58 protein-coding genes and 4 pseudogenes are annotated in these 53,670 nt (G+C 70.6%); 27 read left to right on the top strand and 35 right to left on the bottom strand.

Features of this window, described 5'->3' with window-relative positions; genetic code table 11:
- Nucleotides 1–308: enoyl-CoA hydratase (locus E6G06_20825; protein ID TML86308.1), on the bottom strand; the 308-nt coding region annotated here is incomplete at its 3' end.
- 56 nt (nt 309–364) lie between these two features.
- Here E6G06_20825 and E6G06_20830 point away from each other — a divergent pair.
- Complete coding sequence (locus tag E6G06_20830; GenBank protein ID TML86309.1) at nt 365–1,135, top strand: SDR family oxidoreductase; 771 nt, start codon at nt 365–367, stop codon at nt 1,133–1,135.
- On the opposite strand, the gene E6G06_20835 is transcribed toward E6G06_20830, so the two are convergent.
- From E6G06_20835 to E6G06_20870, 8 genes are all read right to left on the bottom strand, one after another.
- On the bottom strand, nt 1,111–1,458 hold the full coding sequence (locus E6G06_20835; protein ID TML86357.1) for a hypothetical protein: 348 nt from the start codon (nt 1,456–1,458) through the stop codon (nt 1,111–1,113). The genes E6G06_20830 and E6G06_20835 overlap by 25 nt on opposite strands.
- A gap of 44 nt (nt 1,459–1,502) precedes the next feature.
- Nucleotides 1,503–2,240: an ABC transporter ATP-binding protein gene (locus E6G06_20840; protein TML86310.1), complete on the bottom strand. Its 738-nt coding sequence runs from the start codon at nt 2,238–2,240 to the stop codon at nt 1,503–1,505.
- A complete protein-coding gene (locus E6G06_20845; GenBank protein ID TML86311.1) occupies nt 2,237–3,001 on the bottom strand; it encodes an ABC transporter ATP-binding protein in 765 nt (254 codons plus the stop codon). Before E6G06_20845 ends, E6G06_20840 begins: the two co-directional genes overlap by 4 nt.
- A complete protein-coding gene (locus E6G06_20850; GenBank protein ID TML86312.1) occupies nt 2,958–3,170 on the bottom strand; it encodes a hypothetical protein in 213 nt (70 codons plus the stop codon). The genes E6G06_20845 and E6G06_20850 overlap by 44 nt, the downstream gene beginning before the upstream one ends.
- Nucleotides 3,149–5,077: an ABC transporter permease gene (locus E6G06_20855; GenBank protein TML86313.1), complete on the bottom strand. Its 1,929-nt coding sequence runs from the start codon at nt 5,075–5,077 to the stop codon at nt 3,149–3,151. Before E6G06_20855 ends, E6G06_20850 begins: the two co-directional genes overlap by 22 nt.
- Before the next feature lie 15 nt (nt 5,078–5,092).
- Nucleotides 5,093–6,472, bottom strand: coding sequence for an ABC transporter substrate-binding protein (locus E6G06_20860; protein ID TML86314.1), 1,380 nt, complete (start codon nt 6,470–6,472; stop codon nt 5,093–5,095).
- A 101-nt stretch (nt 6,473–6,573) separates the two neighbouring features.
- Nucleotides 6,574–7,347, bottom strand: a complete 774-nt coding sequence (locus tag E6G06_20865; protein TML86315.1) for an SDR family oxidoreductase — start codon at nt 7,345–7,347, stop codon at nt 6,574–6,576.
- 16 nt (nt 7,348–7,363) lie between these two features.
- Nucleotides 7,364–8,530 (bottom strand): acyl-CoA dehydrogenase, encoded by a 1,167-nt coding sequence (locus tag E6G06_20870; protein ID TML86316.1) that lies wholly within the window; start codon nt 8,528–8,530, stop codon nt 7,364–7,366.
- Nucleotides 8,531–8,561: 31 nt separating this feature from the next.
- Between E6G06_20870 and E6G06_20875 the strand changes: the two genes are divergently transcribed.
- Nucleotides 8,562–9,158, top strand: a complete 597-nt coding sequence (locus E6G06_20875) for an EthD family reductase (protein TML86317.1) — start codon at nt 8,562–8,564, stop codon at nt 9,156–9,158.
- Here E6G06_20875 and E6G06_20880 read toward each other — a convergent pair.
- A complete protein-coding gene (locus E6G06_20880) occupies nt 9,124–9,666 on the bottom strand; it encodes a nuclear transport factor 2 family protein (protein ID TML86318.1) in 543 nt (180 codons plus the stop codon). The genes E6G06_20875 and E6G06_20880 overlap by 35 nt on opposite strands.
- Between E6G06_20880 and E6G06_20885 the strand changes: the two genes are divergently transcribed.
- From E6G06_20885 to E6G06_20895, 3 genes are read left to right on the top strand one after another with little or no spacing between them, the layout of a single operon-like run.
- Nucleotides 9,656–10,447, top strand: a complete 792-nt coding sequence (locus E6G06_20885; GenBank protein TML86319.1) for a hypothetical protein — start codon at nt 9,656–9,658, stop codon at nt 10,445–10,447. The genes E6G06_20880 and E6G06_20885 overlap by 11 nt on opposite strands.
- Nucleotides 10,444–10,845 (top strand): hypothetical protein, encoded by a 402-nt coding sequence (locus tag E6G06_20890; protein ID TML86320.1) that lies wholly within the window; start codon nt 10,444–10,446, stop codon nt 10,843–10,845. Before E6G06_20885 ends, E6G06_20890 begins: the two co-directional genes overlap by 4 nt.
- An 11-nt stretch (nt 10,846–10,856) precedes the next feature.
- Nucleotides 10,857–12,053, top strand: coding sequence for a thiolase family protein (locus tag E6G06_20895; GenBank protein TML86321.1), 1,197 nt, complete (start codon nt 10,857–10,859; stop codon nt 12,051–12,053).
- 77 nt (nt 12,054–12,130) lie between these two features.
- Here the strand turns inward: E6G06_20895 and E6G06_20900 are convergent, their stop codons facing one another.
- From E6G06_20900 to E6G06_20920, 5 genes are all read right to left on the bottom strand, one after another.
- Nucleotides 12,131–13,288: a thiolase domain-containing protein gene (locus E6G06_20900; GenBank protein TML86322.1), complete on the bottom strand. Its 1,158-nt coding sequence runs from the start codon at nt 13,286–13,288 to the stop codon at nt 12,131–12,133.
- Nucleotides 13,285–14,346 carry a lipid-transfer protein gene (locus E6G06_20905; protein ID TML86323.1) on the bottom strand — a complete coding sequence of 354 codons (1,062 nt, stop codon included), beginning with the start codon at nt 14,344–14,346 and terminating at the stop codon, nt 13,285–13,287. The genes E6G06_20900 and E6G06_20905 overlap by 4 nt, the downstream gene beginning before the upstream one ends.
- A complete protein-coding gene (locus tag E6G06_20910; protein TML86358.1) occupies nt 14,343–14,777 on the bottom strand; it encodes a Zn-ribbon domain-containing OB-fold protein in 435 nt (144 codons plus the stop codon). The genes E6G06_20905 and E6G06_20910 overlap by 4 nt, the downstream gene beginning before the upstream one ends.
- Nucleotides 14,778–14,839: 62 nt before the next feature.
- Nucleotides 14,840–15,289 carry a DNA-binding protein gene (locus tag E6G06_20915; protein ID TML86324.1) on the bottom strand — a complete coding sequence of 150 codons (450 nt, stop codon included), beginning with the start codon at nt 15,287–15,289 and terminating at the stop codon, nt 14,840–14,842.
- A gap of 9 nt (nt 15,290–15,298) precedes the next feature.
- Complete coding sequence (locus E6G06_20920; GenBank protein TML86325.1) at nt 15,299–16,375, bottom strand: Zn-dependent alcohol dehydrogenase; 1,077 nt, start codon at nt 16,373–16,375, stop codon at nt 15,299–15,301.
- Nucleotides 16,376–16,475: 100 nt separating this feature from the next.
- Between E6G06_20920 and E6G06_20925 the strand changes: the two genes are divergently transcribed.
- Entirely contained in the window at nt 16,476–18,026 is a 1,551-nt protein-coding gene (locus E6G06_20925) for an acyl-CoA synthetase (protein ID TML86326.1), read from the top strand.
- A complete protein-coding gene (locus tag E6G06_20930) occupies nt 18,026–18,682 on the top strand; it encodes a PaaI family thioesterase (GenBank protein TML86327.1) in 657 nt (218 codons plus the stop codon). The genes E6G06_20925 and E6G06_20930 overlap by 1 nt, the downstream gene beginning before the upstream one ends.
- 6 nt (nt 18,683–18,688) lie before the next feature.
- Here E6G06_20930 and E6G06_20935 read toward each other — a convergent pair whose 3' ends face one another.
- From E6G06_20935 to E6G06_20945, 3 genes are read right to left on the bottom strand one after another with little or no spacing between them, the layout of a single operon-like run.
- Nucleotides 18,689–19,114 carry a Zn-ribbon domain-containing OB-fold protein gene (locus tag E6G06_20935; GenBank protein TML86328.1) on the bottom strand — a complete coding sequence of 142 codons (426 nt, stop codon included), beginning with the start codon at nt 19,112–19,114 and terminating at the stop codon, nt 18,689–18,691.
- Entirely contained in the window at nt 19,111–20,373 is a 1,263-nt protein-coding gene (locus tag E6G06_20940) for an acetyl-CoA acetyltransferase (GenBank protein TML86359.1), read from the bottom strand. The genes E6G06_20935 and E6G06_20940 overlap by 4 nt, the downstream gene beginning before the upstream one ends.
- Nucleotides 20,289–21,083 (bottom strand): crotonase/enoyl-CoA hydratase family protein, encoded by a 795-nt coding sequence (locus E6G06_20945; GenBank protein ID TML86329.1) that lies wholly within the window; start codon nt 21,081–21,083, stop codon nt 20,289–20,291. Before E6G06_20945 ends, E6G06_20940 begins: the two co-directional genes overlap by 85 nt.
- A 51-nt stretch (nt 21,084–21,134) precedes the next feature.
- Between E6G06_20945 and E6G06_20950 the strand changes: the two genes are divergently transcribed.
- Together E6G06_20950 and E6G06_20955 are read left to right on the top strand one after the other, a co-directional pair.
- Nucleotides 21,135–22,727: an acyl-CoA synthetase gene (locus tag E6G06_20950; protein TML86330.1), complete on the top strand. Its 1,593-nt coding sequence runs from the start codon at nt 21,135–21,137 to the stop codon at nt 22,725–22,727.
- Nucleotides 22,728–22,754: 27 nt separating this feature from the next.
- On the top strand, nt 22,755–23,870 hold the full coding sequence (locus E6G06_20955; GenBank protein TML86331.1) for a nitronate monooxygenase: 1,116 nt from the start codon (nt 22,755–22,757) through the stop codon (nt 23,868–23,870).
- Here E6G06_20955 and E6G06_20960 read toward each other — a convergent pair.
- Nucleotides 23,867–25,018: a steroid 3-ketoacyl-CoA thiolase gene (locus E6G06_20960; GenBank protein ID TML86332.1), complete on the bottom strand. Its 1,152-nt coding sequence runs from the start codon at nt 25,016–25,018 to the stop codon at nt 23,867–23,869. The two genes, E6G06_20955 and E6G06_20960, sit on opposite strands and share 4 nt — an antisense overlap.
- Before the next feature lie 51 nt (nt 25,019–25,069).
- Here E6G06_20960 and E6G06_20965 point away from each other — a divergent pair, with 51 nt between their 5' ends.
- Genes E6G06_20965 through E6G06_20975 form a run of 3 tightly spaced genes read left to right on the top strand, consistent with a single transcriptional unit; the run spans nt 25,070 to nt 26,540 of the window.
- A complete protein-coding gene (locus E6G06_20965) occupies nt 25,070–26,227 on the top strand; it encodes a CoA transferase (GenBank protein TML86333.1) in 1,158 nt (385 codons plus the stop codon).
- A gap of 51 nt (nt 26,228–26,278) precedes the next feature.
- Nucleotides 26,279–26,416 carry a desulforedoxin gene (locus E6G06_20970; protein ID TML86360.1) on the top strand — a complete coding sequence of 46 codons (138 nt, stop codon included), beginning with the start codon at nt 26,279–26,281 and terminating at the stop codon, nt 26,414–26,416.
- A complete protein-coding gene (locus tag E6G06_20975) occupies nt 26,340–26,540 on the top strand; it encodes a hypothetical protein (protein TML86334.1) in 201 nt (66 codons plus the stop codon). The genes E6G06_20970 and E6G06_20975 overlap by 77 nt, the downstream gene beginning before the upstream one ends.
- Nucleotides 26,541–26,616: 76 nt before the next feature.
- Here E6G06_20975 and E6G06_20980 read toward each other — a convergent pair whose 3' ends face one another.
- Entirely contained in the window at nt 26,617–27,021 is a 405-nt protein-coding gene (locus tag E6G06_20980) for a DUF983 domain-containing protein (protein ID TML86335.1), read from the bottom strand.
- Nucleotides 27,022–27,029: 8 nt separating this feature from the next.
- On the opposite strand from E6G06_20980, the gene E6G06_20985 reads away from it, so the two are divergent.
- The 3 genes from E6G06_20985 to E6G06_20995 are packed head-to-tail and all read left to right on the top strand — an operon-like array spanning nt 27,030 to nt 30,488.
- Nucleotides 27,030–27,956: a cyclase family protein gene (locus E6G06_20985; GenBank protein ID TML86336.1), complete on the top strand. Its 927-nt coding sequence runs from the start codon at nt 27,030–27,032 to the stop codon at nt 27,954–27,956.
- Between the two features lies 1 nt (nt 27,957).
- Entirely contained in the window at nt 27,958–28,800 is an 843-nt protein-coding gene (locus tag E6G06_20990) for a TIGR03619 family F420-dependent LLM class oxidoreductase (protein ID TML86337.1), read from the top strand.
- Nucleotides 28,716–30,488, top strand: a complete 1,773-nt coding sequence (locus E6G06_20995; GenBank protein TML86338.1) for an acyl-CoA synthetase — start codon at nt 28,716–28,718, stop codon at nt 30,486–30,488. The genes E6G06_20990 and E6G06_20995 overlap by 85 nt, the downstream gene beginning before the upstream one ends.
- Here E6G06_20995 and E6G06_21000 read toward each other — a convergent pair.
- Nucleotides 30,464–30,883, bottom strand: a complete 420-nt coding sequence (locus E6G06_21000; protein ID TML86339.1) for a DUF1707 domain-containing protein — start codon at nt 30,881–30,883, stop codon at nt 30,464–30,466. The genes E6G06_20995 and E6G06_21000 overlap by 25 nt on opposite strands.
- 40 nt (nt 30,884–30,923) lie before the next feature.
- Nucleotides 30,924–31,988 carry a hypothetical protein gene (locus E6G06_21005; GenBank protein TML86361.1) on the bottom strand — a complete coding sequence of 355 codons (1,065 nt, stop codon included), beginning with the start codon at nt 31,986–31,988 and terminating at the stop codon, nt 30,924–30,926.
- 305 nt (nt 31,989–32,293) lie between these two features.
- Here E6G06_21005 and E6G06_21010 point away from each other — a divergent pair, with 305 nt between their 5' ends.
- The 9 genes and pseudogenes from E6G06_21010 to E6G06_21050 all read left to right on the top strand — a co-directional run bounded on the left by E6G06_21010 (nt 32,294) and on the right by E6G06_21050 (nt 39,561).
- Nucleotides 32,294–33,337 carry an NAD(P)-dependent oxidoreductase gene (locus tag E6G06_21010; protein ID TML86340.1) on the top strand — a complete coding sequence of 348 codons (1,044 nt, stop codon included), beginning with the start codon at nt 32,294–32,296 and terminating at the stop codon, nt 33,335–33,337.
- 10 nt (nt 33,338–33,347) lie between these two features.
- Nucleotides 33,348–34,568 (top strand): annotated as a pseudogene (locus E6G06_21015) (class I SAM-dependent methyltransferase).
- Nucleotides 34,568–35,349: pseudogene (locus E6G06_21020) on the top strand (glucose-1-phosphate cytidylyltransferase). The pseudogenes E6G06_21015 and E6G06_21020 overlap by 1 nt, the downstream one beginning before the upstream one ends.
- 70 nt (nt 35,350–35,419) lie before the next feature.
- Nucleotides 35,420–36,076: a PIG-L family deacetylase gene (locus E6G06_21025; protein TML86362.1), complete on the top strand. Its 657-nt coding sequence runs from the start codon at nt 35,420–35,422 to the stop codon at nt 36,074–36,076.
- Nucleotides 36,073–36,597 carry a dTDP-4-dehydrorhamnose 3,5-epimerase gene (gene rfbC, locus E6G06_21030; GenBank protein TML86341.1) on the top strand — a complete coding sequence of 175 codons (525 nt, stop codon included), beginning with the start codon at nt 36,073–36,075 and terminating at the stop codon, nt 36,595–36,597. Before E6G06_21025 ends, rfbC begins: the two co-directional genes overlap by 4 nt.
- Nucleotides 36,540–37,871 (top strand): DUF4910 domain-containing protein, encoded by a 1,332-nt coding sequence (locus E6G06_21035; protein ID TML86342.1) that lies wholly within the window; start codon nt 36,540–36,542, stop codon nt 37,869–37,871. The genes rfbC and E6G06_21035 overlap by 58 nt, the downstream gene beginning before the upstream one ends.
- A gap of 5 nt (nt 37,872–37,876) precedes the next feature.
- Nucleotides 37,877–38,611 carry an SDR family NAD(P)-dependent oxidoreductase gene (locus E6G06_21040; GenBank protein ID TML86363.1) on the top strand — a complete coding sequence of 245 codons (735 nt, stop codon included), beginning with the start codon at nt 37,877–37,879 and terminating at the stop codon, nt 38,609–38,611.
- A 4-nt stretch (nt 38,612–38,615) separates the two neighbouring features.
- Nucleotides 38,616–39,116: pseudogene (locus E6G06_21045) on the top strand (glycosyltransferase family 2 protein).
- Nucleotides 39,109–39,561: a hypothetical protein gene (locus tag E6G06_21050; protein TML86343.1), complete on the top strand. Its 453-nt coding sequence runs from the start codon at nt 39,109–39,111 to the stop codon at nt 39,559–39,561. The pseudogene E6G06_21045 and the gene E6G06_21050 overlap by 8 nt, the downstream one beginning before the upstream one ends.
- Here the strand turns inward: E6G06_21050 and E6G06_21055 are convergent.
- From E6G06_21055 to E6G06_21075, 5 genes and pseudogenes are all read right to left on the bottom strand, one after another.
- Entirely contained in the window at nt 39,507–40,520 is a 1,014-nt protein-coding gene (locus E6G06_21055; protein ID TML86344.1) for a phospholipase, read from the bottom strand. The genes E6G06_21050 and E6G06_21055 overlap by 55 nt on opposite strands.
- Nucleotides 40,521–40,767: 247 nt before the next feature.
- Nucleotides 40,768–40,872, bottom strand: a pseudogene (locus E6G06_21060) (methyl-CpG-binding protein).
- Nucleotides 40,873–40,906: 34 nt separating this feature from the next.
- Nucleotides 40,907–41,623, bottom strand: coding sequence for a nitroreductase family protein (locus E6G06_21065; protein TML86345.1), 717 nt, complete (start codon nt 41,621–41,623; stop codon nt 40,907–40,909).
- Nucleotides 41,565–42,359, bottom strand: a complete 795-nt coding sequence (locus tag E6G06_21070) for an enoyl-CoA hydratase/isomerase family protein (GenBank protein TML86346.1) — start codon at nt 42,357–42,359, stop codon at nt 41,565–41,567. The genes E6G06_21065 and E6G06_21070 overlap by 59 nt, the downstream gene beginning before the upstream one ends.
- Nucleotides 42,360–42,363: 4 nt before the next feature.
- Nucleotides 42,364–43,521, bottom strand: coding sequence for a flavin-dependent monooxygenase (locus E6G06_21075; GenBank protein ID TML86347.1), 1,158 nt, complete (start codon nt 43,519–43,521; stop codon nt 42,364–42,366).
- 81 nt (nt 43,522–43,602) lie between these two features.
- Here E6G06_21075 and E6G06_21080 point away from each other — a divergent pair, with 81 nt between their 5' ends.
- A complete protein-coding gene (locus E6G06_21080; GenBank protein ID TML86348.1) occupies nt 43,603–44,394 on the top strand; it encodes an SDR family oxidoreductase in 792 nt (263 codons plus the stop codon).
- A 19-nt stretch (nt 44,395–44,413) separates the two neighbouring features.
- Here E6G06_21080 and E6G06_21085 read toward each other — a convergent pair whose 3' ends face one another.
- From E6G06_21085 to E6G06_21095, 3 genes are all read right to left on the bottom strand, one after another.
- Nucleotides 44,414–45,016 (bottom strand): hypothetical protein, encoded by a 603-nt coding sequence (locus E6G06_21085; GenBank protein ID TML86349.1) that lies wholly within the window; start codon nt 45,014–45,016, stop codon nt 44,414–44,416.
- 140 nt (nt 45,017–45,156) lie between these two features.
- Nucleotides 45,157–46,338: a cytochrome P450 gene (locus E6G06_21090; GenBank protein ID TML86350.1), complete on the bottom strand. Its 1,182-nt coding sequence runs from the start codon at nt 46,336–46,338 to the stop codon at nt 45,157–45,159.
- Nucleotides 46,339–46,346: 8 nt separating this feature from the next.
- On the bottom strand, nt 46,347–46,814 hold the full coding sequence (locus tag E6G06_21095) for a cupin (GenBank protein TML86351.1): 468 nt from the start codon (nt 46,812–46,814) through the stop codon (nt 46,347–46,349).
- 56 nt (nt 46,815–46,870) lie between these two features.
- On the opposite strand from E6G06_21095, the gene E6G06_21100 reads away from it, so the two are divergent.
- Nucleotides 46,871–48,502, top strand: coding sequence for a fatty acid--CoA ligase family protein (locus tag E6G06_21100; protein ID TML86352.1), 1,632 nt, complete (start codon nt 46,871–46,873; stop codon nt 48,500–48,502).
- 4 nt (nt 48,503–48,506) lie between these two features.
- The gene (locus tag E6G06_21105) at nt 48,507–49,319 is read left to right on the top strand and encodes an alpha/beta fold hydrolase (GenBank protein ID TML86353.1); all 813 of its coding nucleotides are present in this window, start codon (nt 48,507–48,509) and stop codon (nt 49,317–49,319) included.
- Between the two features lie 19 nt (nt 49,320–49,338).
- Here E6G06_21105 and E6G06_21110 read toward each other — a convergent pair whose 3' ends face one another.
- From E6G06_21110 to E6G06_21130, 5 genes are all read right to left on the bottom strand, one after another.
- Complete coding sequence (locus E6G06_21110; protein ID TML86354.1) at nt 49,339–50,277, bottom strand: Rieske 2Fe-2S domain-containing protein; 939 nt, start codon at nt 50,275–50,277, stop codon at nt 49,339–49,341.
- 10 nt (nt 50,278–50,287) lie between these two features.
- Nucleotides 50,288–51,613 carry a long-chain fatty acid--CoA ligase gene (locus E6G06_21115; protein ID TML86364.1) on the bottom strand — a complete coding sequence of 442 codons (1,326 nt, stop codon included), beginning with the start codon at nt 51,611–51,613 and terminating at the stop codon, nt 50,288–50,290.
- A 59-nt stretch (nt 51,614–51,672) separates the two neighbouring features.
- Complete coding sequence (locus tag E6G06_21120; GenBank protein TML86355.1) at nt 51,673–52,374, bottom strand: hypothetical protein; 702 nt, start codon at nt 52,372–52,374, stop codon at nt 51,673–51,675.
- Complete coding sequence (locus tag E6G06_21125) at nt 52,371–53,171, bottom strand: enoyl-CoA hydratase/isomerase family protein (protein TML86365.1); 801 nt, start codon at nt 53,169–53,171, stop codon at nt 52,371–52,373. Before E6G06_21125 ends, E6G06_21120 begins: the two co-directional genes overlap by 4 nt.
- A 17-nt stretch (nt 53,172–53,188) precedes the next feature.
- Nucleotides 53,189–53,670, bottom strand: a 482-nt coding sequence (locus E6G06_21130) for an enoyl-CoA hydratase/isomerase family protein (protein TML86356.1), incomplete at its 5' end; no start/stop codon positions are given.

A 53,670-nucleotide genomic window follows, 5' to 3' on the forward strand; every position in this document is an offset into this window, starting at 1 on the left:
TAGCCGTGGACCGCGGCGATCACCGGCACCTCGCACTCGTAGACCGCCGCGAAGGCGGCGTAGCACCCGCGGTTGGCTCCCACCAGCGCGGTGTACCCCTCGGCCGCCTGCATCTCCTTGATGTCGACGCCGGCGTTGAAGCCACGTCCTTCTGCGGTCAGGATCACGACCCGCACCGCGGGGTCGGCGCCCAACGCGCGCACGAGGTCGGCCAACTCGAACCACCCGGCCACTGTCAACGCGTTGACAGGCGGGTTGTCCATCACCACCTCGGCGATGCCGTCGGTGACCGTGTGCGCTAGAGCCATCGCCAGCCGATCTGATTGCGAGTCAGGTTCGCGCGCACCGTACTAGCTTCGCGGTCATGACGGACCCGCTCGACATGGCCGGCCACGCGGTCATCGTCACCGGTGGTTGCCGGGGCATCGGACGCGGGATCACCCTCCGCTTCCTCGAGCACGGAGCCGACGTCGTGATCTGTTGCCGCCACGAGCCCGAGGCGCTGCCGCTTGCGGGCGGACGCGTCGCGGTGTTCGTCGCCGCCGACGTGCGCGAGCCCGACGACATCGACCGCGTCGTCACCACCACCACCGAGCGCTTCGGACGACTCGACGTCGTCGTCAACAACGCCGGCGGGTCGCCCGCCGCCGACGCCGCGACCGCGTCCCCGCGCTTCTCGACCGCGATCATCACGCTCAACCTCATCGCCCCGCTCAACGTGAGCCAGCGCGCCAACGCGGTCATGCAGGAGCAAAACGGCGGAGGGAGCATCATCAACATCGCGAGCGTCAGCGGCCTGCGGCCCAGCCCCGGTACCGCGGCCTACGGCGCAGCCAAGGCCGGACTCATCGGCCTCACCCAGACGCTCGCGGTCGAGTGGGCACCGAAGGTGCGCGTGAACTGCGTGAGCGCCGGGCTCATCCGCACGGAGCAGTCGCACCTCCACTACGGCGACGAAGAGGGCATCGCCGCGGTCGGTGCCACGGTGCCGCTCGGGCGCATGGGCGAGCCCGACGACATCGCCGACGCGTGCCTGTTCCTCGCCTCACCCCTCGCCCGCTACATCAGCGGCGGGAACCTCGTGGTGCACGGGGGCGGCGAGCGCCCGGCCTACCTCGGCGCGGCGTCGGTCTGACCGACGATGCGGTCGGTCTGCGCCTGCTGCTCGTAGATGAGACGAGCCAGCCAGAACCGCAGGAACGTCGCCAGCGAGTAGCGCAGGAACAGGGTGCCCCCCGCGACGCTCACCGCCACGCCCGCGAGCGCCAGGATCGTGGCGTCGCCCTGCGACAGGGGGTTGGTGGTGCCGTGCGACATGAAGTAGGCGATCACGGTGAGGGCAACGCCGACGACGAGCAGCGCCACGCCCAGCCGGAGCAACTGCCGGTCGCGCGCCGTGGACGGGTCGCGCAGGCGCATCTCGCCGATCTCGGCCTTGAACTCCTCGACCCGTGGCATGTCCCCGGTCCCTGCGGCTTGCGTCATGCTCTCGATCATCGCGCTCATCCTCCCAGGTACGCCGACGACAAGGTGTCCTCGAGGTCTCGGGGGCGGCCGGTCAACGTGACGCGCCCCTGCACCATTACGACCGCCCAATCGGCCACGTCCATCACGATCCTCGCGAACTGCTCGACGACGAGGATCGACACGCCTTCCTTGGCGACGGACGCGACGAGTTGGTAGAGGTCCTCGACGACGATCGGCGCGAGGCCCATCGACAGCTCGTCGAGCATGAGCACGGCCGGGTCGGTGGCCAGGCCTCTGGCCAGCGCCAGCATCTGCTGCTCGCCGCCCGAGAGCGTGCCCGCGAGCTGGGTGTGGCGCTGCCGCAGGCGTGGGAAGCGCGCATAGGTGAGCTCCTCGATGTCGGCGAGCTGCCGCCGGCAGTGGCTCATCATCCAGAGGTTCTCCCTCACCGTGAGGTTCGGAAAGATCCCGCGTCCCTCGGGGATGAGGCACAGACCCCGGCGCGCCAGCTCGTCGGGGCGGGCCCCGTTGACCCGCCGCCCGGCCACGAGGATGTCGCCGCCGCTGGCCGGGTGGAGCCCGGCAGCGACCTTGAGGGTCGTCGTCTTGCCCGCCCCGTTCGGGCCCAGCACGGCAACGACGGTGGCTTCGGGAACGACGAGGTCGACGCCCCGCAGCACGTTGATCCCGTCGTAGGCGGCCCGGATGTCGCGCAGCTCGAGCAGCGGAGTCGAGACCCGATCGGTCGTTGTCGCCTCCGCCGCGAGCGTCATGTCGACCCCGCCGTCGCGCCCAGGTAGGCGGTGAGGACGGCCTCGTCCGACTGGATCTCGGCCGGCGTGCCCTTCGCGATCACGCGTCCGAAGTCGAGCACGGAGATCACGTCGCAGACGGACATCACGAGCTGCACGTCGTGCTCGACGAGCACGACCGCCACGCCCTCGTCGGCCAGCTCCCGCAGCAGGCGGGAGAACTGCTCGGTCTCGCTGTCGTCCTGGCCCGATGCCGGCTCGTCGAGGAGCAGCACCCTCGGGTTGCAGGCGAGGGCGCGACCCAGCTCGACCAGCCGGCCCTGCCCGGTCGGCAGTGACGTGACCCTGACGTCGGCCGTGGCCCGCAGGCCGATCCGCCCGATGATGGCGTCGGTGCGCTCGGCGGGGTCCTCCTTGTCGCGCGACCACCTGCGGTGGATGTCGGCCGCCACCCGGATGTTCTCGCGCACCGTGAGCATGGTGAACAGCTCGAGGCGTTGGAAGGTTCGGGCCAGGCCGCGTCGGGCCCGTTTATAGGGGTTGAGACGGGTGATGTCGACGCCGTCGATCGCGACCGTGCCCGACGTCGGCGGCAGCAGGCCGGTGACGACGTTGAACAGGGTCGTCTTGCCCGCGCCGTTCGGGCCGATCAACCCCGTGACGCGACCCTCGTCGGCCGACAGTGACGCGTCGTCGAGCGCCATGTTGCCGCCGAAGCGCACGCTCACCCCGCGGACGTCAAGTCGGGGCACGGACCCGTACCTGGTCGAGGGCGAGAGCATGGTCGATGGCGGCGACCCGCTCGGGCGTCCACGGGGAGGTGATCCCCACCCATTCGAGGGCCGGCTCGGGCTCGGCGGCGCCTGCGGCCGGCCGGGCCCGGAGCATGGCGGCGGCGTTGGCGGCCACGAACGTCAGCGCGAGCAGGATCACGAAGGGCATGCGTACCACAGCGCCATGGTGGCGAACATGCCCGCCAGCACGGTGTGGTCCCGCCGCAGAGGCAGTACCCCTTCGCTCATGTCCTGCACCGCGCCGCTCGGGTTGCGACCCAGACCGATGCCGACCAGACCGGGGGCCATCGTCGACCACCTCGCCGCGGTGTTGCCGAGCGTGGCGACGAGCGGCAGGAGCCCGTTGAGGCTGGCGCCGGCGAACAGTGCACCGCCGACCAACCCCGCCCCGCCGACGACCACGAGCATGAAGATGGGCAGGCCGATGACGACGTCGAAGCGGGTGGGGTTGATGGAGTTGAGCTGCGTGGCGTACACGGCTCCGCCGAGCCCGGCGATACCGGCCGAGAGGGTGAACACCGCCAGACGGGTGCCGACCAGGTTCAGCCCGAACGTCGCGCAGGCCGCCTCACTGTCGCGTATCGCGAGGAGGCGACGGCCGAAGCCGCTCCTGCGCACCGCCACCACCAGCATGGCGACGGCCACGAACACGACGTTGGCGAGGATCAGCTGCCGGGCCGGGCTGTCGAACGTGTAGCCGAAGAGCTTGAGCGGCGCGACGTCGACCGAGCCGCGCGTGAAGATGCTGATGTGCACCGGCCCGATGTCGAAGTCGGGCAGGTTGAAGATCCAGCGGTCGAGCGCCACTGCGAAGGCGGCGGTGGCGAGGGCCAGGTAGATGCCGGAGAGCCGCAACACCGGTAGGGCCACGAGGGCGCCCACCGCGGCGGACACCACGACCGCCAGCACCACGCCGAGAGGGTTGCCGCCCACCCCGTGGTGCGCCATCACCACCGCGCCGATGCCGGCGAAGCCGAGCTGGGCCAGCGAGATCTGCCCGGCCAGGCCGACCAATGGCACGAGCGAGAGGGCGATGATGCCGATCGAGAAGATCTGGCCGTAGGTGATCGCGTCGACCGAGTCGAGGGTCGTCGCCATCACCACCCCGCCCGCGAGCACGATCCCCGCGAAGAGGAGCGCTCCCCGCATCGACGGTGCCGGGAAGAACTCGCGCAGCCGGCCGTGGGTGCGAAGCCGCGGGTTCGGGAGGACGAGCAGGACGAGGAAGAGGATGATCACCGACGCCGCGGGCCGCAGGCCGATGAGGTACTGGTTGTCACTGGGCAGGTAGCCGAACAGGTAGCCCTCGGTCAGGCCGATGACGATCGCCCCGACGAACGTCAGCGGCAACGAGCGCAGCCGCCCGAAGATGGCGGCGGCGTAAGCGTTCACGATGACCAGTGAAAGCGACGCCGCATCCAGCGCGATGCTCGGGGCGATGAGGATGCCGCCGAGCGCGGCGAGCGACGAGCCGACGGCCCAGCTGTAGATCGCAACGCGGTCGGGCCGGGCGCCGTTGAGCAACGCCAGCGTCCGGTCGTCGACGTTGGCCCGCATGGAGACGCCCATGCGGGTGCGAAACAGGAGCAGGCGAAGCCCGACCGCGACCAGGATGGCGACCGCGATCGTGATGGCCTGGTGGTACGTGATCGTCGTTACTCCGAGGTCGATGGTCTGCCCCTGGAAGAAGGTGGACATCGGCCGGCTGACACCGGGCTTCCAGATCACGTTCGCCAACCCGATCATGCCGACGAGGAGGCTGATCGACACGACGAGCTTCGTCGCCTCGGTCGTGCCCACCAACCCCCGCATGATCACCCGTTCCAGCAGGAGCCCCAACGCGGGCGCGAGGACGACGAGGACGACGAACAGGGCCACCGGCGCCGGCCATCCCCAGTCGAAGCGCAGCTGCCAGTAGGTGAACGCCGCCAGCATCCCGGCCGCGCCGTGGGCGAAGTTGAAGATCCCGGTGGTCGTGTAGGTGAGGACGAGCCCGCTGGAGATGATCGAGTAGATGGCAGCCAGGCTGAGGCCGACGATCGTGAAGATCAGGAGCTTCTCCACCGGGCCCTCCCGTGACTACTTGAGGTCGTCGATGCTCAGGCCCACGTCCTTCAGCGTTACGCCTTTGCCGTAGTCACCCTTGAGGGTGAAGGTGTTCGCCGGGTCGCAGTTGAAGATCCCGTCGGTGGCCTTGAAGCCCTTCGGCACGACGAAGCCGTCGGGCGTCGCCTCGACGACCAGCGAGCACCCCCCGCCGTTCTTGCTGGGATCGGTCGGCGCGTGGAGCCCGCCGCCGGTCCACTTCGTGACCTTCGACGCGTTGTCGTACGCGCAGCGCCGGGTGAGCTGGGAGCCACACTGCTTGGCCGCGGTGGCGAAGAGGAGCCACGCCGAGAAGCCCTGGAAGCCGAGGTAGGCCTTGGACTTCCCGTTCGGGAGGTACTTCTTGAACAGATCGAGGTACTGCTGAGTGGCGGGGTTCGTCTTCGCCAGCGTGTACGGGACGACGGCGCCCGCGATGAACACGTTCTTCACCGCGGCGCCACCGGTCTCGATCAGCTTCGAGTCGACGTGGTTCGCGTCGGCTGTGACCCAGTCGAGCTGGTAGCCGATCTCGGACAGCGCGATCAGCAGCTTGGCCAGGTTCTCGGGCTCGCCCGTGTACACGAGGCCGCGGACGCCGGCGCTCTTCATGGCCTGCGCGAAGGGCGTCCAGCTCGACTCTCCGAGCGGGTTGTACTCGGCGTTGTACACGGTCTTGAACCCGAGCGTGGGCGCCGCCTCGAGCTTCTGATCGTTCACGACCTTCGTGGTCGCGATCGCGCCGGTCAGGTAGCCGACGTGTTCGATCGACGCGGGGAACTGGGCGGCGACGTACCGCTGGGCGGCGATCAGCAGGCGGTCCACCGGGTTGGGCACGGGCTGGACGGTCAGGTCCGCGGCTCGCGCCTGCGGAGTGACCACGAAGCCGGCGATGGTGGGCAGCAGGCACTTCAGCCGGTCCTGCTGACCGGTGTCGTCGAAGACGGCCCCACCGCCGACCATCATGAAGTCCTCACGGCACGACTCGATGACCCGCTGCTTGTACTCCGTCAGCTTGGCATCGCGCTCGTGGACGACGATCTTGCGTCCATTGATCCCGCCGGCGTCGTTGCACCACGCGGCGAACACCTTGGCCGCGTCGAACAGCTCCTGGTTCAGGCCCGGCCTGCCGCTGAAGCCCGGATCGGAGAAGACGGCGGCGGCGATGGAGGTGTCGGTCACGCCGGTCGCGGTGGCACCCTTGGCGTTCCCGGGACCGCACACGTCCTTGAGGTCTCCGAAGGTGCCGGCCGAGGCGCTCTTGGCCGTCGTGGTGCTCCCGCCGCTCGCCTCGGTGTTCTTACTGCTGCGTGAGCACGCGGAAACGAGCACGATGAGCGCCGTCGCACACACCAGCCAACGAGAACGAACCATGTCTTCCCCCTTGGTCCACCAGCGTCGGCGATTCTGACCGACTCGTGAACGCGTTTCAATAGCAGGCTGACGGATCGTCAGAACTCGAGTAGGCGAGGCGGCTAGGGGTGCTGACTGCTCACCGAGACCACCTCGCCGGTCATGTACGACGCGTAGTCACTGGCGAGGAACACGATCACGTTCGCCACCTCCCACGGCTCCGCGGCCCGCCCGAACGCCTCCCGGCGGGTGAGCTCGTCGAGCACCTCGTCGGTGGTGACCTTGGAGAGGAACGGGTGCATGGCGAGGCTGGGCGCAACCGCGTTGACCCGGACGCCCGCGGGTGCGGCCTCGATGGCGGCACATCGGGTGAGGGCCATCACCCCGGCCTTGGCCGCCGCGTAGTGCGCCTGGCCGGCCTGCGCCCGCCACCCGATGACCGAAGCGTTGTTGACGATGGCACCGGCGCGGCGCGGGACCATGTGCCGCAACGCGGCGCGCACGCAGCGAAAGGTGCCGTTGAGCGTGACGTCGAGCACCGAGTGCCATTGTTCGTCGGTCATGTCGACGACGGTCGCGGTGCCGCCCAGACCTGCGTTGTTGACGACCACGTCGAGGTGGCCGGCCGCCTCGATGGCGGACGCGAAGAGCCGCTGCACCTCGGCCTCGTTCGCGACGTCGCAGGCCACGGCCGGCGGCCGCGACCCCATGACCGGCTCGAGCCGCTCGGCCGTCTCCGCCAGCCGGCGCTCGTGGCGGTCGCTGATCACGACGAAGGCACCCTCCTCGGCGCAGCGCCGCGCCGTCGCCTGGCCGATGCCGGTGCCCGCCGCCGCGGTGACGAGCACGGTGCGGCCCTCGAGCAGGCCGTGCCCCTTCACGTCAGGGCTGTTCACGTCAGATGCGTCCACCTCAGGCCCCCGCCCGCGGCTCCGGCGGCAGGCCCAGCACCCGCTCACCGATCACGTTGCGTTGGATCTGGTTGGACCCGCCGTAGATCGTGTCCGCGCGCGCGAACAGGAACATCCGCTGCAGCTCCTCGTCGAGCTCGAGGCGTGGCCCGAGCACGTCGACCGCGAGCTCGCCCAGGTTGCGGTGCCACGTGGCCCAGTAGAGCTTGGTGATGGAAGCCTCGGGCCCCGGTGCGCCGCCTTCCATCGTGCTCAGCGTGCGCAACGCGTTGAACCGCATGATGCGCAAGCCGATCCATGCGTCGGCCAGGCGCTGGCGCATCGCGGGCTGTCGGTCGGCACCGTTGGCCCGGGCGAGCCCGATGACGCGGCGAAGCTCGCGCTCGAACCCCAGCTGCACGCCGAGGGTGGCGACGCCGCGTTCGAAGCCCAGCAGGCCCATCGCCACCCGCCAGCCGCCGTTCACCTCGCCCACGACGTCGGCGCGCGCCGCGCGCGCCCCGTCGAAGAAGACCTCGCTGAACTCAGACGTACCCGTGAGCTGGACGATCGGACGGATCTCGACGCCGGGCTGGCGCATGGGGCACAGGATGAACGAGATCCCCTTGTGCTTCGCCGCCGTCGGGTCGGTGCGGCACACGACGAAGCACCAGTCGGCCCAGTGGGCGAGCGACGTCCACACCTTCTGCCCGGTGAGCACCCACTCGTCGCCGTCGAGGACGGCCCGGGTCTGCACGTTGGCGAGGTCGGACCCCGCGTCGGGCTCGGAGTAGCCCTGGCACCACAGCTCCTCCCCCGCCACGATCGGCGGCAGGAAGCGCCGCTGCTGGTCAGGTGTGCCGAACGCGATGAGCGTCGGACCGAGGAGCGTGTCGCCGATCACGCCCACGCGTGCGGGAGCAGAGGCGCGCACGTACTCCTCGTTGAAGATCACCTGCTGCGCCAGCGTGGCGCCCCGCCCGCCGTGCTCCTTGGGCCAGCCCAGACAGATCCATCCCGCGCGCCCGAGCACACGCTCCCACTCGCGCCGCAGCTCGACGCTCTCGTGCTCGTGGCCCGGTCCGCCCCTGCCCTCGACCGCGGCGAAGTCTCCGACGTTGTGCTCGGCCAGCCAATCGCGGACCTCACGCCGAAAGGCCTCGTCCTCGTCGCTGAAGCGGAGGTCCATGGTTGTCCTACGGGACGTTAGCATCGGCGCTTTGAAGCTCGTCCTGGTGGTTCACGGCCGCCCCGGTGAGCGCACGACCGTGCCGCGCTTGGCCGCCGACGTCGACGGGGTGCGTGCGTGCCTGGTCCACGACGCCGTCGATGAAGGGCCGCCCGACGTCGCCGCGGTGATGTTCGCGTGGGCCGACGACCTCGACGACGTCGACGTCGACGCGCTCGCAGGCGGTCGTCCGGTGACCGGTTACCTCGTCGACGAACGGCCGCAGTGGGATCACGTCGCCCCGTCGGAGGGCGTCACCCGCATCTCCTTCGTCCGAAAACGACCGGGGCTGACCCGCGAGCAGTTCGCCGACCACTGGACGAACGTGCACTCGGCCCTCGCCCGCCGGCACCATCCCGCGCTCTGCCGCTACGTGCAGAACGTCGTGGTCGCGCCGCTGACGCCGGGCGCACCCGAGATCGACGGCATCGCCGAGCTCGGCTTCCGCTCGATCGAGGACATGGCGGCGCGCATGTACGACTCACCCGAGGGGACCGCGGTCATCCGGGCCGACGTGCGCCGCTTCATCGACGCGGGCGCGGGCTGGCGCGTGCTCACGCGTCCTTCTTGGCCAGCATCCAACCCTTGATCATGTCGGTGAACTCGTTGGGGTTGTAGATGTCCTCCTCCCAAGACCACTGGTTGTCACCGGCGTACTTGAGGAGGGTCCAGTTCGGGGCTTCGTGCACGGAGCCGTCGCCGGGGTCGCGCATTCGGTTCTGGATGCAGCACACGACCCAGCCCTTGTCCTCGTCGATGACGTACCACTCGCAGGGGAACTCGGTCATCTCGTCGTTGATCGGCTGCTTCATCGTGGTGGAGATCCACTCGAAGATCGCCTCCCGGCCGTGCATCTCACCGAAGTGGTGCTCGATGTACGTGGCGTCCTCGGTGAACAGGTCGGCCCACGCCCGCCAGTCGTTGGCGGTGCCCGCCTGCTTGGCCACCGCCCGGTAGTGCTCGAAGGCCCGGTCGATCTCGTCGCGGGTGAACGTGCTCATGGGTGCCCCCTGGTCGAAGCCGGCGCGCTGAAGCGTGTCTAGAACCTGTTTCACTTTTTCGGTCGCCCGATGATACGCTGCCGCGGTGGCGAGCATCGCCGACCTGGTGTCGATCCATGCGCAGGACCGGCCCGGCGCCGTCGCGGTGAAGGTCCTCCACGGCGAGCAGCTCACCTACGGCGGTCTCGATCGCCGCAGCAACCGCCTCGCCCGCGCCCTCGTCGACCTCGGCGTGGCCCCGGGCGACGAGGTCGCCGTCGTCTGCTGCGACGCCCACGCGCCCGACCTGCTCGTTGCGCACCTCGCGGCCGGCAAGGCCGGCGCGACGACCATCGTGCTGCCCCCCGACCGGGCCGCGGCCGCGGGCCCGTCGGTCGTGCTGGCCTGCGCGGAGGGGGTGACCGCATGCCACGCCGCGGGCGTGCGTGCGACGATCGTCGGCGACGGCCCCGGGGTCGTGTGGTGGAAGGCGCTCGAGTTGCGACAGTCGGCGGCGCGGTTCGTGTCCCCTGCGCGCGCCGCCGGCGCACCGCTGTCCGTCGAACCGACATCGCTGCCTGTCTCGCTGGAGAACCCGGGCCTGCTCCATGCCGTGCCGCTCTCGACGCGGCTCGGCCTGCACCACGTCGCGCTGGCCGCGCTGGCGGCGGGCGTCCCCCAGATCGTGCAGGCGCCGTTCGACCCGACCACGTTCTCCCGCCTGCTCGCGGCCGCGCCCACCGCGTGCCTACTCCCCTTCCAGGTCGCGCTGCTTCCCGCCGGCTCGCACTGGGTGACCTCCCCGCCGGGCCTGTCCTGGCGCCATCCCGTCACCGTCGACGTCGACGCCGAGGGTGGCTTCGGGGTCGGGCTCGCGGCCGCCGCGCTGATCGCGTGAGCGCGCGCATTCCCCTCGTCGACTACCTGGTGATCGACGGCGGTGAGCCGTACCTGCAGTCCCACGAGTGCACCGGGTGCGGCGCGCTCTACTTCGACCGACGCAACGCGTGCGCCAAGTGCGGCGGGCGCGAGTTCGGTGTGCGTCGCCTCGCCGGCGAGGGCACGCTGCGGTCGTTCACGATCGTGCACCGGGCCGCGCCGGGCGTCCCTGTCCCCTACGTGTCGGCGCTCGTCGACCTCGCGGGCGGGGGGGTCGTGCAGTCCAACCTGGTCGGCGTGCAGCCCGACCCGGCCGGCGTGAAGCTCGGCATGCCCGTGCGGCTCACCACGTTCGCGGCCGGCACCGACGACGAGGGCACCGAAGCCGTCGCCTTCGGCTTCGAGCCCGCTTCCTGAGGAGGACCATCATGTCCGACGCCGTCTGGATCCTGGGCGCCTCGATGACGAAGTTCATGCGCTATCGCGACAAGGACTCGATCGACCTCGCCTCCGAAGCCGCGCTCGCCGCGCTCGATGACGGCGACGTCTCCATCTTCGACATGGGCATCCTGGCCGTGGGCTCGCTGTTCGAGGCGAACGCCATGCTCGGCCAGCGGCTGCAGAAGCAGATCGGCCAGACTGGGATCCCCGTGTACAACGTCGCCAACGCGTGCGCCACGGGGGCGACCGCGGTGCGCACCGTGTTGATGGCCATCAAGGCGGGCGAGGCCGACATGGGCCTCGCGGTCGGCGTGGAGAAGATGGGCAAGGCCGGGCTGCTCGGCGGTGCGGGACGCTCCGGCCGGGACCGCGACGTGTACGAGCGGTCGGGCCGGTACGGGTCGGTGATGTCGGTGGAAGGTGTGCTGGGCACGGGCACGATGCCGGGCGTCTTCGCGCAAGCGGGCATGGACTACGCGCGACAGCACGACGGCGTCGGCCCGAAGCAGTTCGCGGCGGTGGCCGAGAAGAACCACGCGCACTCCACGCTCAACCCCCTCGCCCAGTACCAGTCCGCGTTCTCGCTCGATCAGGTGCTGGACGCGCCGATGGTGTCGTACCCGAACACCGTCCTCATGTGCTGCCCCACCGGCGACGGCGCCGCCGCGGCCGTGCTCGTGTCGGACGAGAAGCTGCGCACGCTCGGCCCCGAGCAGCAGCGGCGGGCGGTCAAGATCTCGGCCTCGGTGATGGCCACCGACCCCTGGGTCGAGTTCGGTCAGGTGCAGCCCGACGTCAACACGGTCACGCGCAACGCGGCCGACCAGGCCTACGAGCAGGCGGGCATCGGGCCGGACGAGCTCGACCTGGTCGAGCTGCACGACTGCTTCGCCACCGCCGAGCTGCTGCACTACGACAACCTGCGGCTGTGCGAGCCGGGCGGGGCGGGCGACTTCATCGACTCGGGCGCGCCGCGCCGCGACGGGCGCACGCCCGTCAACGTGTCGGGCGGCCTCATCTCCAAGGGCCACCCCCTGGGCGCCACCGGCGTCGCCAACCTCTACGAGGTGGCCACCCACCTCCGGGGAGAGGCGGGGGCCCGGCAGGTCGAGGGCGCGCGGGTCGGGCTCACCCACGTCGTGGGGCTCGGAACCGCCGCCGCGGTGCACATCCTCGAGAAGTAGGCCCCGTTCTCGGCGTTCTTGTCGGAGTCAGCTGTCCTGAGGACGGCCCCGTACGACAAGAAGGACTGAAGGCAGCGTCAGGGCTTGGCCCGGCCCACGATCCACATGGAGAAGAACTGCGAGCCCCCGCCGTAGGCGTGGCCGAGCGCGGTGCGGGCCCCGTCGACCTGGTGCTCGCCTGCCATCCCCCGCACCTGCAGCGCCGCCTCGGCAAAGCGGATCATGCCGGACGCGCCGATGGGGTTGGACGAGAGCACACCCCCCGAGCAGTTGACCGGAAGGTCGCCGGTGAACGAGGTGCTGCCGTCGTCGGTCATCTTCCAACCCTCGCCGTCGGGCGCGAAGCCGAGGTTCTCCATCCACATCGGCTCGTACCAGCTGAACGGCACGTAGATCTCGGCCGCGTCGATCTGGCGGCGCGGATCGGAGATGCCGGCCTGCGCGTAGAGGTCGGCCACGCAGTCCTTGCCCGCCTGAGGGTTCACCGCGTCGCGGCCGGCGAACATCGTGGGCTCGCTGCGCATGGCCGTGCCGTGCACCCATGCGGGCGCGGCGGCGCGGTCGCCGCCGGCCTCGTTGGTGAGCACCATCGCGCACGCGCCGTCGGACGACGGGCAGGTCTCCAGGTAGCGAATCGGGTCCCAGAGCATCGGTGACTCCGCCACCTTCTCGAAGCTGATGTCGGTGATGTGGAGGTGGGCGAGCGGGTTGCGCAGCGCGTTCTCGCGGTCCTTCACGCCGACGAGGATGCCGATGTGGTCGGGCGCGCCGGACCGGCGGATGTAGGCGCGGATCAGCGGGGCGAAGTAGCCGCCCGCGCCGGCGAGCGTCGGTGGTGCGAACGGCAGCGGTCGCGACAGCGCCCACATGGCGTCGGACTCCGACTGCTTCTCGAACGCGACCGTGAGCACGCGCTCGTGGACGTTGCCCTGCACCAGGCTGGCGGCGGCGAGTGCGGTCGAGCCGCCGACACTTCCCGCCGTGTGCACGCGGAACATGGGCTTGCCCGCGCACCCGAGCGCGTCGGCGAGATAGAGCTCGGGCATCATCACGCCCTCGAACATGTCGGGCGCCTTGCCGATGACGACTGCGTCGATGTCGCGCCACGTCATCTCCGCGTCGTCCAGCGCGCGCAGCGCCGCCTCGCGGCACAGGCCCGCGATGGACACGTCGTTGCGCGCCGACGTGTACTTCGTCTGGCCCACGCCGACGACCGCGCAGAGCTCGCCGCTCACGCCGCAACGCCCCCGTCGAGCACGCACACCAGGTTCTGCTGGAGGCAGGGGCCCGAGGTCGCGTGCGCGACCGCCCGGCCCGCCCGGCCGTCGATGACGCGTTCCGCGGCTTCGCCGACTCTGGTGAGGCCCGCCGCCATCATCACGTTGGCGGACAGCGCCCCGCCCGACGGGTTGACGTCGACCCCGTCGCCCAGACCCAGCGCCTCGCGCAGGATCGGCTCCTGATGGCTGAAGGGTGCGTGGAGCTCGGCGACGTCGATCGCGCCGTCGACGCCCGCCCGCTCGGCGGCCAGGCGCGTCGACGCCGACGTGGCGAGATCGCGAACCCCGAGGCTGTGCGCCTCGATGCGGTGGTCGATGCCCCGGATCCACGCGGGCCGCTCACACACCCTTCGCGCCAGGTCGCCTGCAGCCAGCACCACCGCGGCGGCGCCGTCGGAGATCGGCGGACAGTCGTGCCGGCGCAGGGGCGACACGAGGTACGGCTCGCGCATGAGGTCGCTCACCGCGTGGTCGCCCTTCACCTGCGCCATGGGGTTGGCCATCGCCGCCTTCCGACTGCGGGCCGCCACCCCGGCCATCTCCTCCTCGGTGTGGCCCGCGTCGAGCCATGCCCGCGCCTGCAGCGCGGCGATGCTCACCGCATCGGGCCACAGCGGCGCCACGTAGTACGGGTCGAGCTGCAGCACGAGCACGTCGGGCAGGTCGCCGAGCGACGACTTGCCGAACGCGTAGACCAGGGCGGAGTCGATGTCGCCGTGCTGCAGCCGCACCCACGCCTCGTACATCGCCCAGGCGCCGTCCATCTCGACGTGCGACTCACGGATGGGAGGCCACGCCCCCACGGCGTCGAGACCGGACACGAAGGCGAACGGCGCACCCGCGAGGTAGTCGCAGCTCCCCGACATGGTGAAGCCGATCTCCTTGCGGCCGATGCCCGAGCGCTCGATGGCCTCGTGCACGACCGGCATGAGGATCTCGACCTCGTTGCGGGTGTCCTCGGCGCGCACGCTGGCCGACTGGGCGAAGGAGACGACGGCGACCTCGCGCATCACACGTACTCCCGGTAGCTGTCGAACGGCGCGTCGGGCTCACCCGTCGGCCGGAAGTGCAGGATGCTCTCGAGCGTGGGCTTGCGGTCGGCCGGGTCGCACCAGACGGCTTCGACGCGCATGCCCATGTGCACGTCGGTCGCGGCGACCTCCTGGATGAGATGCATCAAACCGATGTCGGCCCCGTCGAGGAGGATGGTGGCCGACACGTAGGGGATCTCGATCTTCTGTCCGTAGAAGGGGACGTTCACGACGCAGAAGGTCGTCACCGTTCCCTTGTCGCCGAGCTGCACCTCCTCGTCGGTGGCGACGCCGCACGCCGCGCACGCGCCGCGCGGTGGCACGTACACCTTCCGACAGCTCGGGCAGCGCTGGCCCAGGATCTTCCCCTGCTCGATGCCGCGCAGGAAACGCGACGCCGCCCGTCCCGGCATGAAGCGGTAGACGAGCTTGATGGGCGTGTCGATGATCTCCACCGGGCCGGGGGTGTCGTCGCTCATGTCTCCGGCTCGAAGCACTCGATGTCGGTGATGTGGCCCTTGCGCTCGTCCCGCCAGCGCACCCGCACGCGCATGCCCGTGGCCATGCGCCCTTCGTCGCCGGCGTCGACCATGTGCAGAAGCCCCGTGTCGGCGCCGTCGAGGCGGACGAGCGCCCACGCGAACGGATGGTCGATGAGGTGCTTGGCGCGCGGCGAGGTGACCCAGGCCCAGGTGGTGACCACGCCGGCCGTGCCCACCTCGACGAACTCCGTGAGCGCATCGCCGGTCTCGGGGTCGTACTCGGTCGGCGGCACGAGCACCCGGCCGTCGGTCGCACGGATGCCCTCGATCCGTCGCTCCCGCAGCCCGGTGAGGAACCGGCTGATCACCGGGCCGACGGAACGGGAGTAGGGGTACTCGAGGATGTTCGGCGCGGAGAGGACCGCTTCGGCTGTGTCTGCCATCAGCCGTCCCTACAGCTCGATGACGGTGCGGATGACTTCGCCCGCCTGCATGGCGCGGAACGCCTCGTTGATGCCGTCGAGACCGGACCGTCGGGTGATCATGCCCTCGAGATCGAGCTGTCCACCTCGCCAGAGTCGCAACAGCCGGTGGAAGTCGGTGCGCACGTCGGCCGAGCCGTAGAGCGAGCCCTTGAAGTTCTTCTCGTTGAAGAAGAGCTCGAACGCGTTGAACTGCACGAACTGGTCCATGCGGCCGACGCCCACGACGATCACGTCGCCGCCGCGCCGCGCCGCGTCGAAGGCGGCGCGGATCGTGACCGGGTTACCGATGGCCTCGAACGCGTAGTCGAAGCCGCCGCCACCCGTGATCTGTCCCGAGAGATCGGCGAGGTCTTCCGGCTTCACCGCGTGCGTCGCGCCGAGCTTCCTCGCCATGTCGAGCTTGCCGTCGACCAGGTCGACGGCCACGATCTCGGCCGCACCGGCGACGCGCGCGCCCTGGATCACGCTGATGCCGACGCCCCCGCACCCGAACACGACGACCGATGAGCCGGGTCGCACCCGGGCGGTGTTGATCACCGCGCCCACGCCGGTGGTGACACCGCAGCCGATCAACGAGGCCACGTCGAACGGGACGTCGTCGGGGACCTTGATGGCGGCCTGCGACGAGATGACGACCTCCTCGGCGAACGTCCCCGTCCCCGCGAAGGCAAACAGCGGTTGATCGCCCTGCTTGAAGTGGGGTACCGCGCCTGCCGCGAGGCCGAGCAGGCAGAGCTGGGGCTGGCCCCTCAGGCAGTCGGCGCAGCTGCCGCACGGGGGCATCCACGAGATGATGACGTGATCGCCTTCCGCCAGGCCGGTCACGCCGCCGCCCACGGCGATGATCTCGCCCGCGCCCTCGTGCCCGAGCACCGCGGGGACCGCGGTGGGGATGGTGCCGTTCATCCCCGACAGGTCGGAGTGACAGACACCCGTGGCGGCGATGCGCACCCGCACCTGGCCCGGACCGGGGCCCTCCGCCGTGATGTCGTCGCGAACATCGAGCTTCTCGTCGCCGACGGCCTGCAGGACTGCCGCTCGCATCGCATCGCTCCCGTGTCTCGTCCCGGTTGGGTGGCGCCCGGCGAAGCGTAATCAGAACACGTTCTCGTCGCGGTCGCAACCAGCCACTAGTGTCCGCGCCATGCCTGACCTCGGCTTCTGGGCCATGGCCCGCGACGACCCCACGTACACCGCGCTGGTCGAGCCCGACGGGCGCGAGGTGAGCTCCGGCGAGCTCCTGGCCGAAGCCAACCGGCTCGTGCACGGCCTGCGCGCGTTCGGGCTGCAACCGGGTGACTCGATCGCCATGGTGCTCCCCAACAGCGCGCCCGTGTTCGAGCTCTACCTCGCCGCCCTCCAGGCGGGTTGGTATCTCGTGCCGATCAACCACCACCTCGTGGGCCCCGAGATCGCCTACATCGTCGACGACTGTGAGGCCAAGGCGCTCGTGGCCCACGCCCGCTTCGCCGACGTCTGCATCGCCGCGGCCGACGAGATCGACTTCCCGAAGGAGGGACGCTTCGCCGTCGGCGACATCCCCGGCTTCCGCGCCTACGACGAGCTGAAGCACGGCCAGCCCATCGACCTGCCCGCGGACCGCACGACCGGGGGCGTGATGAACTACACGTCGGGCACCACCGGAAAGCCCAAGGGCGTTCGCCGGCCGCTGCCCGGCACCACGCCGGAGGCATCGTCGATGGGCTTCGGCGGGATGCTCTTCCTCTTCCGGCTGCAACCCCAGGACGACAACGTCCACATCGTGGGCTCGCCGCTGTACCACACCGCCGTGCTCGTGTTCTCGGGCGGCGCGCTCCACATCGGGCACACGATCGTCGTCATGGACAAATGGACACCGGAGGGCATGCTGGAGCGGATCGAGCGCTACCGCGTGACGAACAGCCACATGGTGCCGACGCAGTTCCACCGGTTGCTCGCGCTGCCCGACGAGGTGAAGGAGAAGTACGACGTCTCGTCCCTCCGGCACATGGTGCACGCCGCCGCGCCGTGCCCGCCCGAGATCAAGCGCCGCATGATCGAGTGGTGGGGGCCCGTGATCGACGAGTACTACGCGGCCAGTGAAGGGGGCGGCACGATCGTCTTCCCCGACGAGTGGCTGAAGAAGCCGGGCACGGTGGGCAAGGCATGGCCCATCTCCGAGGTCGTGATCCTCGACGACGAGGGCAACCCGCTCCCCGCGGGCGAGATCGGCACCGTGTACATGCACATGCAGACCGGCAACTTCGAGTACTACAAGGACAAGGAGAAGACCGACAAGAGCCGCAAGGGCAAGTACTTCACCGTCGGCGACATCGGCTACCTCGACGAGGACGGCTACCTGTTCCTCTGCGACCGCAAGGCCGACATGATCATCTCCGGCGGCGCCAACATCTACCCGGCGGAGATCGAGAGCGTGCTGCTGACCCACCCCAAGGTGGGAGACGCGGCCGTCTTCGGCATCCCGCACGAGGACTGGGGAGAAGAGGTGAAGGCGGTCATCGAGCCCGCGCCGGGCGTCGACCCGGGCCCCGCGCTCGCGGACGAGATCCTCTCGTTCTCCCGCGACAAGCTGGCGAAGTTCAAGATGCCGAAGTCGATCGACTTCGTGGCCGAGATGCCCCGCGACCCCAACGGCAAGCTCTACAAGCGCAAGCTGCGCGATCCCTACTGGGAGGGACGCGAGCGGGCCATCTGATGGCGCGGCTGCCCGATCCGCACGAGATCTACGTCACCCTCGACCCGGCGGAGGACGAGCCGCGGGCGCGCAAGCACGCTCTCGTCGCGGAGACCAAGCGGGCCATCGCCCACATCGCGCTGCTCGACGTGGAGCTCGTCGACCGGGCCGAGCTCGACGCGCTGGTGACGGGCATGCGCGCCATCGCCGACCGGTTGGAGGCACTTCCGAGCCTGCGGGCACGCGGCGGCTTGGCGTCGGCGGGAGGGCCCGACTCCGCGCTGCTCGAGCGCAGCGGCATCGCAGGGCGCAGCAACCCGCTCGCCTCACCCCTCCACATGTGGTTCGAGGGCGACAAGGTGCGGGGATGGGCGGTCTACGACGAGCCCTACGAAGGCCCTGCGGGCTGCCTGCACGGCGGGTTCATCGCGGCCGCCTTCGACGACCTGCTCGGGTTCGCGCAGATGGCGTCGGGCCAGGCCGGCTACACCGGCACGCTGACCGTGAGGATGCGCCGACCCACGCCCCTCAACCGCCGCCTCGACTACGAGGCCGGCGTCGATCGCGTCGAGGGCCGCAAGATCTTCGTCTGGGGCAGGTGCCACGACGGCGACGAGCTGCTGTCGGAGGCAGAGATCGTCTTCATCTCCCCGCGGGACGGATCGGTGCCGCGCTGACCCTTGTCAGGCAGGGCGGAAGAACGGCACGCCGATGTCGTCGTCCGCCGTCACGAAGTACGCCTCGACGGCCATGCCGATGCGGACGTCGTCGGGCGCGCAGTGGGTGACGTTGCTCATCATCATCGGGCCCTCGTCGAGCTCGATCATCGCGACGACATACGGCAGCTCGTCGCGGAACGGCTTGGCGTAGTTCTGGCGGATCACGGTGAAGGTGTGCACGGTGCCGTGGCCCGACGCGCGCTCCCATTCGGGGTCCGCGCCGCATACGGTGCAGAGGGCGCGCGGGTAGAACTGACGGTGTCCGCACGCGGGGCAGCGTTGGATGAGCAGCTCGCGGCGCGCCGCCGCCTCCCAGTAGGGCGCGGTGACGTTGTCGGGCCGCGGCAGCGGCCGCAACCACTCGCCGTCGGGTTCCCGGGGCCCGCTCATGGCTCCTCCTTGCCGAGGATCACGGTTCCGATGCACGACAGCCAGCCGCCCGAGCCGCAGGCGAGCGCGAGCGCGCAGTCGGGCACCTGCGCCTCGCCTCCCTGGCCGCGCAGCTGCCGGGCCGCCTCGATGAGCAGGAAGATGCCGCGCATCCCCGGGTGGCACGACGACAGCCCACCGCCGTCTGTGTTGAGCGGTAGCCGGCCGCCCCGCCGCAGATGGCCCTCCGCCGCGAACGGCCCGCCCTCGCCCTGCTTGCAGAACCCGAGACCCTCGAGCAGCACGAGCGCGGTGATGGTGAAGCTGTCGTAGAACTGCACGGTGTCGATGTCGTCGGGTGTGACCCCGGCCTGGGCGAACGCCTCCGCCCCGCTCGCGACCGCGGCCGACGAGGTGAAGTCGGGACACTGGCTGATGTTCCAGTGCGTCTGGGCTCCGGCTGCGCCGAGCACGTAGACCGGCGGCTGACGCAGGTCGCGCGCGCGCTCGGCCGTGGTCAGGATGACGGCCCCGCCGCCGTCGGAGATCACGCAGCAGTCGAGCTTGTGCAGCGGGTCGGCGATCAGCCGTGAGTTGACGACGTCGTCGGCGGTGAGAGGTCCGCGGTACATGGCGTCGGGGTTGAGGCGGGCGTGCTCGCGCACCCCCACCGCGATCTCCGCGAGCTGCTCCGACGTGGTGCCGAACTCGTGCATGTGACGGCGGGCGACCATCGCATAGGCGCCGACCAACGAGTTGCCGTAGGGAACCTCGAACTGGATGGGCCCTGGCACCCGCTGTCCCGTCCGCGCGAACCCACCGGTGCCGAGCGTGCGACCCATGCGCGAGAGCTGGTCGGAGCCGTAGGTGATGAGAACCGTGTCGCAGTAGCCTTGGCGGATCGCTGCAGCCGCGTGCTGCACGTGGAACTCGAACGACGACCCGCCCGTCATGGTGCCGTCGACCCACCGATGGTCGATGCCGAGGTACTCCGCCATCGTCACCGCGTCGTCGATCATCATGCCGCCACCACCGCCGGCGCTGACGTAGCCGTCGATCTCGCGCTTGGCGAGGCCGCAGTCGTCGAGCGTGCGTTGCAGCGCGAGCGCGTGGTGCTGGACCGCGTCGAGCGCGGGCGCCTTCGGATAGTCGCTCAGGCCGATGCCCGCGATGACAGGAGTGCGATCGCCCACGGCTACTTGCGCCGGAACTCGGCCGGACGCTTCTCGGCGAAGGCGCGCGGGCCCTCTTGCGCGTCCTCGGTGGCAAAGACCGGCCAGCCGATCTCGAGCTCGACCGCGAGCGCCTCGTCCTCGGGCAGGCCCTCCGTCGCGCGCACCGACCGCTTGATGGCCTCGACCGCCAACGGCCCGTTGTGCGCGATGACGTCGGCGATCTTCATCGCCTCGTCGAGCGCGTGCCCGTCGGGCACCACCCGGCCGATGAGCCCGATCTCGAGCGCCTCCCGCGCGCTCACCGGCCGCGCGGTCAGCAGGATGTCCATCGCGATCGTGTAGGGGATCTGCCGGCGCAGGCGCACGGTGGAACCGCCGAGCGGGAACAGCCCGCGCTTGGCCTCGAACACTCCGAACGTGGCTCCCTCTCCGGCCACGCGGATGTCGGTGGCCTGCAGGATCTCTGTGCCGCCCGCGACGGCGAAGCCCTCGACCGCGGCGATCAGCGGCTTCTTCAGGTGGTAGTGGCGCAGGAGCGCCTTCCAGTGGAGGTCGGGGTCGGCCTCCCGCCGCCGCTGGTACTTCTCGTCCACGGGGCCGCTCATGGACTTGAGGTCCATGCCCGAGGAGAACGCGCCTCCCGCGCCGGTGAGGACCGCGCAGCGAACGTCGTCGTCGCCGTCGATCTCGTCCCACGCGTCGGCCATGCCGACGAGCATCGGCAGGCTCAGCGCGTTCTTCGCTTCCGGCCGGTTCATGGTGACGACGACCGTGTGCCCGTGCCGTTCGACCGTGCAGTGCTCGGTGCCGCCCACGACGCTCCTCTCGGTTGCCCGGCAAAGTAGGAACATGTTCTACTACGCGGGATGCACTTCAACCTCGCCGACCTCTTCGAGGCGGCGGTCGACGCCTTCGGCGAGCGCGAGTACCTCGTCGCCGAAGGCAAGCGGCGGACGTACGAGGAGATGGAGGCGCGGGCCAACCGTCTCGCCCACCACCTCGCCGCTCAGGGCGTCGGCCCCGGCGACCACGTCGGCATCTACGCGTACAACTGCGCGGAGTGGGTCGAGGCGCTCTGGGCCGTCTTCAAGCTCCGCGCGGTGTGGATCAACATCAACTACCGCTACGTCGAGGACGAGCTCGCGTACATCTTCGAGAACGCGGACCTGAAGGCGCTCATCCACCAGCGGGAGTTCGGGCCCCGGGTCGACACCGTGCGCAAGCACCTCCCGCTCCTCCGGCACACGCTCGTGATCGAGGACGATTACGAGGACGCGCTCGCCGCGCAGTCGCCCGAACGCGACTTCCCCCCCCGATCGGGCGACGACCTGTACATCCTCTACACGGGCGGCACCACAGGCCTGCCCAAGGGCGTCGTCTGGCGCCACGAAGACGTCTTCTTCGCGCTCGGCGGTGGGATCGACCCCACCACCAACGAGCGCGTCGACCGGCCCGAGGCCATGGTGGACAAGGGGAGGGCGGGCGGCCCGCTGACCTACCTGCCGATCGCCCCGCTGATGCACGGGGCCACGCAGTGGGCGGTGATGGGCCAGAGCTTCATCGGCAACAAGGTCGTGCTCGTCGGCAAGTTCGACCCCCGCCGGGTCTGGGAGCTGGTCGAGCGCGAGAAGATCAACGGCGTGATGATCACGGGCGACGCGATGGGGCGTCCGCTCATCGAGGCGCTCGAGGACGCGGGGGCCCACTACGACCTGTCGTCGCTGGTCGTCCTCACGAGCAGCGCGGCCGTCTTCTCGCCGTCCGTGAAGGACCAGTTCTTCGCCCGCTTCCCGAACCTCGTCCTCACCGACGCGATCGGCGCGTCGGAGAGCGGCACGAACGGGATCACGGTGGTGCAGGCGGGGAACACCGCGATGAAGGGTGGCCCGACGGTACGGGCGGTCGTCGACACGGTCGTGCTCGATGCGGACGGGAAGCCGGTCGAGGCCGGGTCGGGCGTGATCGGCAAGGTGGCCCGCCGCGGGAACATCCCGCTCCGCTACCTCAAGGACGAGCTGAAGACGGCGGAGACGTTCGTCGAGATCGACGGCGTCCGTTACGCGATGCCCGGTGACTTCGCCACCGTCGAGGCCGACGGCACCATCACGCTGCTCGGCCGCGGCTCGCAGTCGATCAACTCGGGCGGCGAGAAGATCTTCCCCGAGGAGGTCGAGGCGGCCGTCAAGTCGCACCCGGCCGTGTACGACGTGATCGTCGTGGGCGTGCCCGACGAGCGGTGGGGACAGAAGGTGGCCGCGGTGGTGCAGGCGCGAGCGGGCGCGGCCGCGTCGCTGGAGGAGATCCAGGCGCACTGCCGCACGAAGATCGCGGGCTATAAGGTGCCGCGCGAGCTGCACCTCGTCGATCAGATGCAACGGTCGCCGAGCGGCAAGCCCGACTATCCCTGGGCCAAGCGGATCGCCGAGGCCGGCGCCGCCCGGGGCGCGGGAACAGCCTGAGAACGCGAAGACACAGGGAGAGGCGACATGCAGACACGGCTTTGTGAGCAGTTCGGGATCGACCTGCCGATCTTCGCCTTCAGCCATTGTCGCGACGTCGTCGCCGCCGTCAGTCGAGCAGGGGGCATGGGCGTGCTCGGCGCGCTCGCGTTCTCGCCCGAGCAGCTCGAGATCGAGCTGAGGTGGATCGACGAGCACGTCGACGGCAAGCCCTACGGCGTCGACGTCGTCATGCCCGCGTCGTACACGGGCGCGGGCGAGATCGACCCCGAGCACATGGCCGACGAGCTGGCCGACATGATCCCCGCGCAGCACAAGCAGTTCGTGGAGAAGGTGCTCGAAGAGCACCACGTGCCCAAGCTCACCGACGACGACGAGAAGCCCGTCGGCCTGCTCGGCTGGACCCACGAGGGCGCCCGCCCGCAGGTCGACATCTCGCTCTCCCATCCGATCAGCCTGCTCGTCAACGCCCTCGGGCCGCCGCCGAAGGACATCGTCGACCTGGCGCACGAGCACGGCGTGAAGGTGGCCGCGCTCGTCGGGAGCGTGCAGCAGGCCCAGCGTCAGGTGAACCAGGGCGTCGACATCATCGTGGCCCAGGGCCACGAGGCCGGCGGGCACACGGGAGAGGTGGCCTCGATGGTGCTCGTGCCCGAGGTGGTCGACGCGATCGCGCCGGTGCCCGTGCTCGCCGCGGGCGGGATCGGCAACGGCCGGCAGATGGCGGCTGCGATGGCCCTCGGCGCGGACGGCGTGTGGACAGGGTCGATCTGGCTCACCGTGACCGAGAGCGACATGGGCCCGATCGTGATCGACAAGCTGCTGCACGCGTCGTCGCGCGATACCGTGCGCTCGCGCTGCCTGTCGGGGAAGCCCGCCCGTCAGCTGCGCACCGGGTGGACCGATGCGTGGGACCGCGAGGACTGCCCGGGCACGCTGCCCATGCCGCTGCAGTACATGCTGACGGCCGAGGCCCAACGCCGCATCGCCAAGGCCCAGACCGCCGAGCTCATCGGCATCCCTGTCGGTCAGATCGTCGGCACCATGCGCAACGTGCGCCCGGTGAAGGACGTGATCTTCGAGATGGTCGAGGAGTTCGTCGACGCCAGCGAACGCCTCGGCAAGCTCTTGTCGGACTCCTAGAGGCGCTCGAGGATGGTGCCCGTCGCGAGCGCGCCGCCACAGCACATCGAGATGAGCGCGAGGGTCTTGTCGCTGCGCTCGAGCTCGTGCAGGGCGGTGGTGACGAGCCGGCTCCCGGTCGCACCCACCGGATGGCCGAGGGCGATGGCGCCGCCGTTGACGTTGACCTTGTCCATGTCGGGCTCGTGCACGCGCGCCCACGAGAGAGCGACGGAGGCGAAGGCCTCGTTGACCTCGAACAGGTCGATGTCGGCCATCGTCATGCCCGCCTTGTGCAGCACCTTGCGGGTGGCGTCGACCGGACCGTCGAGGTGGTAATAGGGCTCGGAGCCCACCAGAACTTGGGCCACGATCCGGGCGCGAGGGCGCATCCCTGCCGCCTTGGCGCGCGCCTCCGACATCCAGAGCACGGCGGCGGCGCCGTCGGAGATCTGTGAGCTGTTGCCCGCGGTGTGGATGCCGTCGTCGAGGACGGGCTTGAGCTTGGCCAACCCTTCGATGGTCGAGTCGCGCGGCCCCTGGTCACGGTCGACGACCGTCACCTCGAGGCCGTCACCGCCTTCGGCCACCTCGACGGGCACGATCTCGCGGTCGAAGCGGCCCTCCGCCTGGGCGCGTGCCGCGTGCTGCTGTGAGGCGAGCGCGAAGGCGTCGACGTCGTCACGCGTGATGCCCCTGCGCACGGCGATGCGCTCCGCCGCGCCGAACTGGTCGGGCATCTCGGCCGGGTAGCCGGGCGGGCGCGAGGTGCCGGGCCCGTTGATGACGTTCATCCCGAGGCCCACCCGGCTCATGGCCTCGACCCCGCACGCGATGCCCACCTCGATGGCGTCGGCCGCGATGAGGCCGGCGACGAGATGGTTGGCCTGTTGCGACGAACCGCACTGGCAGTCCACCGTGGTGGCGGCCACCTCGTAGGGCATGCCGGCGCCGAGCCACGCGTTGCGGGTGACGTTCGACGCCTGCTCCCCCGCCTGCGTGACGCACCCGCCGATGAGCTGCTCGACGTCGGACGGGTCGAGACCCGCCCGCTTCACCACCTCGACCTGGGCGGCCGCGAGGACGTCGGCCGCGTGCAGCCCCGACAGCCGGCCGTTGCGCTTCCCGATCGGTGTACGGACGGCTTCGACGATCACAGGTTGGGCCACGGTGCTCTCCTCCGACGCGGTCGCCGTGATTCTAGAATCGGTTCTACTTCCATGGGAACTGCACGTACCGGACCGTTGGCCGGGCTGAAGGTGATCGAGCTTGTGGGCCTGGGGCCGGGGCCGTTTGCCGGCATGCTCCTGGCCGACATGGGCGCGGACGTGCTCCGCATCGACCGGGTCGAAGCCGGCCAGGCCGTCGATCGATCGCAACCGGCGAGCAGCGCCATGAACCGGGGCAAATGGTCGCTGGCCGTCGACCTCAAGCAGCCGAAGGGCGTCGCCACGCTGCTGCGCCTGGTCGACCGGGCCGACGCCCTCTTCGAGGTGTTCCGGCCCGGCGTCGCGGAGCGGCTGGGCTTCGGCCCCGACGTGTGCATGGCGCGCAACCCCCGCCTCATCTACGGCCGTCTCACGGGCTGGGGTCAGGAGGGTCCGTACGCGCACGTGGCCGGTCACGACATCGACTACCTCGCGCTGGCCGGCGCGCTCGAGCCCCTGGGGCGCGCCGGGCAACCGCCGACGCCGCCGATAAACGTGCTCGCCGACTTCGCCGGCGGCGGCATGCTGCTCGCGTTCGGCGTGGCGTGCGCCGCGTTCGAGCGGGCCGCATCGGGCAGGGGACAGGTCGTCGACGCGGCGATGGTCGATGGTGCCGCACTCATGCTGACGCCGTTCTACGCGGCGCGTGCGAGCGGGTTCTGGGGACCGCGCGGCACGAACTTCCTCGACACCGGCGCTCCGTTCTACGACGCGTACGAGACCGCCGACGGCGAGTGGGTCGCGGTCGGTGCCATCGAGCCCCAGTTCTACGCCGAGCTGCGCAGCCGGTTGGGACTGGCCGACGACGGGGACCTCGATGCGCAATGGGACAAGGAGCAGTGGCCCGTGCAGAAGGAGCGACTGGCCGCACTGTTCCGCACGAAGACGCGCAACGAGTGGTGCGAGCTGCTCGAGCACACCGACGCCTGCTTCGCGCCGGTCCTCGCCCCGACCGAGGCCCCCGACCATCCCCACAACCGGGCGCGGCACACGTTCCTCCGCATCGACGACGTGCCCCAGCCCGCCCCCGCACCCCGGTTCAGCCGCACACCCGCAACCATCGGCCGCCCGCCGACGCACTCCGGCGACGACGACGACGAAGTCCTCGCCGCGTGGGGCTTCACCCCCGCCGAGATCGATGAGCTCCGCGCGGCCGATACGATCGTCTGAGCCGGCCCCGCGCCGAGGCGACGGTAGGGTGAGCGCATGACCGCACCCGCGGTGGGACAACGGCTGCGGTGCGCCTCCTGCGGCACCGAGATCATCATCGTCAAGGCGCCCGGTGGGCCGCTGTCGTGTTGCGGGCAACCGATGGCCGGGCGCGAAGGGGAGGCGGCCGGTGGCAAACCTGCTGGGTAAGCGCTACACGTGCGAGGAGTGCGGCGCCCAGGTGCTGGTGACCAAGGCGGGCGACGGCGCGCTGGCGTGCCACGACCGGACCATGGAGGTCATGCAGCCCAAGCCCCTCCCGTCGTCCGACTGACCCCACTGACTCGCCTTCTTGTCGTAGTTAGGCGTCCTGAGGACGGCTAACTACGACAGGAAGGCGCATGACGCGCTCAAACGGCACGGTGCGCGTCGGCGTCGAGCTCCTCGTCGATCTCGAGCGGCCGCATGACGAGCTCGACGGCAACCCAGATCGTGCGCGACACCGGATAGAAGACCAGCGGCATGAGCACCGCCGCACTCACCGTGGCGAGCACGACCGGGAGCACCGGCACGCCGTCGGAGGCGTTCGCCTGCACGAGCACGTACGCCATCAGCAGCACGAGCAGCAGGCCCTCGGTCACGGCGAAGTTCACGACGTAGGCGCCGAGGAAGAACCCCTCCTCGCGTTCGAAGCGCATGCCGCAGCGCGGGCAGCGCTCGGCCATGGTGAACCACCGCGTGAACAAACCGCCGGCGCCGCAGCGCGGGCAGCGACGGAGCAGGGCTCGCCCGAGCGGTCTCGCCATCCCTAACATCCCAGCACATGCCGATGCCGCCGGAGTTCGAGGAGCTGGCCCGCAAGGTCAACAACTGGGGCCGCTGGGGCGACGACGACGAGATCGGAACGCTCAACCTCATCACGCCGGAGGTCGTTGCCCGCGGCGCCGCGTGCGTGAAGCGGGGTCGCACGTTCTCGCTCGCCATCCCGCTCTCGCTCGACGGTCCCCAGCTCGGCTTCATCCCCGGCCGCATCAACCCCCTGCGCACCATGGTCGCGATCAACCGGCCCCTCACGGGCGACCCCGACCAGTTCTGCTCGAGCGACGACATCGTGGTGATGGCCCTGCAGGCGGCCACCCACTGGGACTCGCTCGCCCACGTCAGCTACGCGGGTCGTCTCTACAACGGCTTCCCGGCCGCGTCCATCACCGACCGCGGCGCGGCCCATTGCGGCATCGACAAGATCGCGGCGATCGTCGGGCGCGGTGTGCTGCTCGACGCGGCACGCGCCCTCGGTGTGGAGCGGCTCGAACCGGGCTACGCGCTGACTGCCGACGATCTCGACGCCGCAGAGGAGCGCGCCCGCCTGAAGGTGACGGCCGGCGACATCGTGCTGTTGCGCACCGGCCAGATCACCCATCTGAAGGCGGGCGACAAGATGGGCTACGCGTACCCCAACCCGGGGCCCTCGCTACAGACGGTCGAGTGGTTCCGCAACCACGACGTCGCCGCGCTCGCGACCGACAGCCTCACGTTCGAGGTCTACCCGAGCGAACGCGCCGACCTGCCGCTCCCTGTGCACCTCCTGCACCTCGTCGAGATGGGGATGACCCAGGGCCAGAACTTCGACCTCGAGGAGCTGGCCGCCGACTGCGCGGACGACGGCGTCCACGAGTTCCTGCTCGAGGCCTCGCCGCAACCGTTCGTCGGCGGCCTGGGCACGCCGGTCAACCCGGTCGCGGTCAAGTGACGTGAAGTTCTGGCTGGGCGTCGCGTACCTCGAGCCCGACGAGCTGCTCGACATGGCCCGCCTGGCCGACGTCTCCGGCTACCACGGCATCGCGGTGTCCGACCACGTCTTCTACCCGGAGAAGCTGTCGACGCCGTATCCGTACACACACGACGGGTCGCCCCCGTTCACGCCCGGCACCCCGTGGCCCGACCCGTGGGTGCTGATCGGCGCGATGGCCGCGGTGACGACGCGCCTCCGCTTCATGACCAACGTCTACGTCGCGCCGGCTCGCAACCCCTTCCTGGTCGCCAAGCAGGTGGGCACGGCGGCGGTGCTCTCCGGCGACCGCGTCGCCCTCGGTGTCGGGGCGGGGTGGATGCGGGAGGAGTTCGAGCAGCTGGGTCAACCCTTCGGCGACCGGGGGCGTCGCCTCGACGAGATGATCGAGGTCGTGCGCGCGTTGTGGCGCGGTGGGATGGTCGAGCACCACGGCGAGCACTACGACTTCCACCGCCTGCAGATGTCGCCGGTGCCCGCCGCGCCCGTGCCCATCTACTGCGGCGGCCAGTCGCGCCGCGCCATCGAGCGCGCGTCCCGACTCGACGGCTGGATCGGCAACGCGTACCCGCCCGAGCGGGCGGTCGAGCTCGTCGGTCGGGTGCGGCGCGAGCGCGGCGACCGCGACTTCGAGGTGATCGTCAGCCTCCTGGCCCGCCCCGACGCCGACCTGTACCGACGCATGGAGGACGCGGGCGTCACCGGACTGCTGTGCGCGCCATGGATGCGGCCCGACGCGACCGAGGCATCGGCGCGTCGCGCCGCGGTCGAGCGCTTCGCCGAGACCGTCGTCGCCCGGCTGTGAACACGGACTCGACGAACACGGACGCAACGAACACGGCCTCGACGCCGCGTGCCTTCAACCTCGCCGACCTGTTCGAGGTGGTCGCAGACGCCTGCCCCGAACGGCTCGCGATGGTGGCCGGCGACGTCCGGCTCACTTACGACGAGCTCGACCGCCGGGCCAACCGCGTGGCCCACCACCTGCTCGACCGCGGCGTCGGGCCCGGCGACCACGTCGGGATCTACGCGTGGAACCGGGCCGAGTGGGTCGAGACCATGCTCGGCGCGTACAAGGCCCGCGCCGTGCCCATCAACGTGAACTACCGCTACGTCGAGGACGAGCTGCGCTACATCTTCGACAACGCGGACCTGGCGGCGCTCGTGTTCGAGCGCTCGTTCGCACCGAAGGTCGCCGCCGTGCTGCCCGATCTGCCTCGCCTGCGCCACCTCGTCGTGGTCGACGACGAGAGCGGCAGCCACACCGACAGCCGCGCGACGACGACCCCCGGGGCCGTGCCCTACGAGGACGCGCTCGCGGGTGCGTCCCCGGAGCGTGGCTTCGGACCGCGCTCCCCCGACGACCTCTACATCCTCTACACCGGCGGCACGACCGGGATGCCCAAGGGCGTGATGTGGCGGAGCGAGGACATCTTCTTCGGGGCGATGGGTGGCGGGAACTTCGCGGGCCCACCCGCGGAGCGGCCAGACGACCTCGCGCGCGGCGCCGCGAACGAACCGGTCGTGGCCTGTGTGACCGCCCCCCTGATGCACGGCGGCGGCCAATGGGTAACGTTCATCACCCTCACCACCGCGGGCACGGTCGTGCTCTACACCGGCCGCGGCTATGACGCGGACGAGATCTGGCGCATCGTCGAACGGGAACGGGCCAACTCGTTGATGGTGGTCGGCGACGCCATGGCCCGGCCGCTCGCCGAGGCCCTCGGCGGGCACGACGGCCGCTTCGACCTCACCGCGCTCGCGGTGATCGGCTCGGGCGGGGCCATCCTGTCGAAGGCGGTCAAGGAGGAGTTGCGAGCGGCGCTGCCGGACGTGATGGTGATCGACAGCTTCGGCGCGTCGGAGACGGGCGCCAACGGCTCGGTGATGGACGTCGGCGCGCCCGCCGCGGGGCCCCGCTTCACGATGGGCGAGCACACGACGGTGCTCGGCGACGAGCTCCGCCCGGTGACGCCCGGCTCGGGGGAGGTCGGACGGCTGGCCAAGCGAGGGCACATCCCGCTCGGCTACTACAAGGACGAGGGCAAGACCGCGGCCACGTTCCTGCGCGACGCCGACGGCGTGCGATGGGTGGTGCCGGGCGACTTCGCGACCATCGAGGCCGACGGCGCCATCACCCTGCTCGGCCGCGGATCCGTGTCGATCAACACGGGTGGCGAGAAGGTGTTCCCCGAAGAGGTCGAGGCGGCGCTCAAGGCGCACCCCGACGTGTTCGACGCGGTCGTGGTCGGCGTGCCCGACGAGCGCTTCGCCGAGCGGGTCGTGGCGCTCGTGGCCCCACGCCCGGGCGCGAAGCCGACCGTCGAGTCACTGCGCGACCACTGTCGCAACTCCATCGCGAGCTACAAGGCGCCTCGTCAGGTGCACCTGGTGGACGAGATCGTGCGCACACCCGCGGGCAAGCCCGACTACCGGTGGGCGCGGGCGCGCGCGATCGACGCGGGCGACTACTCGGCGGTGAAGGGCCCGTAGACCAGGAGGCCGTGGAGCGCGACGGGAAGCCCCCAGGCCACGACCACCCAGACCGGCCAGAAGTAGCCGCGTCCGCCCATCAGCCACACGATGACGAGGAAGAGGTCGACCAACAGGTAGGTCGCGGCGTGCAGGGCGAAGTCGCGCTGCGCCTTCGTGCGGAGCCGGCGCACGGGCGGCGACGGCGGGGGCAGGGCCGGGAGCTCACGCAGCACCCGGTCGAGGTCCGCCTGCGTGCGGGACGCGAGCGCCTCGCTCGTCCGCTCCGAGAACTCGTCGACCGTCAATCGGCCCTGGGAGCAGTGCTCCTGCAGGACGTTCACGACGCGGTGCCGGTCGGCGTCGGACACGCGCAACGCCGGATGGGAGCGCCCCTCCTCGAGCTCGCCGGGCATGGCTGCCAGTCTTCCCCAACCGCCGCCGCGACAGAAAGCGCTACCGGTGGAGGCGCTCCAACCTCGTTCCCTGGCAGCTCGGCGGTGCGCTGACGGGGTTGCAGCGCGCCGTGCCTCCGCCCGGCAGAGCGACGAAGTAACCGGTGCCGAACGCCGGGTTGGGCACCGGGTAGTCGGTGCTCACGAACTGGGCCCCGCTGGCCAGTGCCGCGTCGCGCATCGTGGTGTCGCCGGTCCGGGCCTGGACCGTGTCGGCGTCGGCACGCGTGCGGATGATGTAGCCGCGGGCGGCGAGGTCGCGGATGAGCGCGCCGTCGCTCAAGGGATCGTTCAGCTTCACGAACCCGGCCTCCGGCGCGCCCGGTCGCGAGCTGGTGAACAGCACCCGCCCGCGCAACGACGGGTGGCCGGCCAGATAGAGGTCCTTCTCCCGGCCTTCGTTGTCCATCGTGAACAGCACCTTGCCGCGCGCTTCCGCCAGTCGGGGCCACCCGCGCGTGAGGACGGCCTGCTCGAGCGTGTCGTTGCGGCCGCGCACGTCGTCGGGCGTGATCAGCTCCCGCTCGGAGAACACCGAGCGGATCTCTTTGTCCACCTCGTCGACATCGGCCGCTTCGAACGGGCGGGGGACGACGAAGCCGAAGCCGGGGTCGGGGATGGCGTCGGACTTGAGCTCGACGAGGATCATCAGCGGCAGGTGGGACGGGTTCTCGTCGGACCACCGCTTGATCGTGCGCAGGCAGATGCGGAAGGTGAGGCAGGTGCTGCGGAAGTCGATGTCCTGCACGTGGAGCACCTTGAGCCCGGGGCGCCGGAGCACCCCGTTGGGGTCGTTGGGCGGGAGGTCGGGCGGTAACCCCGACTGGGCGACGATCCGCGGCCCCGCCGGGTCGGCGTAGAGGCCACCGAAGGGGTCGGTGAACACGTCGAGCTCGAACTGGCGGATGCCCTGACCGGCGAGCTGCTGATCGAGGGGGAGCTGCCCGTAGTCCAGGCTGTCGGCCAGCGCAGGGCTGAAGTTCCGGAGCAGCGAGAAGAGGCTCGGCCCGCCGTGCACGTGGTAGCTGTTGTGCGTCCCCAGCACCTGGATCTGGTTGAGGCGCACCTGCCCGGGACGGTGGTGCTCGGGGCCCTGCCGCTCGCCGCTCGCCCGGGCCGGCGCAGCCGTCCACAGGAGCAGTGTGCCGACAACGAGTGCGAGCGCTCGCCTCACGGTCCCCCCCGGTTCAGATGGTCTCGGCTCGACGGCGCGCCGTCGAGCACACGCAGTCAATGACACGGTAGCCGAGGGTCTCCTGCGACCGGCCGCCGTCGGGATCGTGGGCGATCGGACCCTTATAGGCCGTCTGCACTATTTCCCGCTTCGTGGGCAGTCCGCTACTTTCCGAGAGGGGGAAGGGGGTGTCTGCGATGAAAGTGCTCGTAACCGGTCACGACGGCTATTTGGGGCGAATCGTGGGCCCCACGCTGCGCGACGGCGGGCACGAGGTGATGGGCCTCGACGCCGGGCTGTTCGCGGGGTGCACCCTGGGCCCCGACGCCCACGACGTGCCCGGGCTGCAGCTCGACCTGCGCGACGTCCGGCCCGACGACCTGGCCGGATTCGATGCGGTCGTGCACCTGGCGGCCGTCTCCAACGACCCTCTCGGCGACCTGAACCCGGCGTGCACCCTGGCGATCAACCATCGGGCCTCGGTGCGACTGGCCCAGCTGGCCCGGGCCGCCGGCGTCGAGCGCTTCCTGTTCGCCTCGTCGTGCAGCCTCTACGGCGCCGCCGACCCGACCACCGCCGTCACCGAGTCGGCACCGCTCAGCCCGGTGACCGCCTACGGCACGTCGAAGTTCCTCGTCGAGCGCGACGTCGCCGCGCTCGCGGACGACGGCTTCAGTCCCACGTTCCTCCGCAACGCCACCGTCTACGGGTTCTCTCCCCGGCTACGCGTCGACCTGGTCGTCAACAACCTCGTCGGCTTCGCCCAGCTCACGGGCGAGGTGCTGATCATGAGCGACGGAACCCCATGGCGACCGCTCGTCCACGTGCAGGACGTGGCGCGCACCTTCCTGGCCGTGCTGGAAGCGCGGCGCGACGTCGTGCACAACCAGGCGTTCAACGTCGGGAGCGACATCGCCAACCACCAGATCCGCGACGTCGCCGAGATCGTCGCCGGCGTCGTGCCCGGCAGTCGGGTCGCGTACGCGCCCGAGGGCAGCGCCGACAGTCGCTGCTATCGCGTCGACTTCACCAAGCTGCACGCCGCCCTTCCCGACCTCGCCTTCGAATGGGACGTGCAGATGGGGGCAGAGGAGCTGCTGCGCGCCTACCGGAGCTACGGGCTGACGCTCGAGGAGTTCATCGGGCCGCGCTTCATACGGCTGCTCCACATCCGCGAGCTGATGCAGGCCGGGCTGCTCGACGACGACCTGCGTCGGCGGGTTCCCGCGGTGGGACGCTGACGTGGCCTCCTGCCGCTTCTGCCACGCCGATCTGCACCACACCTTCGTCGACCTGGGGATGTCACCGCTGTGCGAGACGTTCCTCGACGCGCGCGACCTGAACCAGATGGAGCCCTTCTACCCGCTCCACGTCTACGTCTGCGAGCAGTGCCTGCTCGTGCAGCTGGAGGAGTACGTCTCCCCGGCCGACATCTTCACCGACTACCCGTACTTCTCGTCGTATTCCGACAGTTGGGTCCGCCACGCGAGCAGGTACGCGGACGCGATCAGCGAGCGCCTGTCCCTGCACCCGGGGAGCCTGGTCGTCGAGCTCGGCAGCAACGACGGTTACCTGCTCCAGCACTTCGTGGCGAAGAGCATCCCGGTGCTCGGCATCGAGCCGGCGCAGAACGTGGCCGAGGTGGCCAACGCCCGCGGGGTGCGCACGCGCACCGTGTTCTTCGGGCCCGAGGTGGCGGAGCAGGTACGCGGCGAGGGTCGGGCGGCCGACCTGGTCGTCGGGAACAACGTGCTCGCGCAGGTGCCCGACCTCAACGGTTTCGTGGCGGGCATCGAGACGCTGCTGGCGGACGACGGCGTGGTGACGATCGAGTTCCCCCACCTCCTGCGCCTCGTCGCCGAGAACCAGTTCGACACCATCTACCACGAGCACTTCAGCTACTTCTCGTTCCTGGTGGCCGAGCGCATCTTCGCCGCGCACGGTCTCCGGCTCTTCGACGTGGAGGAGCTTCCGAGCCACGGCGGGTCGTTGCGGATCTACGGGTGCCATGCCGCCTCCGGGTCGCATCCGACGACCGCGGCGGTGGAGGAGATGCGCAGCAAGGAGCGGGCCGCGGGCGTCGAGCGACTCGAGTACTACGACGCGTTCAAGCACCAGGTGGAGGAGACCAAGCGGAAGCTGCTCGACCTGTTGATCGACGTGCGCGCCTCGGGCAAGACGGTGGTGGGGTACGGCGCGCCGGGCAAGGGCAACACGCTCCTCAACTACTGCGGCATCCGCGGCGACTTCCTCGACTTCACGGTCGACCGCAACCCGCACAAGCAGGGCCGGTTCCTGCCCGGCACCCACGTCCGCATCGGCGCGCCGCACGACGTCGACGCGGCTCGTCCGGACTTCGTGCTCATCCTGCCGTGGAACCTGAAGGACGAGATCATCGAGCAGCTCGCGCACGTGCGCGACTGGGGCGGCAAGTTCATCGTTCCCATCCCCGAGGCGAAGGTCTACGACTGATGAAGGTTGTTCTGTTCTGCGGCGGGCTCGGCACGCGGTTGCGGGAGTACTCCGACACCGTGCCCAAGCCCATGGTCGAGATCGGCTACCGCCCCATCCTCTGGCACGTCATGAAGTACTACGCGCACTTCGGCCACACCGAGTTCATCCTCGCGCTCGGCTACAAGGCCGACCACGTCAAGAACTACTTCATCAACTACAACGAGGCCCTCTCGAACGACTTCGTCCTGACCCGCGGCGGGACCGAGCTGCGCCTGCTGAACCGCGACATCGACGACTGGAGCATCACCTTTGTCGACACCGGCCTCTCCGCCAGCATCGGCCAACGCCTCCGCGCCGTGCAGCCGTACCTCGGGGGCGACGACGAGTTTCTCGCCAACTACAGCGACGGCCTCACCGACCTCCATCTCCCGACGTACCTCGAGTACTTCCGCTCGATGGACCGCGCCGCCAGCTTCCTCTCGGTGCGCTCCACGCACTCCTACCACGTCGTGACGGCCTCGCCCGGCGGGCTGGTGACGGCCGTGCAGCCCATCTGCGAGTCCGACGTGTGGATCAACGCCGGCTTCTTCGCGTTCAAGCAGGAGGTCTTCGACGCCATCGGTCCGGGAGAGGACCTCGTCTACGAGCCGTTCGAGCGGCTCATGCGTCGTACAGATACAAGGGCTTCTGGACGGCCATGGACAGCTTCAAGGACAAGCAGCTGCTCGACGACATGTACGAGTCCGGCCACGCGCCCTGGGAGGTCTGGAAGCCGGGGTGGCAGGCGCGGGCCGGCTAGCCCGTCAACTGCCGTGCCGTTCGATCCGATGCAACCTGCGATGCCCTCGACCGCGATGCCCTCGACTGCGATGTTCAGCCTCGACTTCGACGGCCTGGCGGCCCGCACGCCCACGGTGTTGCTCCTGGGCGCCCACTGTGACGACATCGAGATCGGGTGTGGCGCCACCGTGCTCCGGCTCCTCGAGGCGAACCCGCAGCTCGAGGTGACGTGGGTGGTGCTCAGCTCCGACGCCGGTCGAGAGACGGAGGCGAAGGAGAGCGCCGATGCCTTCCTCGCGTCGGCGGCGCGCCGCGACGTCCGCGTCGAGACCTTCCGCGAGCGCTACTTCCCCTTCGTGGGGGCGGAGATCAAGGAGTACTTCGACGATCTCGGGCGCGAGCTCGACCCGGGCATCGTCTTCACCCACCGGGCCGCGGACATGCACCAGGACCATCGCCTCCTCTGCGAGCTGGCCCGCCACACCTTCCGCAACAGCCTCCTGCTCGAGTACGAGATCCCGAAGTTCGAGGGCGACCTGGGTCAGCCCAACTTCTTCGTCCACGTCGATGCGCGCCTGTGCGAGCAGAAGATCGGCTACCTCACCAAGTTCTTCCCCAGCCAGCACGACAAGCACTGGTTCACAGAGGACACCTTCTGGTCGCTCTTGCGGATCCGCGGGATCGAGTCGAAGGCGCCGTCGGGTCACGCCGAGGCCTTCCACTGCCGCAAGCTGGTCGCAGGATGATCTTCGAGCCCCTCACCGTCACCAAGGCGTTCCTGGTGAAGCCGGCCCCGCTCGAGGACGATCGCGGCTTCTTCGCGCGCACGTGGTGCGCGCGTGAGTTCGCCGAGCACGGCCTCGAGCCGTCGCTCTCCCAGTGCAGCATCTCGTACAACAAGGGCCGCGGCACGCTGCGCGGGCTCCACTACCAGGCGCAGCCCCACGCGGAGGCCAAGGTCGTGCGCTGCACACGAGGTGCGATCTTCGACGTCATCGTCGACCTGCGGCCCGCATCGCCGACCTACCTCGACCACTGCACCGCCACCCTCACCGCGGACAACCGTGACGCGGTCTACGTCCCGCGGGGCTGTGCCCATGGGTTCTTGACGTTGCAGGACGAGAGCGAGGTGCTCTACCAGATGTCGACCGACCACGCGCCCGGCGCCGCCAGCGGCGTGCGCTGGGACGACCCCGCGTTCGGCATCGCATGGCCCGCGGCACCCGACATCATCTCCGACCGCGACCGCACCTGGCCGCTCCTGTGAGCACCTCCGGTCGGGAGATGCACAAGCTCGTGGCCGAGCTGTACCCGCTCTGCCGGAGCATCACCGGCGACGGGGTGCGGGAGACGTTGCGGCGGGTGGCCAAGCACGTTCCGCTCGAGATCCGCGAGGTCGCCAGCGGCACGCAGGTGTTCGACTGGACCGTGCCCCCCGAGTGGAACATCCGGAGCGCGCACATCACCGGCCCGGACGGGCGGCGCGTCGTCGACTTCGAGACGTCGAACCTCCACGTCATGAGCTACAGCGTCCCCACCCGGGCCCGGCTTTCGCGGGCGGAGCTCGACACCCACCTCCACAGCCTGCCCGACCAGCCCGACCGGGTCCCGTACCGCACGTCGTACTACTCGCGGGACTGGGGTTTCTGCATGAGCGAGCGGCAGCGCGCCTCACTCGGCGACGGCGAGTACGAGGTCGTCATCGACTCGGACCTGCGCGACGGTCACCTCACCTACGGCGAGCTCCTTATCCCGGGTGAGACCGACGACGAGGTGCTCGTGTCGTGCCACGTGTGTCACCCTTCGCTCGCCAACGACAACCTCTCGGGCATCGCCGTCGCCACCTTCCTCGCGGCTCACCTGCGGACGTCCCGCAACCGCTATTCGTACCGGTTCCTCTTCGTCCCCGGCACCATCGGCGCGATCACGTGGCTCAGCGCCAACCGGGCGAACGTCGACCGCGTCAAGCAGGGCCTGGTGCTGGCGTGCATCGGTGACGGTGCCCCGTTCACCTACAAGCGCAGCCGGCGCGGCGACGCGACCATCGTCCGCGCCGTGGCCCACACGCTGGCCCACCGGCCGGGTGAGCACGAGGTGGTCGATTTCTCGCCGTGGGGCTACGACGAGCGCCAGTTCTGCTCACCGGGCTTCAACCTTCCTGTCGGCGGCCTGACGCGCTCGCCTCAGGGTCGATTCCCCGAGTACCACACCTCTGCCGACGACCTCAGCCTCGTCCGCCCCGAGCACCTCGCCGAGTCGCTGAGCGTGCTCGTCGAGATCGTCGACGTGCTGGAGGGTGACCGCGCCTACCTCAACGTCAACCCCATGTGCGAGCCGCGCCTCGGCGCGCGTGGGCTGTATCCCTCGGTCGGCGGGGACGACGCCGGCGTAGACCGCGTGGCGCTGTTGTGGGTGCTCAACCTCTCCGACGGCACGCACTCGCTGCTCGACATCGCGGCGCGCGCCGGCCTCCCGTTCGCGACGGTGCGGGCCGCGGCCGACGCGCTCGTCCGTGTCGGCCTGCTCGAGTCGCGGCCGTGACCGCGCTGGTGACGGGCGCCACGAGTGGCATCGGGCGCGCCATCGCGGTGGCTCTGGCGGCCGAGGGCGCGCCGGTGTGGGCCGTGGGCCGGCGGCCAGAGGCACTCGACGCGCTGACCGCGGCCTGTCCGTCGATCCGAGGCGAGCGGGCCGACCTGGTCGAGGACGACGACGTCGAGCGGCTCGTCTCGACGCTCACGACAGAGGCGGGCGGCCTCGACGGGCTCGACGGCCTCGACGTCCTCGTGCACGCGGCGGGGACGGCCGTCCTCGGTTGCGTGGCGGCGGCCCCGATCGACGCGCTCGACCACATGTACCGCCTCAACCTGCGGGTCCCCTACCTGTTGACGCAACGGCTCCTGCCCCTCCTGCGGCGGGCCCGGGGCCAGGTGGTGTTCGTCAACTCCAGCGCGGGCCTGCACGCGTCGGCCGGCGCGTCCCAGTACGCCGCCACCAAGCATGCGTTGAAGGCGCTCGCCGATTCCTTACGATGTGAGGCGAACGACGACGGGATCCGCGTGCTCAGCGTCTATCCCGGCAGAACGGCCTCCCCCATGCAAGAACGTCTTCACAAGCAGCGCAGCCTTCACAGCCTTTTCCGCGAGACCAGCCGGCCGTACGTGGCCGCTCACCTCCTCCAGCCCGACGACGTCGCCGCGGTCGTCGTCCAAGCGCTGCGCCTGCCCCGCACCGCGGAGGTCACCGACCTGCACGTGCGGCCGTTCGCCAAGCCCCGCTGACCTCGTGGGGTCGACGACGAGCTCTGCGCGGCCGACCGTCTCCTTCGGGGTGCCGGTCTACAACGGTGAGGCCGGCATCGATGCCGCACTGGAATCGCTGCGCGCGCAGACGTTCGAAGACCTCGAGATCATCGTCTCCGACAACGCGTCCACCGACGGCACCGAGGAGATCTGCCGGAGTCACGCGCGGCTCGACCCGCGCGTGCGGTACGTGCGGAACGAGAGGAACGTCGGCGTGGCCAGGAACTTCAACGGCCTGTTCAGGCTGGCGAGCGGCCGGTACTTCAAGTGGGCGCCGCATGACGACGTCGTCGCTCCGGAGTTCCTCGCCCGTTGCGTCGAGGCCCTCGAGGCCGATCCCGCCGTCGCCATCGCAGTCCCCACGCCGCGCCTCATCGACGAGGCCGGCAACCCCGACGACTTCGAACGCCGCCACCGCGACNNNCGCGCCGCGCCATCTCGGCGACGGCCGGCCGAGCGAGCGCTTCAGCGACATCGTGCTGCGCAAGGTGTGGTTCTACGAGCTCTTCGGACTGATGCGGTCGGACCTGCTCGAGCGCACCGGTCTGCTGCGCCTCTTCTTCGGGTCGTGCCAGGTGCTGCTCGCGGAGCTGGTCCTGCTCGGCACGGTCGAGAAGGTCCCCGGCGAGCTCATCTTCATGCGGTACCCGACGTTCAAGATCCTCGACGCCAAGCGCGACATGGCGCTCAAGATGGACCCCGAGTGGTCGGGTCGGATCTTCTTCCCCGAGGTGCAGATCATCACCGAATGGCTGCGTGTGGTCCGCCGCTCGCACCTCGGCCCCGCGGAGAAGGCCCGCTGCGTGGCGGCGGTCGGACGCAAGGTCGCCCAGCCCGACAACCTCGGGAAGCTGCTCCTGCCGGGCCCCAACAACTACCTCGGGCTCAACCTCTCGCGTCGCCGCCCCGCCCGGCTGAAGCGCCGCTGACCGCGATGGCGGAGGAACAGGTCAGGCGGCCGGCTCGGCACGTTGGCGTCGCGGTGGATGCGGGTCAGGCCCGACGGGCGCTCCTTGAGGTAGAAGTCGAGGAAGTCGACCACCGACTTGTTGATGACCTTGCCGTCGACGTCGAGGAACAGGTCGACGTGGCCCGCGCCGAACAGGGTCAGGAAGTACTTCGGTCGCCTGGCCTGCTTGAGGAACACGTCGTGCCCGGCCGAGTACGGCACGGTGCCGTCGGCGTCGCCGTGGATGAAGAGGCTCGGCGTGCGGGTGAAGTCCGACGTCCCGCCGGGGAACGGCAGCTCGAGACCCGAGATCGGGATGGCCACCCGGATACGCGGGTCGCGGCAGCAGGAGTTGTAGGCGACGCCGATCGTCGTGATGGCCCCGAGCGAGTGGCCGGCTGCCCCGATCCTGGTCGGGTCGATCACATGGTGCAGCGCGCTGTCCGGCCGCTCGTTCAGCCGCAACATCTTGCCGATCACGAAGCTCACGTCGCCGGGCTGCTCGACGTAGTCGCCGATGACGGTGCCGCCGGGCGTCCCGCCGTGGGTGAGGGGAAAGGTGGGCGCGGCCACGACGTAGCCCCGCTTGACCCACTCCCGCAGAACCGCGCCGTAGACCGGGCCATTGCCCGTGTAGCCGTGCGAGAAGACCACCAACGGGTACGGCCCGTGGACCTTGTCGGCCGGGGCGTCCACCTTGTCGCGCCCGCTCGGGGCGCCCGGAGCCGGGTACCACACCTGCGTCGGCAGCGTGCGGCTCGGCAGCTCGGGCTGGCCGTCGTGGGCCCTGGTGACGCGGCTGGTGTCGACGAACGTGAACGAGCGCGTCCCGACCGCGAAGGGCCCGTCGGGCACGCCGCGATCGCAGGCGACGACAACCAGGCCCAGCATCCCGACCAGGGCGAGCAGAGGGACGTGACGTCGACGCAGCAGCCTCATCGCGCCGAGCCTAAATGAACGAGGTCACGCGAATCTTGTGGTGGCCGAACCACGTTACGTAGTAGGGCCTTGCGACCCATTGACCCCATTCGCGCCGCGCGTGAATCTCGTCCCCGGAGTGAAGAAGGAATGGGGGGCGTCGGTGCTGGAGTACACGATTCTCGTGTCGCTCATCGTCCTCATGGTCGTGGGGGCGATGACCGCCCTCGGACGCCAGATCGACCGCACGCTGCCGCAGGGCGCGGCAGGGGCCACCACGACCGTCGTGCCGGCCACGACCACCACCTGCCCGGCGACGCCGGCGACGACCACGACCTCGACCTCGCCGACGACCTCGACAACGGCACCGGCCGGCTGCTGACGGTCGGTCTCGGGGCCGCCCTGCCTCAGCGCCGGGCGCCGAAGCGGTCCCAGTGGGTGAGCGATTCGACCGGACGGCGCCGGGCGACGCCGAACCGACTGCGCGGCCGCCCGACCGGCACGAGCGCCACCACCTGGAAGCGATCGGGGATCCCGCACAGCGCGCGGAGCTCGTCGTGGTGGACCCGGTAGACCGTCGTCAGGGTCGTGCCGAGCCCGAGGCCGCGCGCCGCCAGCATGAAGTTCTGCACCGCGGGATAGACCGACGCGTACGGCGTGCCCACGTCGAGGGGGCCGTCGTCGTCGTGCAACGTCATCGAGATGTCGGGCATGAGGAAGAGCACGAGCGCGGGCACCTCGGCGAGGTGCTCGGCGAGGTGACGCGATGCCCGGACCGTGCGCGTGAAGGCGGCCTCGTCGTCGGCCGACCGGAACGGTGGCAGCGCGGCCAGCAGCGCCCGCTCGTAGCGCTCGTAGGCGCGGCGGTAGAGCTCCGCCACCGCACGCCGCGTGCCCACCTCGGTGACCACGAGGAACTGCCAGGGCTGGATGTTGCCGCCGCTGGGCGCCTGCACGGCCGCGCGCAAGCACGTGAGGAGCTCGTCGTCGGTGACCGGCGCATCGGTGAAGCGCCGGATGGCCCGGGTCGTGAGGATGGCCTCCTGCAGGTCCACGGCCGGCCCGTCAGCGCCCGCGGAACACGGGCGCTCGCTTCTCTCGCATGGCGCGCAGTGCCTCCTCATGGTCGTCGCTGAGGAACGTGAGCAGCTCGAGCGCGGTCGAGGTGTCGAAGGCCACGTTCAACGCCTCCTTCACCAGCTTGTTGACCGCGAGCTTGGTGTAACGCACCGCGAGCGGAGCTCCCGCGGCCAGCCGGTCGGCGAACGCCATCGCCGCCGCATCCAGCTCGGCCGCGGGCACGACCCGGTTCACGAGCCCGATGCGCTCGGCTTCGTGGGCGGTCAACGGGTCGCCGGTCAGCAGGTACTGCTTGGCCCGCGCCGGTCCGACCGCGAGGGGCCAGATGACGGCGCCGCCGTCGCCCGCGACGATGCCCACCCTCACGTGCGGGTCGGCGAGGGTTGCGTCGTCGGCCATGAGGATGACGTCACAGAGCAGGGCGATCGACGCGCCCAGCCCGATCGCGAGTCCGTTGACGGCGGCGACGATCGGCAGCTCGACGTCGAGAAGATCGGTGATGAGCTGCCTGGCGTCGTGCCGCAGGGCGTCGAGGCGCTCGACGTCGCGCAGCTCGGGGAACCAGTCGAAGTCGCCGCCGGCCGAGAACGCGCGTCCGCGGCCGGTCAGCACGACCGCACGCGCGTCACGCTCGTCGCGGAGCGCCGCGAACAGTGCGGTGAGCTCGTGGTGCAGGCGCTCGTCGACCGTGTTGAGCTCGCTCGCGGGGTTGTCGATCGTCACCCGCAGCACGGGCCCGATCCGCTCGAGGCGAAGCGCGGAGAACGACTCGTCGTCCATGCGTTCAGAGCATCGTGGTGTCGGTCGGGATGCCGAGGAGCACGCGTCCGGTCAGCTCATAGGTCGCGGGGGCGACCATCACGTGCTGGGTGACCACGTGCACGTCGCGGAAGTGGCGTTGCAGGGGGCTCGACGCGTAGATCGACGAGCCACCGCCGGCCTCGTAGGCGAGGTCGACGGTGGCCGCCGCCTCGCGGGTCGCGTGCGTGGCCGCGGTGCGCAGCAGCGCCCGCTGCTCGAGCGAGATGTCGTCACCCGCGCATGCGGACGCCCACGCCGCACCGACTGCGTCGAGCAGAAAGGCGCGGCCCGAGCGCAGACGCGCCTCGGCCCGCGCCACGTCCGCCTGGACCGCGCTGCGCTGCGCCAGCCGACGGCGGCTCCCCGTCGGCACCTTCACGCCGGCCAGGTCGGTCAGCTCGTCGACCGCGGCCCGACCCAGGCCGAGCGCGACCGCGGCGATGCCGAGCGCGAGCAGACCGAACAGCGGAAAGGCGTAGAGCGCGCCGCGTTGACGAGGCGGCTCGGTCACGAGGGAGACGGCTCGCCCCGCGGGCACGAACGCGTCGGTGACCACCATGTCGTGGCTCCCCGTGCCGCACAACCCCGCCACCGTCCACGTGTCGAGGATCTCGACCTCGCCCGTAGGAAGCAGGAGCAGCCGGGCGTCGGGCGCACCGTCGGGGGCACCGTCGCCGCCGCGGGCTCCGTCGGCGCCGCCCACGAGGCAGCCGCCCATCAGCCACGCGCAGTGCTGGCTGCCGCTGGCGAACGCCCACCGACCGTTCATCCGGAAGCCGCCCTCGACCGGCGTCGCCGTCCCCCGGGGCGCGAACACCCCGCCGGTCACGACGTCGGAGGACCGGTAGATGGCCCGCGCCTCGTCGTCCGGCAGGTAGGCCGCAACCATCCCACTGGTGGCGCCGATCATCACGCACCACCCCGTCGAACCGTCGGCGCGCGCGACGGCCTCGATCGTCTCGACCAGGTCCGCGGGCTCGATCTCGCCGCCCCCGTAGGCACGCGGGACGCACAGGTTGAACAATCCCGCACCGGCGAGCTGCGCCACGAGGTCGGGCGGGAGTCGCCGGCCGCGCTCGATCTCGGCGCGCCGAGGCTCGATCGTCGACGCCAGCTTGCGAGCGGTGTCCGCGTACGGCACGGCGGTCACGCTACGCCCAACCGGCCCGCCGGCTCGGGCCCGGTGCCCACCCGGGAGGTCGCCGGCGCGCAAGGATCGTGCATGCGCACCATCGCCGTCACCGGGGCCGCGTCGGGTATCGGCGCCGCCACCGCGGCCCGCCTGGCGCGGCAGGGCGACCGCGTCATCGGCGTCGACCGGCGCGCCGCGGACGTCACGTGTGACCTCGCGACGGCGACAGGTCGACGGACCGCGATCGACGAGGTGGCGCGACGCTGCGACGGCACGCTCGACGGGCTCGTCACGTGCGCCGGGCTCGGCGGCGCCACGGGCCGCGCCGCGTCGATGCTCGTCTCGGTGAACTACTTCGGCACGGTCGAACTGCTCGCCGGGCTGCAACCCGTGCTCGCCCGGGGCGACGAGCCGGCCGCGGTCGCGATCAGCTCCAACTCGACGACGGTGCAGCCCGGATGGTCGCCGGAGCTGGTTGCCGCCTGCCTCAGCGGCGACGAGGACGGGGCGCGCACGCTCGCCGACGCGGGTGACTCGATGCGCGCGTACCCTGCGACCAAGGTGGCTGTCGCCCGGTGGGTCCGGCGCCACGCGCCGACCTCGGCGTGGGTCGGCGCAGGCATCCGGCTCAACGCCATCGCGCCGGGCCTGACCGCCACCCCGCTCGCCGACGAGACGCGCGACGACCCGGTGCTCGGTCCCCTGCTCCAGCAGCTCCCGATTCCCGTCGGCCGCCCGGGTCGTGCCGAGGAGATCGCCGCGCTCATCGCGTTCCTGCTGGGGCCGGAGGCCCGCTTCTTCTGCGGGTCGGTGGTGTGGGTCGACGGCGGGAGCGACGCGCTGCTCCGGCCCGACGACTGGCCCGCGCCCTGGTCCCCGTGAGCGCCGCCCGCGACCGCGGTCAGGCGCGCGCCACCGCCGTCAACGCCACGGCCGCTACGGCGAGCTGGGTGGCAAGGGTGACCCGGCGTGAGAGCGGTGCCCACCGCTGGAGGCGCCGGTGCAGCGCCGACAGCTGCTGAGGGGTCTGCACGCCAGCGGCGAGGAGAAGGCTCGCGCCCCGCACGAGCCCGAAGGCGGCGCCGATCGCTAGCCCGGCCCACGCCGACCCGGCGAGGAAGGCGAGGGCGAACGTGAGGTACACGGTCGCGGTGGTGACGATGGTGACGACGCCGAGGCCCAGCTGGAACCCGAAGCCGAACCCGTACACGCCGCCGCGGTACCGGTTGAGCCAGTCCTCGTTGACTTGGCGGTGCACCGTGGGCAGACGCAGTCCCGCGACGCGGAGGTCGAGCGCGATCCCGGCCACGACCGCGGCCACCACGATCGCCACCACCGGCCCGAGGGGGAGACCGACGCGGTCACGGACCGTCGCGCCCGCGAGGCCGAGCAGTCCGCCCGCGCCCGCGCCGGCCGCGCCCGCGCCCGCGATGAACGCGCTCACGGTGATGCCCCATCGACGTCCCCGGGCCCGCTCGCCGAGCGGGTGGATGCTCGCAAGCATCGACTCACCTCAAGGCGACCAGCTCGAGCGGAACCCGGCGACCACTGCGACCGACGCGCCGACGACGATCGCAAGGCCCAACGACATGTCGGGAGAATCTACCGGCGCGCCGAGCCGGCGGAGCCCCGCCGGGCGACTGCTCAGGCCGCGTGAAAGACCAGCGGCGCGCGCTGGATCCCGGCGATCACCGGTGACGCGCTGCGCTCGACGGGTCCGCCCGACTCCACCCGGGCGAAGCGGTCGAGCAGCTCCTCGAGGAGCACGCGTCCTTCGAGACGGGCGAGGGCGGCGCCGATGCAGAAGTGCGGCCCGAAGCCGAACGCCATGTGGCGGTTGGGGCTGCGGGTGACGTCGAACTCGTCGGCCGACGGGCCGAACTCGTCGCGGTCGCGGTTCGCCGATGCGTAAAGGAGCACCACCGGTTCACCCTCGCCGATGCGCGCCCCGCGCACCTCGACATCGCGCGTCGCCGTACGCATGAAGTAGACGACGGGGGTCGTCCACCGCAGGAGCTCCTCCACCGCGGTGACGACGCGCCTGCGATCGTCGCGCAGGGCCTGCCACTGGTCCGGGCGCTCCGCCAACGCCACCAGGCCACCCGACAACATGTTGCGACTGGTCTCGTTGCCGGCGACGAGCAGCTGCACCAGGAACATGGCGAGCTCGTCGTCGGAGAGACGCTCACCGTCGACCTCGGCCGCCCCCAGCGCCGAGATGAAGTCGTCGCGCGGCGCGTCGCGCCGGGCCTTGGCCTCCCCCACCAGGTAGGTCACCATCTCCGCCTGCAGCGCCTGGCGTTCGTCGTCGGGAAGGTCGAGGGCGCCCGGGATCACAGCCTCCGACCACAGGTGGAAGCGGGGCCACTCGTCGTCGGGGATCCCGAGCAGCTCGGCGATGATCTGCAACGGGAAGGGCACGGTGACCGGCGCCACCACGTCGCGTGCCGCGCCGGGCTCGAGGCCGTCGAGCAGGGTGCGGGCCCGCACGCGCACCACCGGCTCGAGCGACCGGATGAGCGACGGCGCGAAGCCGGGCTGCGCGAGCGCGCGGTACCTCGTGTGCTCCGGCGGGTCAGTGTGCATCATCGTCGGTGGCGACGCGTAGTCGGCTCCGATCTCGAGGAGCAGGATCCCTCGGCGCGAGCAGAAGGTGGCCGGATCGGTCGACGCGGCCAGGACGTCCGCGTGCTTGCTGAGCACCCAGAAGCCGACCTCCGCGTTGCGCGCCACGGGCGCCTCGGCGCGCAGCCGCGCGTAGGCAGGGAAGGGATCGCCGGCGAACGCCCGATCGTCGAGCAGGAAGGCGGTGGGGTCGTCGGGCACTCAGTGCCCTAGTCGCGCAGGATGCCGACGGGCTCCGGCAGGCCGTTGGCCTCGCACAGCGCCTGGTAGCCGAGCAACGTCAGCTCGCCGTCGACGACGCTCTCGATCGCGCCCTCGGGCCCGAGGTTGATCAGCGCGCCCTCGATGACGAACAGGACCTCGGTCGGCGCGGTGTTGTCCTCGGGCACATGGAGGGTGTGGATCGAGCCCGCGGGCTCGTGGATGTAGGAGCCCGCGGTGCTGTAGAAGTCGTACTCGCGGTAGTGCCAGCGGCCCGCGAGCGTGAACCCCTCCACCTGGCCGGTGTGTTTGTGGGTGGGAAGCTCCACCCCGGGGGCGAACCGGTTGCGGACCACCCAGACGCCGGTCGACAGCGACACGCGGAGGAGCTTGAGCTCGATCCCGCCGCCACCGTCGACCCAGGGCAGCTCCGCGTCGCTCGCGTGGCGGACGATCAGGTCTGCAGCGATAGCCATGGCGTCATCGTGTCAGACCGGTCGCGGATCAGTCGAGCCGTAGGATGAGCCGCGCCATGACCGACCACCGCGAGAAGCTCGATGCCGACGACCGCGACACCGACGAGCTCGACCCTGGCGACCTGCCGTCCACCATTCCCCTCGTCGTGCGCCGGGCCGCGGCCCGCTTCGGTGACCGCGACGCCCTCGTCGACGGAGACGACCACTGGTCGTTCTCGTCGCTCGCAGATGCGGTCGACACCGCGGCACGCGCCTTCGTCGCCTCCGGTCTGGTCGTGGGCGACCGCGTCGCCATCTGGGCGCCGAACGTCGCGCAGTGGGCGATCGCCGCGCTCGGGGTCTACACCGCCGGCTGCGTGGTCGTGCCGCTGAACACCCGCTTCAAGGGCACCGAGGCGGGTCACGTGCTGCGCGCCTCCGGCGCTCGGATGCTCCTCACCGTCACCGACTTCCTCGACACCGACTATCTCGCGCTCCTCGATGGCGTCGACGGGCTCGATGCGCTCGAGCACACCGTCGTGCTGCGTGGTCGCGTGCCGCCGGGCTCCACGTCGTGGGCCGACCTCCTGGCCGGCGCGAGCGCGGTGACGCCGCAGGAGGTGGAGGCGCGTGTTGCCGCTCTCGACCGCGAGGACACGTCCGACATCCTCTTCACTTCGGGCACGACCGGCGCGCCCAAGGGCGCCATGCTCACCCACGGAGCGAGCATCCGCGCCTACTGGAGCTGGTCGGAGGTCGTGGGTCTGCGGGAGGGCGACCGCTACCTCGTGGTCAACCCGTTCTTCCACGCCTTCGGCCTGAAGGCGGGCATCCTCGCGTCACTGCTGCGCGGCGCGACCGTGCTGCCCCACGCGGTGTTCGACGCGTCCGCGGTGATGCGCCGGGTGCACGAGGAGCACGTCACGATGCTGCCGGGGCCACCGGCGGTCTACCAGACGATGCTGAACCACCCGGACCGGGCGGGCTTCGACCTGTCGTCGCTGCGGCTGGCCGTGACCGGCGCCGCGAGCATTCCCGTGGAGCTGATCGTCCGCATGCGCAAGGAGCTGCCGTTCGAGACGGTCGTCACCGGCTACGGGCTCACCGAGGCCACCGGCATCGCCACCATGTGCCGCCACGACGACGACCCCGACACCATCGCCAAGACGGTCGGACGGCCCATCCCCGGCGTCGAGGTGCGCGTCGTCGACGACGGCGGACGGACGATGGGCACCGGTGAGCCGGGCGAGGTGCTCGTGCGCGGCTACAACCTCATGAAGGGCTACCTCGACGACCCCGAGGCGACGGCCGAGGCCATCGACCCGGACGGATGGCTCCACACCGGCGACGTCGGCGTGTTCGATGGACGCGGCAACCTCGCGATCACCGACCGCAAGAAGGACATGTTCATCGTCGGCGGATTCAACGCCTACCCCGCCGAGATCGAGGGCATCATGCTCCAGCATCCGGCCGTGGCTCAGGTCGCGGTGGTGGGCGTGCCCGACGCGCGACTGGGTGAGGTGGGCGCGGCCTTCGTCGTGCCGCGCACCGGCGACACGGTCGATCCCGACGCGCTCGTCGCCTGGTGTCGCGAGCACATGGCGAACTACAAGGCGCCGCGCACGGTGCAGCTCGTCGGCGAGCTGCCGCTGAACGCCAGCGGCAAGGTCCTCAAGTACGAGTTGCGCGCCCGAGCGGCCCGCAGCTGACGACGTGCCCCGAGCACGCGTCCGCGACATCGAGCTGCACTACGAGCGCGGCGGCCGCCCGTCGGGGCCACCCGTGCTGCTGATCAGCGGCACCGGCGGCGACCTGCGTCAGGAGCCGAGCATCCTCGGGGGCCCGCTCGCCGCGACCTTCGACCTGCTGGCCTACGACCAGCGCGGCCTCGGTCGGTCGGACAAGCCCGACGCGGCGTACACGATGGCGGACTACGGGCAGGACGCGATGGAGCTGCTCGACGCGGTGGCGTGGGACCGGTGCGCGGTCCTCGGCATCTCATTCGGCGGCATGGTCGCGCAGGAGATGGCGCTGCTCGCGCCCCGACGGGTGACGCGGCTCGTGCTGTGCTGCACGTCGAGCGGCGGTTCGGGAGGATCGTCGTACCCCTTGCACGAGCTCGACGGGCTCCCCCAGGAGGAGCGCCTCGCGCGCCACTTGGGCCTGATGGACAGCCGTTGGGATGCGAGCTGGCAGGCGGCCAACCCGGCGATCGTCGATCTCATGCGGGCCCGCGCGGGTGTCGGCCCGCAGGACGCGGATGCCATAGCCGGCGCCCGTCGGCAGCTCGAAGCCCGCGCCACCCACGACACCTACGCCCGCCTCGGGCAGCTGACGATGCCGACGCTCGTGTGCGCGGGCCGCTTCGACGCGATCGCGCCGCTCGCCAACGCCGAGGCGCTGGCCGCGCAGATCCCGAGCGCCGTCCTGCAGGTGTTCGACGGAGGCCACGCCTTCCTGTTCCAGGACCCGACCGCCTGGCCCGCCATCGCCGAGTTCCTGGCAGCCGGCCAGCCGTCGACGTGATGCTGTTGCTTCGTGTCCGTCAGCCGTCGACGTAGAACTGCGAGAACCAGCGGCGGAACTGCATGATCGGCTGCTCGCTCGCGGCCAGGGCCGGCGTGGGCTGGTAGCGCTTGTGCTCCCAGATCGGGATGTCCTGTTGCACCTCGCTCGTCACCGACTTCACGAAGGCGCGCCCGATGTTCGCGGTGTGCTCGTCGGCGTCGGGGTTCCGCAGGAGGAACAGGAACGTGAGGTGCATGTGCTCGGCGTCGATCGGGGTCGACAGGCCGACGAGCGACGCCTCGATGAGGCCCTTGTAGCGCGTGATGGCGAAACCGGGGCCCCAACCGTAGACGTCGATGCGCGCGTCCACCGGGCCCCGTGACGACGGGAACTGCTGCGACGACAGCACCACCCGTCGGATGCCGTCGAAGGTGACGCTCTCGGTGTCGCCCACCTTCGGATGGCGGTGCACGAACTCGAAATGGGCGTGGTCGAAGCCGTTCTCGGCCACCTCCTGGAGGCACGTGGCGATCGTGTAGTCGTGCACCTCGTAGTCGCTGAACTCGGGGTCGTCGTGCTCCGGCACGTCGCGTGCCTCCCACAGGGGCTCCGCGGCGTGTGGGTGGTACCACGCGAACACGATCCCCGAGCGCTCGGCGACGGGATAGGTGCGAAGGCGTGCCTTGGCGTTGGGATGACGCGCGTAGGGGATGTCGCAGTTCGCGCCGGTGCGGTCGTAGGCCCAGCCATGGAACGGGCATCGAAGACAGTCGCCCTCGACGTGGCCGCCGACCCCGATGTGCGCGCCGAGGTGCGCGCAGTAGGCCTCGTGACACGCCAACCCGCCCGCGCTGTCGCGCCACACCACGAGCTCGGTGTCGAAGTAGCGACGCGTCACCACCTCACCCGCCGGCACCTCTTCCGACAGCGCCACCTTGAACCAGCCGTAGGGCATCGGGAACGGAAATCGCGCCACGCTCAGCTCCTCAGCTCCTCAGCTCTTCAGGTTTCAGGTCGCGGTGCACGACCTTGCCGACCTCGTTGCGAGGCAGGGCGTCGACCGCCTCGAACCGCACGGGCACCTTGTACGGCGCCAAGTGCGCGCGGCAGTGCTCCTCGAGCGCTCGCGCGTCCATACCCGCGCCCCTCGTCACCACGAACGCCCACGGCACCTCGCCCAGCCGAGCGTCGGGCACACCGGTGACCGCGACATCCTGCACGTCGGGGTGCAGACGAAGCACCTCCTCGATCTCGGCGGGGAACACCTTCAGCCCGCCGCGGTTCACCATGTCGGACACCCTGCCCTCGATCCACACGAAACCGTCGTCGTCGACCGTCGCGATGTCGCCGGTGCGCTGGTACTCGCCGTCGCCCATCGCCGCGGTGTGCACCCACAGCTCACCGGTGTCGTCCAGCCGCAGGTCGACGCCCTCGTGGGGACGGCCCACCGCGCCCAACTTGGCGTCACCGTGCTCACGTGCGTCCGCGGCGTTCCACCCCACGACCTCCCCGCCGAGCTCGGTCTGCCCGTAGCTGTTCAGGACGGTGATGCCGAACTTGTCGCGGAAGCGCCGGGCCTGGAGCGGTGACAGCGGCGCCGTGATGCTCCGCACGATGCGGAGGGGTCGGAGGTCGGTGACGGTGTCGTCGTCGCACAGCATCGTCATCGCCGCGGGAGGCAGCACCACCGAGCGGATCTCGAACCGGCGCACGAGCTCGGCGAGCTCCGTCGTGGAGAACGCTTCCATCAGCACGACCGGCGCACCCACCCGGAACGCGAAGAGCACGTTGTAGATGCCCGCCCACAGCGACAGCGAGACGGGGATGAGGTTGGGTTGCGCGGGCCGGCCGGGGTCGGGGCCGCGCCAGCCCAGCTTCTGGAGCACCCCGTCGATCAGCGCGAGCACGGTGCTGTGCCGGAGCGGCACCGGCTTCGACGGCCCCGTGGTGCCCGACGTGAGCTGCACGAGCGCCACGTCGATGTCGTGCCGGATCGGAGGCCCCTGCTCCTGGCTTCCGTCGCCGGCCGGGCCCGCGGGCTCGACCCCCGTCGTGCGCACCAGCACAGCCGGCCGCACCTCTCCGAGCACGCGCGCGTGCTCTCGAGCCGTGGCGCGCGGGTTGAGCGGCACGTAGACCGCGTGGGCGAGCCAGACCCCGAACAGCGCGGCCAGCGTCGCGGGCCGGTCGGGCAGCACCGCCGCGACCGCTTCACCGGGGCCCACGCCCGCGGCCACGAGCGCGTCGTGCACACCCGTCGCATCCCGCATCAGATCGGCGCGGGTCAGCGTCTCCTCACCCGCCAGGACCATCGGCGCGCCCGGGTCGCCGTCGACCAGCAGGTCGGCGAGGCTCTGCCGAGCGCTCTCGCTCACGGGTGGTACGGGCGCGGCGTGCCGATCGGCTGCCACTCGTGCGTGGCCGCCGTCGTGCCCCGCACCATGCGGGTGATCTCGGGTTCGGCGAGGGGCTCGGCGGCGTCGTCGATCACCACCTCCCACCGGCAGTGGGGCAGCTGGTCACCGCGGCTGCGCGGCGGGCGGTGCACCGGACGACAACGCGCCCTCGGGTTGATCGCGCTCACGGTCGCGTCGAACGTGGGGTCCTCGATGTGGTGGCACATCCCCACCACCTGCCGCTCGCCGAAGGGCTCGACATCCATGAGCGCGCCACAGTGGGCGAGCTCGAAGTAGCCGTGCTTGTCGTCGACCACCTCGTACCGCACGTCCATGTACTGGTGCACGAACCCCGGGTCGAGCTGGAGCGACTTGAAGATGGCGGCCACGTCGTCGCCCTCGATGCCGAACGCCTTGCGGATCCGCTCGGTGTAGATCGGGCTCGCGCCCATCCACTCGGCGATGGCGAGCTCCTCGACGGCCTGCTGGCCGTACTTCATCCCGACCGCGGTGAAGACCGAGCGGTCGAGCAGATGGGCGATGAGAGCGAACTCACGCACCAGCTTCACCAGCGCGTCGCGGGAGAGGTCCTCGTAGCGGAAGTCGGGGTCGAACGGCCCGCTGTAGTCGTCGCGTCCGCCCTCGGGTGGCACCGTCACTTCGGGTGGCTCGGTCATGGTCGCTCCTCTCCGGGCTCCGGCTCGGTCCACTGCGGCTCGCGTCTCTCCGCGAAGGCGCGTGGGCCCTCGTCCTGATCGGGATGGCCCCACATGGCGACCAGGTGCTTCGCCCCGGCGCGACACGCTTCGGTGAGCCCCGTCTCCAGCGCGCCCCACAACGCCTGCTTGGTGAGTCGCATCGCCTCGGGCGAGTTGCGGGCGATCTTCTCGGCGAGCGCCTGTGCCTCCTCGCGGAGGCGTTCCGGAGGGTCGACGACCTGGCTGAGCATGCCGAGCTCATAGGCGCGCGCGGCGGACAGGCGTTCGTGCTTGCCGACGAACGCCATGCGCATCACCGCCTCGACCGGCATCTTGCGGATGAGGCCGATCGCCTCCAGCGCGACGACCTGGCCGATGGACACGTGAGGGTCGAAGAACTGCGCATCCGACGCCGCGATCACGATGTCCGCGTCGGCAATCCAGTGGAACCCGCCGCCCGCGCAGATCCCGTTCACCGCGGTGATGACCGGCTTCCACACCTTCTGGTGCCACGCGGTGAAATGCAGGTCGAAATGCTCGAGCGACTCACGGTAACGCTGCATGCCCACGCCGTCGGACGCGATCTCCGTCACGTCGACGCCGGTCTGGAAGGCGCGTCCCTCGCCCGTGTGGACGATCACGCGCACCTGGGGGTCGCGGTCGAGCTCGAGCCACGCGTCGGCGAACTCGTCGCGCATCTTGGCGTTCATGGCGTTGAGCTGGTCGGGCCGGTTGTTGATCAGCCAACCCACGCGACCGCGGCGTTCGACCTTCAGGTGCTCGTAGACGGGGCTCACGTCGTCTCCAGGGCAAGCCAGAGGAGCTGCTTGGTACGTCGGAGCGCCTCCGGGGGGTTACGGGCGATCGTCTCGCCGAGCGCCTGAGCCACGTCGTGCAGACCCTCCGGGTCGACGACCTCGCTGACGATGCCGAGCTCGTATGCGCGCGCCGCGGTCATCCGCTCGTGGCGCCCGATGAGCGCCATGCGGGCGATCGCCTCCATCGGCGACTTGCGGACGAGGGCGATGGTCTCGAACGCGCTCACCTGGCCCACCGAGACGTGCGGATCGAGGAACGTCGCGTCACGTGACGCGATCACGATGTCGGCGTCCGCCACGAAGTGCAGACCCGCGCCCGCGCAGACCCCGTTCACCGCCGCGATCACGGGCTTGGTCACGCCGACGTGCCAGGCGGTGAAGCGCAGCTCGAAGTCACGCGTCCGTCGCGAGTGCTCGCGCAGCGCATCGCGGTCGCGGCTGAGCTGGGCGACATCGA

This window comes from Actinomycetota bacterium (genome assembly GCA_005888325.1).
GTDB lineage: Bacteria > Actinomycetota > Acidimicrobiia > Acidimicrobiales > AC-14 > AC-14.

What these genes read in the sequence shown, in the direction of transcription:
- E6G06_20830 (TML86309.1), top strand. Translation starts at nt 365, where the DNA reads ATGACGGACCCGCTCGACATGGCCGGCCACGCGGTCATCGTCACCGGT.
- E6G06_20835 (TML86357.1), bottom strand. Translation starts at nt 1,458, where the DNA reads ATGCCACGGGTCGAGGAGTTCAAGGCCGAGATCGGCGAGATGCGCCTG.
- E6G06_20840 (TML86310.1), bottom strand. Translation starts at nt 2,240, where the DNA reads ATGACGCTCGCGGCGGAGGCGACAACGACCGATCGGGTCTCGACTCCG.
- E6G06_20845 (TML86311.1), bottom strand. Translation starts at nt 3,001, where the DNA reads ATGCTCTCGCCCTCGACCAGGTACGGGTCCGTGCCCCGACTTGACGTC.
- E6G06_20860 (TML86314.1), bottom strand. Translation starts at nt 6,472, where the DNA reads ATGGTTCGTTCTCGTTGGCTGGTGTGTGCGACGGCGCTCATCGTGCTC.
- E6G06_20870 (TML86316.1), bottom strand. Translation starts at nt 8,530, where the DNA reads ATGGACCTCCGCTTCAGCGACGAGGACGAGGCCTTTCGGCGTGAGGTC.
- E6G06_20880 (TML86318.1), bottom strand. Translation starts at nt 9,666, where the DNA reads ATGCTCGCCACCGCGGCAGCGTATCATCGGGCGACCGAAAAAGTGAAA.
- E6G06_20895 (TML86321.1), top strand. Translation starts at nt 10,857, where the DNA reads ATGTCCGACGCCGTCTGGATCCTGGGCGCCTCGATGACGAAGTTCATG.
- E6G06_20910 (TML86358.1), bottom strand. Translation starts at nt 14,777, where the DNA reads ATGCCGGGACGGGCGGCGTCGCGTTTCCTGCGCGGCATCGAGCAGGGG.
- E6G06_20915 (TML86324.1), bottom strand. Translation starts at nt 15,289, where the DNA reads ATGGCAGACACAGCCGAAGCGGTCCTCTCCGCGCCGAACATCCTCGAG.
- E6G06_20920 (TML86325.1), bottom strand. Translation starts at nt 16,375, where the DNA reads ATGCGAGCGGCAGTCCTGCAGGCCGTCGGCGACGAGAAGCTCGATGTT.
- E6G06_20925 (TML86326.1), top strand. Translation starts at nt 16,476, where the DNA reads ATGCCTGACCTCGGCTTCTGGGCCATGGCCCGCGACGACCCCACGTAC.
- E6G06_20930 (TML86327.1), top strand. Translation starts at nt 18,026, where the DNA reads ATGGCGCGGCTGCCCGATCCGCACGAGATCTACGTCACCCTCGACCCG.
- E6G06_20935 (TML86328.1), bottom strand. Translation starts at nt 19,114, where the DNA reads ATGAGCGGGCCCCGGGAACCCGACGGCGAGTGGTTGCGGCCGCTGCCG.
- E6G06_20950 (TML86330.1), top strand. Translation starts at nt 21,135, where the DNA reads ATGCACTTCAACCTCGCCGACCTCTTCGAGGCGGCGGTCGACGCCTTC.
- E6G06_20955 (TML86331.1), top strand. Translation starts at nt 22,755, where the DNA reads ATGCAGACACGGCTTTGTGAGCAGTTCGGGATCGACCTGCCGATCTTC.
- E6G06_20965 (TML86333.1), top strand. Translation starts at nt 25,070, where the DNA reads ATGGGAACTGCACGTACCGGACCGTTGGCCGGGCTGAAGGTGATCGAG.
- E6G06_20980 (TML86335.1), bottom strand. Translation starts at nt 27,021, where the DNA reads ATGTTAGGGATGGCGAGACCGCTCGGGCGAGCCCTGCTCCGTCGCTGC.
- E6G06_20985 (TML86336.1), top strand. Translation starts at nt 27,030, where the DNA reads ATGCCGATGCCGCCGGAGTTCGAGGAGCTGGCCCGCAAGGTCAACAAC.
- E6G06_20995 (TML86338.1), top strand. Translation starts at nt 28,716, where the DNA reads ATGGATGCGGCCCGACGCGACCGAGGCATCGGCGCGTCGCGCCGCGGT.
- E6G06_21000 (TML86339.1), bottom strand. Translation starts at nt 30,883, where the DNA reads ATGCCCGGCGAGCTCGAGGAGGGGCGCTCCCATCCGGCGTTGCGCGTG.
- E6G06_21010 (TML86340.1), top strand. Translation starts at nt 32,294, where the DNA reads ATGAAAGTGCTCGTAACCGGTCACGACGGCTATTTGGGGCGAATCGTG.
- E6G06_21025 (TML86362.1), top strand. Translation starts at nt 35,420, where the DNA reads ATGTTCAGCCTCGACTTCGACGGCCTGGCGGCCCGCACGCCCACGGTG.
- rfbC (TML86341.1), top strand. Translation starts at nt 36,073, where the DNA reads ATGATCTTCGAGCCCCTCACCGTCACCAAGGCGTTCCTGGTGAAGCCG.
- E6G06_21035 (TML86342.1), top strand. Translation starts at nt 36,540, where the DNA reads ATGGCCCGCGGCACCCGACATCATCTCCGACCGCGACCGCACCTGGCC.
- E6G06_21055 (TML86344.1), bottom strand. Translation starts at nt 40,520, where the DNA reads ATGAGGCTGCTGCGTCGACGTCACGTCCCTCTGCTCGCCCTGGTCGGG.
- E6G06_21065 (TML86345.1), bottom strand. Translation starts at nt 41,623, where the DNA reads ATGAGGAGGCACTGCGCGCCATGCGAGAGAAGCGAGCGCCCGTGTTCC.
- E6G06_21070 (TML86346.1), bottom strand. Translation starts at nt 42,359, where the DNA reads ATGGACGACGAGTCGTTCTCCGCGCTTCGCCTCGAGCGGATCGGGCCC.
- E6G06_21080 (TML86348.1), top strand. Translation starts at nt 43,603, where the DNA reads ATGCGCACCATCGCCGTCACCGGGGCCGCGTCGGGTATCGGCGCCGCC.
- E6G06_21085 (TML86349.1), bottom strand. Translation starts at nt 45,016, where the DNA reads ATGCTTGCGAGCATCCACCCGCTCGGCGAGCGGGCCCGGGGACGTCGA.
- E6G06_21095 (TML86351.1), bottom strand. Translation starts at nt 46,814, where the DNA reads ATGGCTATCGCTGCAGACCTGATCGTCCGCCACGCGAGCGACGCGGAG.
- E6G06_21100 (TML86352.1), top strand. Translation starts at nt 46,871, where the DNA reads ATGACCGACCACCGCGAGAAGCTCGATGCCGACGACCGCGACACCGAC.
- E6G06_21115 (TML86364.1), bottom strand. Translation starts at nt 51,613, where the DNA reads ATGGTCCTGGCGGGTGAGGAGACGCTGACCCGCGCCGATCTGATGCGG.
- E6G06_21120 (TML86355.1), bottom strand. Translation starts at nt 52,374, where the DNA reads ATGACCGAGCCACCCGAAGTGACGGTGCCACCCGAGGGCGGACGCGAC.